Origin of the sequence: Aeromicrobium alkaliterrae (assembly GCF_039529015.1) — a bacterium.
Classification (GTDB): domain Bacteria; phylum Actinomycetota; class Actinomycetes; order Propionibacteriales; family Nocardioidaceae; genus Aeromicrobium; species Aeromicrobium alkaliterrae.
On sequence record NZ_BAAAME010000002.1, the window covers coordinates 603,922 to 657,172 of the forward strand.

The 53,251-nt window shown below is 71.2% G+C and carries 61 protein-coding genes (1 of these 61 cut by a window edge); 21 read left to right on the forward strand and 40 right to left on the reverse strand.

Annotated features, from left to right (window positions below; all coding sequences use genetic code 11):
* Positions 1-46: 46 nt before the first annotated feature.
* Genes cobA through ABD127_RS04130 form a run of 4 tightly spaced genes read right to left on the reverse strand, consistent with a single transcriptional unit; the run spans position 47 to position 4,266 of the window.
* Positions 47-1,240, reverse strand: coding sequence for a uroporphyrinogen-III C-methyltransferase (cobA, locus tag ABD127_RS04115; RefSeq protein ID WP_344198005.1), 1,194 nt, complete (start codon positions 1,238-1,240; stop codon positions 47-49).
* Between the two features lies 1 nt (position 1,241).
* Positions 1,242-2,519 carry a sulfate adenylyltransferase subunit 1 gene (locus ABD127_RS04120; RefSeq protein WP_344198007.1) on the reverse strand — a complete coding sequence of 426 codons (1,278 nt, stop codon included), beginning with the start codon at positions 2,517-2,519 and terminating at the stop codon, positions 1,242-1,244.
* The gene (gene cysD / locus ABD127_RS04125) at positions 2,519-3,430 is read right to left on the reverse strand and encodes a sulfate adenylyltransferase subunit CysD (RefSeq protein WP_425545784.1); all 912 of its coding nucleotides are present in this window, start codon (positions 3,428-3,430) and stop codon (positions 2,519-2,521) included. Before cysD ends, ABD127_RS04120 begins: the two co-directional genes overlap by 1 nt.
* A 32-nt stretch (positions 3,431-3,462) precedes the next feature.
* Positions 3,463-4,266, reverse strand: a complete 804-nt coding sequence (locus tag ABD127_RS04130) for a phosphoadenylyl-sulfate reductase (RefSeq protein ID WP_344198009.1) — start codon at positions 4,264-4,266, stop codon at positions 3,463-3,465.
* 130 nt (positions 4,267-4,396) lie between these two features.
* Here ABD127_RS04130 and ABD127_RS04135 point away from each other — a divergent pair, with 130 nt between their 5' ends.
* The gene (locus tag ABD127_RS04135; protein ID WP_344198011.1) at positions 4,397-4,771 is read left to right on the forward strand and encodes a VOC family protein; all 375 of its coding nucleotides are present in this window, start codon (positions 4,397-4,399) and stop codon (positions 4,769-4,771) included.
* A 16-nt stretch (positions 4,772-4,787) separates the two neighbouring features.
* Positions 4,788-5,408 carry an L-threonylcarbamoyladenylate synthase gene (locus ABD127_RS04140; RefSeq protein WP_344198013.1) on the forward strand — a complete coding sequence of 207 codons (621 nt, stop codon included), beginning with the start codon at positions 4,788-4,790 and terminating at the stop codon, positions 5,406-5,408.
* A gap of 3 nt (positions 5,409-5,411) precedes the next feature.
* On the opposite strand, the gene ABD127_RS04145 is transcribed toward ABD127_RS04140, so the two are convergent.
* The 3 genes from ABD127_RS04145 to ABD127_RS04155 are packed head-to-tail and all read right to left on the reverse strand — an operon-like array spanning position 5,412 to position 7,791.
* Complete coding sequence (locus ABD127_RS04145; protein ID WP_344198017.1) at positions 5,412-5,915, reverse strand: DnaJ family domain-containing protein; 504 nt, start codon at positions 5,913-5,915, stop codon at positions 5,412-5,414.
* Between the two features lie 59 nt (positions 5,916-5,974).
* Positions 5,975-6,802 (reverse strand): HpcH/HpaI aldolase/citrate lyase family protein, encoded by an 828-nt coding sequence (locus ABD127_RS04150; protein WP_344198019.1) that lies wholly within the window; start codon positions 6,800-6,802, stop codon positions 5,975-5,977.
* A gap of 47 nt (positions 6,803-6,849) precedes the next feature.
* Positions 6,850-7,791: a DUF808 domain-containing protein gene (locus tag ABD127_RS04155; protein WP_344198021.1), complete on the reverse strand. Its 942-nt coding sequence runs from the start codon at positions 7,789-7,791 to the stop codon at positions 6,850-6,852.
* 143 nt (positions 7,792-7,934) lie between these two features.
* Here ABD127_RS04155 and ABD127_RS04160 point away from each other — a divergent pair, with 143 nt between their 5' ends.
* On the forward strand, positions 7,935-8,321 hold the full coding sequence (locus ABD127_RS04160; protein ID WP_344198023.1) for a hypothetical protein: 387 nt from the start codon (positions 7,935-7,937) through the stop codon (positions 8,319-8,321).
* Positions 8,322-8,331: 10 nt separating this feature from the next.
* Here the strand turns inward: ABD127_RS04160 and ABD127_RS04165 are convergent, their stop codons facing one another.
* Entirely contained in the window at positions 8,332-9,597 is a 1,266-nt protein-coding gene (locus tag ABD127_RS04165; RefSeq protein WP_344198025.1) for a PucR family transcriptional regulator, read from the reverse strand.
* 218 nt (positions 9,598-9,815) lie between these two features.
* Here ABD127_RS04165 and ABD127_RS04170 point away from each other — a divergent pair, with 218 nt between their 5' ends.
* Positions 9,816-11,237, forward strand: coding sequence for a phytoene desaturase family protein (locus ABD127_RS04170; protein ID WP_344198027.1), 1,422 nt, complete (start codon positions 9,816-9,818; stop codon positions 11,235-11,237).
* Positions 11,238-11,247: 10 nt separating this feature from the next.
* Here ABD127_RS04170 and ABD127_RS04175 read toward each other — a convergent pair whose 3' ends face one another.
* On the reverse strand, positions 11,248-12,132 hold the full coding sequence (locus ABD127_RS04175) for a LysR family transcriptional regulator ArgP (protein ID WP_344198029.1): 885 nt from the start codon (positions 12,130-12,132) through the stop codon (positions 11,248-11,250).
* A gap of 72 nt (positions 12,133-12,204) precedes the next feature.
* Between ABD127_RS04175 and ABD127_RS04180 the strand changes: the two genes are divergently transcribed.
* The 5 genes from ABD127_RS04180 to ABD127_RS04200 all read left to right on the forward strand — a co-directional run bounded on the left by ABD127_RS04180 (position 12,205) and on the right by ABD127_RS04200 (position 14,386).
* Positions 12,205-12,840, forward strand: a complete 636-nt coding sequence (locus tag ABD127_RS04180; protein ID WP_344198031.1) for a LysE/ArgO family amino acid transporter — start codon at positions 12,205-12,207, stop codon at positions 12,838-12,840.
* Positions 12,841-12,892: 52 nt separating this feature from the next.
* Positions 12,893-13,138: a type II toxin-antitoxin system Phd/YefM family antitoxin gene (locus ABD127_RS04185; RefSeq protein WP_344198033.1), complete on the forward strand. Its 246-nt coding sequence runs from the start codon at positions 12,893-12,895 to the stop codon at positions 13,136-13,138.
* A complete protein-coding gene (locus tag ABD127_RS04190; protein ID WP_344198034.1) occupies positions 13,135-13,536 on the forward strand; it encodes a type II toxin-antitoxin system VapC family toxin in 402 nt (133 codons plus the stop codon). Before ABD127_RS04185 ends, ABD127_RS04190 begins: the two co-directional genes overlap by 4 nt.
* A 29-nt stretch (positions 13,537-13,565) precedes the next feature.
* On the forward strand, positions 13,566-14,120 hold the full coding sequence (locus ABD127_RS04195) for a pyridoxamine 5'-phosphate oxidase family protein (RefSeq protein WP_344198035.1): 555 nt from the start codon (positions 13,566-13,568) through the stop codon (positions 14,118-14,120).
* Positions 14,121-14,200: 80 nt separating this feature from the next.
* Positions 14,201-14,386: a hypothetical protein gene (locus ABD127_RS04200; RefSeq protein ID WP_344198036.1), complete on the forward strand. Its 186-nt coding sequence runs from the start codon at positions 14,201-14,203 to the stop codon at positions 14,384-14,386.
* A gap of 16 nt (positions 14,387-14,402) precedes the next feature.
* On the opposite strand, the gene ABD127_RS04205 is transcribed toward ABD127_RS04200, so the two are convergent.
* The gene (locus tag ABD127_RS04205; protein ID WP_344198038.1) at positions 14,403-14,876 is read right to left on the reverse strand and encodes a GNAT family N-acetyltransferase; all 474 of its coding nucleotides are present in this window, start codon (positions 14,874-14,876) and stop codon (positions 14,403-14,405) included.
* Between the two features lie 85 nt (positions 14,877-14,961).
* Between ABD127_RS04205 and ABD127_RS04210 the strand changes: the two genes are divergently transcribed.
* The 3 genes from ABD127_RS04210 to ABD127_RS04220 are packed head-to-tail and all read left to right on the forward strand — an operon-like array spanning position 14,962 to position 16,788.
* Entirely contained in the window at positions 14,962-15,699 is a 738-nt protein-coding gene (locus ABD127_RS04210) for a class I SAM-dependent methyltransferase (protein ID WP_344198040.1), read from the forward strand.
* Positions 15,700-15,727: 28 nt separating this feature from the next.
* Positions 15,728-16,381, forward strand: coding sequence for a maleylpyruvate isomerase family mycothiol-dependent enzyme (locus ABD127_RS04215; protein ID WP_344198042.1), 654 nt, complete (start codon positions 15,728-15,730; stop codon positions 16,379-16,381).
* Positions 16,378-16,788, forward strand: coding sequence for a DoxX family protein (locus ABD127_RS04220; protein WP_344198044.1), 411 nt, complete (start codon positions 16,378-16,380; stop codon positions 16,786-16,788). The genes ABD127_RS04215 and ABD127_RS04220 overlap by 4 nt, the downstream gene beginning before the upstream one ends.
* On the opposite strand, the gene ABD127_RS04225 is transcribed toward ABD127_RS04220, so the two are convergent.
* From ABD127_RS04225 to ABD127_RS04235, 3 genes are all read right to left on the reverse strand, one after another.
* Positions 16,754-17,416 carry an HD domain-containing protein gene (locus ABD127_RS04225; RefSeq protein WP_344198046.1) on the reverse strand — a complete coding sequence of 221 codons (663 nt, stop codon included), beginning with the start codon at positions 17,414-17,416 and terminating at the stop codon, positions 16,754-16,756. The two genes, ABD127_RS04220 and ABD127_RS04225, sit on opposite strands and share 35 nt — an antisense overlap.
* A 28-nt stretch (positions 17,417-17,444) precedes the next feature.
* Positions 17,445-17,975, reverse strand: coding sequence for a MarR family winged helix-turn-helix transcriptional regulator (locus ABD127_RS04230; protein ID WP_344198048.1), 531 nt, complete (start codon positions 17,973-17,975; stop codon positions 17,445-17,447).
* Positions 17,976-18,043: 68 nt separating this feature from the next.
* A complete protein-coding gene (locus ABD127_RS04235; RefSeq protein WP_344198050.1) occupies positions 18,044-18,826 on the reverse strand; it encodes an alpha/beta fold hydrolase in 783 nt (260 codons plus the stop codon).
* 120 nt (positions 18,827-18,946) lie between these two features.
* Between ABD127_RS04235 and ABD127_RS04240 the strand changes: the two genes are divergently transcribed.
* Positions 18,947-20,146, forward strand: coding sequence for an HNH endonuclease signature motif containing protein (locus ABD127_RS04240; RefSeq protein WP_344198052.1), 1,200 nt, complete (start codon positions 18,947-18,949; stop codon positions 20,144-20,146).
* Here ABD127_RS04240 and ABD127_RS04245 read toward each other — a convergent pair.
* Genes ABD127_RS04245 through ABD127_RS04275 form a run of 7 tightly spaced genes read right to left on the reverse strand, consistent with a single transcriptional unit; the run spans position 20,130 to position 24,897 of the window.
* Complete coding sequence (locus ABD127_RS04245; RefSeq protein WP_344198054.1) at positions 20,130-20,729, reverse strand: GyrI-like domain-containing protein; 600 nt, start codon at positions 20,727-20,729, stop codon at positions 20,130-20,132. The genes ABD127_RS04240 and ABD127_RS04245 overlap by 17 nt on opposite strands.
* Before the next feature lie 2 nt (positions 20,730-20,731).
* Positions 20,732-21,748, reverse strand: a complete 1,017-nt coding sequence (locus ABD127_RS04250; protein WP_344198056.1) for an LLM class flavin-dependent oxidoreductase — start codon at positions 21,746-21,748, stop codon at positions 20,732-20,734.
* A 7-nt stretch (positions 21,749-21,755) separates the two neighbouring features.
* Positions 21,756-22,157 (reverse strand): tetratricopeptide repeat protein, encoded by a 402-nt coding sequence (locus ABD127_RS04255; protein WP_344198058.1) that lies wholly within the window; start codon positions 22,155-22,157, stop codon positions 21,756-21,758.
* A complete protein-coding gene (locus tag ABD127_RS04260; protein ID WP_344198060.1) occupies positions 22,154-22,819 on the reverse strand; it encodes a 4a-hydroxytetrahydrobiopterin dehydratase in 666 nt (221 codons plus the stop codon). Before ABD127_RS04260 ends, ABD127_RS04255 begins: the two co-directional genes overlap by 4 nt.
* Positions 22,820-22,848: 29 nt before the next feature.
* On the reverse strand, positions 22,849-23,340 hold the full coding sequence (locus tag ABD127_RS04265) for a phosphoribosyltransferase (protein WP_344198062.1): 492 nt from the start codon (positions 23,338-23,340) through the stop codon (positions 22,849-22,851).
* 12 nt (positions 23,341-23,352) lie between these two features.
* A complete protein-coding gene (locus tag ABD127_RS04270) occupies positions 23,353-24,252 on the reverse strand; it encodes an alpha/beta hydrolase (RefSeq protein WP_344198064.1) in 900 nt (299 codons plus the stop codon).
* Between the two features lie 39 nt (positions 24,253-24,291).
* On the reverse strand, positions 24,292-24,897 hold the full coding sequence (locus tag ABD127_RS04275; RefSeq protein ID WP_344198066.1) for a TetR/AcrR family transcriptional regulator: 606 nt from the start codon (positions 24,895-24,897) through the stop codon (positions 24,292-24,294).
* 43 nt (positions 24,898-24,940) lie between these two features.
* Between ABD127_RS04275 and ABD127_RS04280 the strand changes: the two genes are divergently transcribed.
* From ABD127_RS04280 to ABD127_RS04310, 7 genes are all read left to right on the forward strand, one after another.
* Complete coding sequence (locus ABD127_RS04280; RefSeq protein ID WP_344198068.1) at positions 24,941-26,149, forward strand: oxygenase MpaB family protein; 1,209 nt, start codon at positions 24,941-24,943, stop codon at positions 26,147-26,149.
* 15 nt (positions 26,150-26,164) lie between these two features.
* Positions 26,165-26,812 (forward strand): MBL fold metallo-hydrolase, encoded by a 648-nt coding sequence (locus ABD127_RS04285; protein ID WP_344198070.1) that lies wholly within the window; start codon positions 26,165-26,167, stop codon positions 26,810-26,812.
* Complete coding sequence (locus ABD127_RS04290) at positions 26,809-27,768, forward strand: DMT family transporter (RefSeq protein WP_344198072.1); 960 nt, start codon at positions 26,809-26,811, stop codon at positions 27,766-27,768. Before ABD127_RS04285 ends, ABD127_RS04290 begins: the two co-directional genes overlap by 4 nt.
* A gap of 35 nt (positions 27,769-27,803) precedes the next feature.
* Positions 27,804-29,330 (forward strand): helix-turn-helix domain-containing protein, encoded by a 1,527-nt coding sequence (locus ABD127_RS04295; RefSeq protein ID WP_344198074.1) that lies wholly within the window; start codon positions 27,804-27,806, stop codon positions 29,328-29,330.
* Positions 29,331-29,356: 26 nt separating this feature from the next.
* On the forward strand, positions 29,357-30,094 hold the full coding sequence (locus ABD127_RS04300; RefSeq protein WP_344198076.1) for a glycerophosphodiester phosphodiesterase family protein: 738 nt from the start codon (positions 29,357-29,359) through the stop codon (positions 30,092-30,094).
* A complete protein-coding gene (locus ABD127_RS04305; RefSeq protein WP_344198078.1) occupies positions 30,091-31,398 on the forward strand; it encodes an MFS transporter in 1,308 nt (435 codons plus the stop codon). Before ABD127_RS04300 ends, ABD127_RS04305 begins: the two co-directional genes overlap by 4 nt.
* A 98-nt stretch (positions 31,399-31,496) precedes the next feature.
* Positions 31,497-31,883 (forward strand): RNA polymerase-binding protein RbpA, encoded by a 387-nt coding sequence (locus ABD127_RS04310; protein WP_344198080.1) that lies wholly within the window; start codon positions 31,497-31,499, stop codon positions 31,881-31,883.
* A gap of 24 nt (positions 31,884-31,907) precedes the next feature.
* Here ABD127_RS04310 and ABD127_RS04315 read toward each other — a convergent pair whose 3' ends face one another.
* From ABD127_RS04315 to ABD127_RS04330, 4 genes are read right to left on the reverse strand one after another with little or no spacing between them, the layout of a single operon-like run.
* Entirely contained in the window at positions 31,908-32,654 is a 747-nt protein-coding gene (locus ABD127_RS04315) for a polyprenol monophosphomannose synthase (RefSeq protein ID WP_344198082.1), read from the reverse strand.
* On the reverse strand, positions 32,651-34,144 hold the full coding sequence (gene lnt / locus ABD127_RS04320; protein WP_344198084.1) for an apolipoprotein N-acyltransferase: 1,494 nt from the start codon (positions 34,142-34,144) through the stop codon (positions 32,651-32,653). The genes ABD127_RS04315 and lnt overlap by 4 nt, the downstream gene beginning before the upstream one ends.
* 13 nt (positions 34,145-34,157) lie before the next feature.
* A complete protein-coding gene (locus ABD127_RS04325) occupies positions 34,158-35,240 on the reverse strand; it encodes a M24 family metallopeptidase (RefSeq protein WP_344198086.1) in 1,083 nt (360 codons plus the stop codon).
* A gap of 23 nt (positions 35,241-35,263) precedes the next feature.
* Positions 35,264-35,827 (reverse strand): hypothetical protein, encoded by a 564-nt coding sequence (locus tag ABD127_RS04330; RefSeq protein WP_344198092.1) that lies wholly within the window; start codon positions 35,825-35,827, stop codon positions 35,264-35,266.
* Positions 35,828-35,890: 63 nt separating this feature from the next.
* On the opposite strand from ABD127_RS04330, the gene ABD127_RS04335 reads away from it, so the two are divergent.
* Positions 35,891-36,793: a 5'-3' exonuclease gene (locus ABD127_RS04335; RefSeq protein WP_344198094.1), complete on the forward strand. Its 903-nt coding sequence runs from the start codon at positions 35,891-35,893 to the stop codon at positions 36,791-36,793.
* A gap of 129 nt (positions 36,794-36,922) precedes the next feature.
* Here the strand turns inward: ABD127_RS04335 and ABD127_RS04340 are convergent, their stop codons facing one another.
* The 16 genes from ABD127_RS04340 to ABD127_RS04415 all read right to left on the reverse strand — a co-directional run.
* Positions 36,923-39,646: a DEAD/DEAH box helicase gene (locus ABD127_RS04340; protein ID WP_344198096.1), complete on the reverse strand. Its 2,724-nt coding sequence runs from the start codon at positions 39,644-39,646 to the stop codon at positions 36,923-36,925.
* 22 nt (positions 39,647-39,668) lie between these two features.
* Positions 39,669-40,580 carry a diacylglycerol kinase family protein gene (locus tag ABD127_RS04345; RefSeq protein ID WP_344198098.1) on the reverse strand — a complete coding sequence of 304 codons (912 nt, stop codon included), beginning with the start codon at positions 40,578-40,580 and terminating at the stop codon, positions 39,669-39,671.
* Positions 40,577-41,386 carry a twin-arginine translocase subunit TatC gene (gene tatC / locus ABD127_RS04350; protein ID WP_344198100.1) on the reverse strand — a complete coding sequence of 270 codons (810 nt, stop codon included), beginning with the start codon at positions 41,384-41,386 and terminating at the stop codon, positions 40,577-40,579. Before tatC ends, ABD127_RS04345 begins: the two co-directional genes overlap by 4 nt.
* 6 nt (positions 41,387-41,392) lie before the next feature.
* Positions 41,393-41,668 carry a twin-arginine translocase TatA/TatE family subunit gene (tatA, locus tag ABD127_RS04355; RefSeq protein ID WP_344198102.1) on the reverse strand — a complete coding sequence of 92 codons (276 nt, stop codon included), beginning with the start codon at positions 41,666-41,668 and terminating at the stop codon, positions 41,393-41,395.
* Positions 41,668-42,642 carry a helix-turn-helix transcriptional regulator gene (locus ABD127_RS04360; RefSeq protein WP_344198104.1) on the reverse strand — a complete coding sequence of 325 codons (975 nt, stop codon included), beginning with the start codon at positions 42,640-42,642 and terminating at the stop codon, positions 41,668-41,670. The genes tatA and ABD127_RS04360 overlap by 1 nt, the downstream gene beginning before the upstream one ends.
* Positions 42,639-43,598, reverse strand: a complete 960-nt coding sequence (locus ABD127_RS04365) for a helix-turn-helix transcriptional regulator (RefSeq protein ID WP_344198106.1) — start codon at positions 43,596-43,598, stop codon at positions 42,639-42,641. The genes ABD127_RS04360 and ABD127_RS04365 overlap by 4 nt, the downstream gene beginning before the upstream one ends.
* A gap of 11 nt (positions 43,599-43,609) precedes the next feature.
* Positions 43,610-45,142: an FKBP-type peptidyl-prolyl cis-trans isomerase gene (locus ABD127_RS04370; RefSeq protein ID WP_344198108.1), complete on the reverse strand. Its 1,533-nt coding sequence runs from the start codon at positions 45,140-45,142 to the stop codon at positions 43,610-43,612.
* Between the two features lie 105 nt (positions 45,143-45,247).
* Positions 45,248-46,609 (reverse strand): Pup--protein ligase, encoded by a 1,362-nt coding sequence (pafA, locus tag ABD127_RS04375; RefSeq protein ID WP_344198110.1) that lies wholly within the window; start codon positions 46,607-46,609, stop codon positions 45,248-45,250.
* 5 nt (positions 46,610-46,614) lie between these two features.
* The gene (gene prcA / locus ABD127_RS04380; RefSeq protein WP_344198112.1) at positions 46,615-47,310 is read right to left on the reverse strand and encodes a proteasome subunit alpha; all 696 of its coding nucleotides are present in this window, start codon (positions 47,308-47,310) and stop codon (positions 46,615-46,617) included.
* Positions 47,311-47,326: 16 nt separating this feature from the next.
* Positions 47,327-48,142: a proteasome subunit beta gene (gene prcB, locus ABD127_RS04385; RefSeq protein WP_344199414.1), complete on the reverse strand. Its 816-nt coding sequence runs from the start codon at positions 48,140-48,142 to the stop codon at positions 47,327-47,329.
* Entirely contained in the window at positions 48,142-48,336 is a 195-nt protein-coding gene (locus ABD127_RS04390; protein ID WP_344198114.1) for a ubiquitin-like protein Pup, read from the reverse strand. The genes prcB and ABD127_RS04390 overlap by 1 nt, the downstream gene beginning before the upstream one ends.
* A gap of 52 nt (positions 48,337-48,388) precedes the next feature.
* Positions 48,389-49,897: a depupylase/deamidase Dop gene (dop, locus tag ABD127_RS04395; RefSeq protein ID WP_344198116.1), complete on the reverse strand. Its 1,509-nt coding sequence runs from the start codon at positions 49,895-49,897 to the stop codon at positions 48,389-48,391.
* A gap of 80 nt (positions 49,898-49,977) precedes the next feature.
* Positions 49,978-50,451: a GNAT family N-acetyltransferase gene (locus ABD127_RS04400; protein WP_344198118.1), complete on the reverse strand. Its 474-nt coding sequence runs from the start codon at positions 50,449-50,451 to the stop codon at positions 49,978-49,980.
* Positions 50,452-52,164 (reverse strand): proteasome ATPase, encoded by a 1,713-nt coding sequence (gene arc / locus ABD127_RS04405; RefSeq protein ID WP_425545794.1) that lies wholly within the window; start codon positions 52,162-52,164, stop codon positions 50,452-50,454.
* 89 nt (positions 52,165-52,253) lie between these two features.
* The gene (locus tag ABD127_RS04410; protein WP_344198122.1) at positions 52,254-53,165 is read right to left on the reverse strand and encodes a tRNA (adenine-N1)-methyltransferase; all 912 of its coding nucleotides are present in this window, start codon (positions 53,163-53,165) and stop codon (positions 52,254-52,256) included.
* Positions 53,162-53,251 carry the final stretch of a site-2 protease family protein gene (locus ABD127_RS04415; protein ID WP_344198124.1) on the reverse strand. 840 nt of this gene lie beyond the right edge of the window, so 90 of the gene's 930 nt are visible here — the last part of the coding sequence; the start codon falls outside the window, past its right edge; it ends in the stop codon at positions 53,162-53,164. Before ABD127_RS04415 ends, ABD127_RS04410 begins: the two co-directional genes overlap by 4 nt.

A 53,251-nucleotide genomic window follows, 5' to 3' on the forward strand; every position in this document is an offset into this window, starting at 1 on the left:
GGCCCAAAGTGGTCAAATCTGGGCGGGGCTGGGTGAGGGGGCGGTGTCAGGTGGGCCAGGCGGGGGAGAGGGTCACGACGTCGCCGATGACGGTCACGGCGGGGGCTCGTGCTCCTGACGCGGCAGCCTTCTCGGCGATGGTCGTGAGGGTGCCGACCGTGACGCGCTGGTCGGGCATCCAGCCGCGCTCGATGACGGCGACCGGGGTCGTCGGGTCGTGACCTGCGGCCACGAGCTCGGCGGCCGTGGTCGCCAGGCGCCGCACACCCATCAGCAGCACGATCGTGTGGTCGCCGCCGACCGGCAGCTGACCCAGCTCCTCGTGGCCGGTGAGGACCGTGAAGCCCGTCGCGATGCCGCGGTGGGTGACCGGGATGCCCGCCGCCGCAGGCACCGAGATGGCGCTCGTGACCCCCGGGACGACCTCGACCGGGACGCCAGCGGCCTCGCACGCGAGCCGCTCCTCGCCGCCGCGGCCGAGCACGTACGGGTCGCCGCCCTTGAGGCGCACGACGACCTTGCCGGCCAGGGCCTCGCGCACGAGGATCGCGTTGATCTCGTCCTGCGGCACGGGGTGGTGGTCGGGGCGCTTGCCCACGTCGATGACCTCGACCTCGGGGGAGAGCTCGTCGAGCAGCGAGACCGGGCCGAGGCGGTCCACCACGACGACGTCGGCCTCGGCCAGCAGGCGACGTCCGCGGGAGGTCAGCAGGCCGGAGTCACCCGGGCCGCCACCCACGAGGGCGACGGAACCGCCGGGGTGGTGGGTGCGGTGGCGCAGCGGGAGCTCGCCACCCTGCAGCGACGCGGCCACCGCGTCACGGAGCTGGGCAGCGCGGCGCGCGTCGCCCCCTCCGCTGACCGCGATCGTGACGTCGTCGACCTCGGCGATCGCCGGGAACCACGCGGTCGCCGCGTCGGGGTCGCCGCCCTTGAGGCACCAGATCTGGCGCTCCTCGGCGTCCCGCGCGACGACGTCGTCGATCGGGGAGTCGGTCGCGGTCTGCACGAGCCAGGCACCCGTGAGGTCGCCGGTCTCGTACCCACGTCGGTGCCACGTGACCACCCCGAGGTCGGCGAGCTCGCCGATGGCCGCGCTGGCCTGGGGGGACACGACCACGACGTACGCGCCGGCGTCGACGAGCGCGTGCGTGCGCCGCGTCGCGACGTGCCCGCCACCGACGACCAGCACCCGCCGGCCCGTGAGCCGCAGCGTGACCGGAAGGCTGCCGGACGGCACGTCAGACCGCGGCGGTCGCGAGCAGTGCGTCGCCGACCATGCCGGCCGCCAGCGTCGCGCCGTCGTGCGCGTCGATCAGCAGGAACGCGCCGGTGGCCCGTGAGTGCAGGTACTCCTCGGCGGCGATCGGCGCCGCGAGCCGCAGGGTCACGTGGCCGATGTCGTTCAGGCCCAGGGTGTCGGCCGGCGTGAGGCGAGCCGAGGTCAGGTCCAGACGACCGCTGACGACCTTGACGAGCGCCTGCACGGTCGAGGTGCCGTGCTTGAGCAGGACCTTGGTGCCGGCGCGCAGCTCGCGGTCCGACAGCCAGGCCACCGTGCCGTCGACGTCCTGGGTCGTGGCGGGGACGCTGCGGGACGTGACGATCTGGTCGCCGCGCGAGATGTCGACGTCGTCGGCGAGGCGCAGGGTGACCGACTGCGGGGAGTACGCCTCCTCGAGCTCGCCGTCGGCGGTGTCGATGCCCGTGACGGTGCTGGTGCGACCGCTCGGCAGGACCGTCACCGGGTCGCCCACGCGCACGAGGCCCGAGGCGATCTGTCCGGCGTAGCCGCGGTAGTCGCGGAAGCGGTCGCCCGCGGCCTGCTGCGGGCGGATGACGAGCTGCACCGGGAAGCGCAGCGGCTCCGACTGCGGGTCGCCGGCGGGGGAGAGGGTCTCGAGCACCTCCAGGAAGCTCGGACCGTCGTACCAGGGCGTGCGCTCCGAGCGCGTCACGACGTTGTCGCCGGCCAGGGCCGAGACCGGCACCGTGATGACGTCGCTCAGCCCGAGCGTCGTGGCGGAGGCGTTGACCTCGGCCGAGACGCGGTCGTAGGTGGCACCGTCGAAGTCGACCAGGTCGATCTTGTTGACCACGACCACGACGTGCGGCACGCGCAGCAGCGAGGCGACCGCGAGGTGGCGGCGCGTCTGCTCCTGCAGGCCCTTGCGGACGTCGACGAGCAGCACGACGACGTCGGCCGTGCTGGCCCCCGTGACGGTGTTGCGCGTGTACTGCACGTGGCCCGGGCAGTCGGCCAGGATGAACGACCGCTCGGCCGTCGCGAAGTAGCGGTAGGCGACGTCGATCGTGATGCCCTGCTCGCGCTCCGAGCGCAGGCCGTCGGTCAGCAGCGCCAGGTCGGCCTGCTCGAGCCCGCGGTCGCGGCTGACCCGCTCGACGGCGTCGAACTGGTCGGCGAGCACCGACTTGGAGTCGTACAGGAGGCGGCCGACCAGCGTGGACTTGCCGTCGTCGACCGAACCGGCGGTCGCGAGGCGCAGGAGAGTCGCCATCAGAAGTAGCCTTCCTTCTTGCGGTCTTCCATGGCCGCCTCGGAGATGCGGTCGTCGGCGCGCGTCGCGCCGCGCTCGGTGACGCGGGTGGCCGCGACCTCGGCGATGACGTCCTGCACCGTGACGGCGGGGCTCTCGACCGCGCCGGTGCACGACATGTCGCCGACCGTGCGGTACCGGACCGTGCGGGTCTGGACGACCTCGCCGTCCTTCGGCTGGGCGAACTCGCCGACCGACAGCAGCATGCCGTCGCGCTCGAAGACCTCGCGGTCGTGCGCGTAGTACAGCGGCGGGAGCTCGATCTTCTCGCGGCCGATGTACTGCCAGACGTCGAGCTCGGTCCAGTTGCTCAGGGGGAACACGCGGACGTGCTGGCCCGGCGTGTGGCGACCGTTGTAGAGGTTCCACAGCTCGGGGCGCTGGTTGCGCGGGTCCCACTGGCCGAACTCGTCGCGCAGGCTGAAGATGCGCTCCTTGGCGCGCGCCTTCTCCTCGTCACGACGGCCACCGCCGAAGACGGCGTCGAACTTGTGACCCTCGATCGCGTCGAGCAGCGGCTGGGTCTGCAGCGGGTTGCGGGTCCCGTCGGCGCGCTCGCGCAGGCGCCCGTCGTCGATGTAGTCCTGCACGCTCGCGACCTCGAGCCGCAGCCCGAGACGCTCGACCGTGGCGTCGCGGTAGGCGAGCACCTCGGGGAAGTTGTGGCCCGTGTCGACGTGGAGCACGGGGAACGGCACCGGGGTCGGCCAGAAGGCCTTGACCGCCAGGTGCAGCATCACGACCGAGTCCTTGCCGCCGGAGAACAGCAGCACGGGTCGCTCGAACTCGGCGACGACCTCACGGATGATGTGGATCGACTCGGACTCCAGCCACTCCAGGTGGGTGAGTCGTCGGGTATCGACGGTCGTCATGGTTCCTTGTGTGTTCTCGGTGGGAGCGGTGCTCAGGTGTGCAGGCCGCACTCGGTCTTGTCGAACCCCGCCCAGCGACCGGCGCGGGGGTCCTCGCCCGGGGCGACGCGCCGCGTGCACGGCGCGCACCCGATCGACGGGTAGCCGTCGTTGACGAGCGGGTTGATGATCACGTCGTGGTCGCGCGCGTAGTCGAGCACGTCGTCGAACGTCCAGGTGGCGAGCGGGTTGATCTTGACCAGCCCGTTCTTGTCGTCCCACGTGACCCACGGCGTGGTCGCGCGGGTGGGGCCCTCGTCGCGGCGCACGCCCGTGATCCAGGCCTCGTAGCCGGCCAGGGTGCGCGTGAGCGGCTCGACCTTGCGCATCGCGCAGCACTGGGCCGGATCGCGACGGTGCAGCTCGGCGCCGTGCTCGGCGTCCTGCTCGGCGACGGTCTGCAGCGGCAGCACGTCGACGATCGTGAGGCGCATCGAGGACTCGACGGCGTCGCGCGTGCCGAGGGTCTCGGCGAAGTGGTAGCCCGTGTCGAGGAAGAGCGTGTCGACCCAGTCGATGTGCTCGGCGACGACGGCCGGCAGGACGGCGTCGGCCATCGAGCAGGCGACGGCGGTGCGCAGGCCGAAGGTCTCGGCGACCCAGGCGAGGACCTCGGAGGTCGTGGTGTCGGGGGAGTCGAAGCGCGCCTCGGCCTCGTGGGCGAGGGCCTCGAGCTCGGCGTTGCTGCGGCGCGGCGCGAGCAGGTGCTCGCGATCCGCGAGATGGCTGGCCCGCTCCGCGTCGTGGCGCTGCTGGCGCTCACGGCGTTCGGCGAGGGTGAGGCTGGCTGCAGCCACGGCACACTCCTTCGACGATCGACTGGTGTCCAGAGTAGAACCGGCCTCCGCGGTGGCCCATTCCCGCCACCGCACGTCCGCATCACGGGACAGAATTGCGTGAGGTGGGTCACATGCGCACGATGGGGGCATGGTCACCTTCCACCAGCCGTTCAGCGGCTTCTCGGTCGTCGACGTTCCCGCATCGCTGGCGTTCTACCGCGACGTGCTGGGTCTGGACGCCCGTGAGGGGGAGATGGGGATCGGACGGATCCACCTCGGCCACGACCACGTGGTGATCGCGTACCCGAAGGGCGACGACCACGTCCCCGCCACCTTCACGGTCCTGAACCTGCCGGTCGACGACGTGGGGGAGGCGGTGGCCGAGCTCACCGCGGCGGGCCTGGAGTTCCTCCGGTACGAGGGCTCTCCGCAGGACGAGCACGGCGTGATGCGCGGCTACGGTCCGGACATCGCGTGGTTCACCGACCCGTCGGGCAACGTCTTCTCGGTCATCGCGCGCTGACGGGCATACTCGGGGGATGGCCCGGTTCATCGACATCCACCCGCAGAACCCCCAGCAGCGCGCCGTCGACCAGGCGGTCGACCTCCTGAGGAGCGGCGGGCTGATCGCGTTCCCGACCGACTCGGGCTACGCCCTGGGCGCGCAGATCGGCAACGCCGACGCGCTCGACCGCATCCGGGCGATCCGCCGGCTGGACGACAAGCACCACTTCACGCTGATCTGCCACGACTTCTCCCAGCTCGGCCAGTTCGTCCACGTCGACAACACGGTCTTCCGGGCGATCAAGTCCGCGACGCCCGGCCCGTACACGTTCATCCTGCCGGCGACCCGCGAGGTCCCGAAGCGGCTCCTGCACGCCAAGAAGAAGACCGTGGGTGCCCGCATCCCCGATCACGCCGTGACGCAGGCCATCGTCGCGACGCTCGGCGAGCCGATCCTCACGAGCACGCTGATCCTGCCCGGCGAGACCGAGTCGATGGTCGACGCGTGGACCATCAAGGAGACGCTCGACCACGACCTGGAGGCCGTCGTCGACTCCGGGGAGGTCAGCCCGTCGCCCACGACCGTCGTCGACTTCCTGGACGGCGTCCCCGAGGTCGTCCGGGTCGGCGCCGGGGATCCCGCACCGTTCGCCTGACGCTCAGGCGCGGCGACGACGGAACCACCGTCGCCGCGGTGGCGAGCCCGGGTCCTCGAGCGCGGGCTGCAGCGCCCGCGTGCGGCGTCGCTCCCGCCAGGCGAGCACGTCCTGCTCGACGTCGCGCAGCGGCGTCACGACGGGCGGGCCACCGGCGAGCTGGCGCCGTGCCTCGAGAATGCGGCGGTTGAAGCCCTCGACCGCCTCGCGCACGTCGGCCTCGCGGGCCAGTCGGTCGAGCTCCTGGGGCAGGCGCACCGCGTCGGTGCGCAGCTGCAGCGCCTCCGGGAGCACCCCGGTGACCTGCTCGCGCTCGATCAGCCCCTTGAGCCACCAGTCCGGGTCGTTCTGGGACGTCAGGCGCTCCGGGAGCGGCTTCCCGGCGTACGGCAGGTCGTCGAACTCGCCGCGCTCGATCGCCGCCCGGATCTGCTGGTCGATCCACATCGCCGTGTCCTCGGGCCTGCGGTCGCGCAGCGGGCGCTCGTCCTGGGAGTCGTCCTGCATCGCCACCACCTTCCGGTGTCGACGCTAGGCGGGCGATGCGCCCGGGACAAGGAGAAGCCTCAGGGAGCGTCGACGCCGAAGACCCCGGCGCGGTGGACGACCTGACGGGCGTGGGCCAGACGCGGCGCGATCGCGCCGGCGTAGCCCTCGGGCGGCGAGGCCAGGAGCGAGCGGGCCGCGTGGAGGTCGGTCGCGCTGGGCGCGAAGACCTCGTTGACGACCTCGGTCTGCGTGTGGGTCAGGCACACCCGCCCGGTCATGCCGAGCGTGCGGGCGTGCACCGAGTCGGTGCGCGTGACGTCCGCGTCGTCGACCACCGTGGGGCCGTCGATCGGCGGCGCGAGGTCGTGGCCACGGCTCATCAGCACGAGCTGCGAACGGGCGTGCAGGAGCGCGGTCGGGTCGTTGCCGATCCCCAGGTCGCGGCGGAAGTCGCCGGTGCCGAAGGCGATGCGAACCGTGCCCGAGGTGGCGATGTCGCTGAACGCGACGAACGCGCGGGCCGTCTCGACCATCGCGACGACCGGCTTGCCACCGGCGTGCAGCGACGCGCGGACCTCGTCGCCCGCCTCGGCCATCGCGAGCACGACGCCCTCGATGCGGGGGTGGCTCGCGGCGAGCTCCATGTCGGCGGCCCATTCGCCCGTCGTGGCGCCGTTGGCGCGGATCCAGACCCGGTGTCCCTCGTCGGCGTAGCGCGTCACCGCGTCGCGGCCGGCCGCCTTGAGCTCGTCGGGGCACCCGGCCTCGAGGTCCAGCACCGTCACGTCGGCCGCGGTGAGCTCGGCTGGACTGCACGCGTCGATCGACGCGGCGGACACGAGACGCCACGAACGGGCCATCGAGACGGGGACGGCGGGGGACTGGTCAACCTGGACTGCGGTCACGCGACAAGCCTAGGAACGGCCCGGCGTTACTCCCAAGTCAGAACCGGTCAGTGTGACGAGGTCGACCGTCGCGGGACCAGGTGCAGCACCGCGACGACGACAGCACCCACGGCGAGACCGACGACGGCCGAGGCGGCCGTGTTGGTGAGCCATCCGAGGACGGCTCCCGCCGCACCCGCGGCGTCGTGCACCGCGACCTCGAGATCGTGCACGAGTCCGTACGGTCCGTGCCAGCCCAGGTCGTCGACGCCGACCAGCAGGATGTGGCCACCCACCCACAGCATCGCGACGATGCCGACGGTCGCCAGCGTCGCGAGGACGATGGGCATCGCCTTGACCAGCCCGCGGCCGAGCGCCTGCGCCGCGCTCGACGTGCGGCGGGTCAGGGCCAGGCCGATGTCGTCCATCTTCACGATGAGGCCCACCGCGCCGTACACCAGCGCGGTGATGCCGATCGCCACGACGACCAGGATGATCGCGCGCGACCAGAACGACTCGTCGGCGATCTCGTTGAGCGAGATCACCATGATCTCCGCGGACAGGATGAAGTCGGTGCGCACCGCGCCGGAGACGACGGTCTTCTCCTGCTCGGGCCCGGAGACGCTGGCGGGCTCGTCGGTGCCGTGGCCGTGCCCGGAGAGCTTCTCCCAGATCTTCTCGGCGCCCTCGAAGCACAGGTACGTGCCGCCGACCATGAGGATCGGGGTCAGCAGCCACGGCGCGAACTGGCTCAGCAGCAGGGCCGCGGGGAGGATGAAGACCAGCTTGTTGATGATCGAGCCCTTGGCGATGCGTCCGATGATCGCGAGCTCGCGCTCGGGCGCGAGGCCCTGGACGTAACGAGGTGTCACGGCGGCGTCGTCGACCACGACGCCGGCGGCCTTGGCACTGGCGCGGCCGGCTGCGGCGCCGACGTCGTCGATCGATGCCGCCGCGAGCCGGGCGAGGGCCGCGACGTCGTCGAGGAGGGCGACGAGTCCGCCGGCCATCAGAGGGCTCCGGCACGCAGGGCAGCAAGGGTCACGCGCACAGCGTAGGGCAGGCGCGGGAACATCCGGGGTCGTTCGGCCGTCCCACGGAACGTGCCGACCGCACCCCGACGGGTGGCACCCGACCTGCCCAAGGAGGACCGATGCGACCGCACGGACACGACACCGTCTCGACCAAGGTCCAGGCCGACCGCATGGTGCACGCGCTCGACCGGTTCGACGGATCGGTCATCCGGGTCTCCGGCGACACGCTGTCGATCTCGGGCATCGAGGCCGAGGGCAGGACCTTGGCGGACATCGCTCGCCAGGTCGCCTCGGACGAGGTGCTCGGCGAGGTCGCCAGCCTGGACCTCGGCGTGCGCCACACGGTCGAGGGCCTCGGTCCGGTGACCGTCAGCACGGTCCGCGGCGTCACCGACCGGATGATCGAGCTGCTGGAGCAGCTGGTGGGCGACGACCTCCAGTCGGCGCTGCACGCGCTGTCCACCGACCGCGACCGCGAGGTCGAGGTGCGGATCGTCGTGCGCTGAGGAAGGTGCGTCAGGGCGCGAGGACCGCCGGCCCGATCTGAGCGGCGGCCACGAGGGCCAGCTCGAGCTCCAGGCGCTCGTCGTCGAGCGGGCGACCGAGCTCCTCGACGGCCTTGTCGATGCGGTACTTCACGGTGTTCTTGTGCAGGTGCAGGTGCTCGCCGGTCGCGAGGAAGCTGCCGCGGTGGGCCAGGAACGCCCGGAGCGTCTCGCGCAGACGAGCGGCTCCGTCGGTGTCGGCGGCGAGCCCGCCGAGCGACCGGACCACGAGCTGCCGGGTCGACTCCAGGTCGTTCGCCAGCAGCGTGGCGGCCCGCACGTCGGGGTCGTCGTAGGAGGTGATCGCCGTGGCATGGCTGCCCGCCGCGGTGGCCAGCCGCTCGGCGCGCTGGGCCTCGGCATGGCTGGTGCGGAACCCCTCGGCACCGTGCGCGGGGCGCCCCACCGCGAGCCTCACGCCGTGGGGCAGGGGCAGGTCGCGGCCCGGCTCGGCGGCCGAGTCGGCGCGGTTCATCGGGATCCACGCCCATCCCAGCGTGCGCTCGCGCGGCAGGAACAACGGCGTCTGCGTCAGACCCAGGGCCTTCGCGAGCACGTCGACGGCGTGCTCCAGGTTCGCGACCGGGTTCGCGTCGGTGGAGTCGGCCTCGGCCCACACCACGACCGCGAGGTGGTGCTGGCGCAGACGGTGACCGAGGGCCTGCTCGGCCACGGCGACGTCGACCGGTCTCCCCGCGAGGAGCTCGTCGACCATCGCCACGCGCATCGTGTTGCGCTGGGCCTGGCGGCGCGCGCGCTCGGTCTCGTACTCCTCGACGACCTGCTCGGAGATCGAGTCGATGAAGCGGAAGGTGAGCTCGGAGAACAGTCTCCCGGCGAGCAGCGCGACTGCCGTGTCCCGCTCCATCTCGTCGAGCTGGGTGAAGGCCCACGCCGTGACCAGCTCCTGGCCCAGTCGGTACGCGCGGATCAGCGCGGCGACGCCGATCCCGCGCTGGGCCAGGCGGCGCGCGTACTCGCGGGCGGCGGCCGGCGCGTGCGACTCCGCGACCGGGATGTCGTAGCGCAGCAGGTGCACCAGGCTCTCGATGTTGGACTCCACGCTCGCCTCCAGGAGGCGCAGGAGCTGCTCGTCACCCTGCAGCGGCGTGATGCGGGTGGCCATGTGCTGGTGGAGCGTGGAGGTGAGCCCGCTGATCTGTCCGGCCATGCGGGCGCCGAGGTCGACGATGAGACCTTCCGCGCGCTCCTGCAGGTCGACGTGGGACGTGCTCACGATGGCTCCGGTTCGTGCTCGTGGGACAAGGGGTTGAGTCACGCAGGCCACCATGCCGAGAAGGCGTAGGACCTCGACGTGACCTGGGACACAAACCTAGGCCATGCCTTCGTGCTGCGGGCACGAGTGGCGGGCGGTCCGGGGGACCTAGGCTCTCGGAGCATGGAGCTCGTGACGCCGACCGCGCGGCCGGTCGACCTGTCGGGTACGAAGGTCACATGACAGACGCCATCGTCGTGGGCAGTGGCCCCAACGGACTCGCCGCCGCGATCCGACTCGCGCAGGCGGGTGTGCGGGTCACGGTGCTCGAGGCGTCGGACCATCCCGGCGGCGGCACCCGCACCAGCGAGCTGACGCTGCCGGGCGTCCTGCACGACGACTGCGCGGCGTTCCACCCCACCGGTGTCGTCTCGCCGTTCCTCGCAGGGCTGGGCCTCGATCGCCGCGGGCTCGCGTGGGACTGGCCCGAGGTCGACCTGGCCCACCCGCTCGACGACGGTCGCGCCGGACTGCTGTCGCGCGACATGGCGGTGACGGCGGAGTCGCTGGGCGTGGACGGGCGCCGCTGGGCCCGGTCGATCGGTGCGCAGGCCCGCAACTTCGACAAGCTCGTGGCGGAGGTCTTCCGCCCCATCGTGCACGTGCCCCGCCACCCGGTCGCGCTCGGGCGCTTCGGCGTCCAGGCCCTGCTGCCGGCAACCGTGATGGTGCGTCGATGGCGCGACGAGCCGGCGAAGGCCCTGTTCACGGGTGTCGCCGCGCACGCCTTCGGGCGCCTGGACCGGCCGCTGACGTCCTCGATCGGGCTCATGCTGACGGCGGCCGGCCACGCCGCGGGCTGGCCAGTCGCTCGTGGGGGATCCGGCTCCATCTCGGCCTCGATGGTGAGCCTGCTGACCGAGCTCGGGGGAGAGGTCCGCACGGGCGTCCAGGTCACGTCGTACGACCAGGTCGTCGAGCTCCTCGGTCGTCGTCCTGACGCCGTCCTGCTCGACACCTCATCGACGGCCGCGCAGCAGATCCTCGGCGACCGCATCCCGGCCCGGGTGCGACGCCAGCTCTCGCGCTACCGCTACGGACCGGCGGTGCACAAGGTCGACCTGGCGATCGAGGGCGACGTGCCCTGGACCAACCCCGGCACGCGCCGCGCCGGGACCGTGCACGTCGGGGGCAGCTCCGCCGAGATCGTCGCCGGTGAGGCCGCCACGGGCCGCGGCGAGATGCCCGAGCGGCCCTTCCTGCTCGTGGGGCAGCAGTACCTGGCCGACCGGAGCCGCTCGGTCGGCGACATCAACCCGATCTGGGCCTACGCGCACGTGCCCCACGGCTACACGGGTGACGCGACCGAGGCCGTGCTGTCGCAGATCGAGCGTTTCGCGCCGGGATTCCGGGAGCGCATCGTCGCGACCGCGGTCCGCGGGACGTCGCAGATGCAGGCGTACAACGCCAACTACATCGGCGGCGACATCAACGTGGGCGCCAACACCGCGCGGCAGATCGCGACGCGTCCGCGGATCGCGCTCGACCCCTACCGCCTCGGCGACGGGCTCTACCTGTGCTCGGCCGCGACGCCGCCCGGGCCCGGTGTGCACGGGATGTGCGGCTTCCACGCCGCGGAGTCGGCCCTGCGCCGGATGTGATCCGGGAGGCTCACGCCGGCTGGAGCCGGACCCGTGCCTCGGCGACGACCTCCTGGGTCAGGGCGTCGAGCAGCGCTGAGCCGCCCTTCCAGCACTGCCAGAAGAACGCTGCCGGGACCTCCGGGCCGCCGAGGGGGACGAGTCGTCCGCTCGTGACGAGCGGCTCGGCCTGCGTCTGCGGCACGAGGGCCCAGCCGAGACCGAGCTCCACGGCTCGGGTGATGTCGTGGGTCGACGGCACGAGATGGCGCGGCGCGTCGGGGGAGTGGACCCCCTGCGCGCGGAGCCACGCGAGCTGCAGGCCGTCGTGCCGGTCGTAGTCGATGCGCGGTGCCCGTGCCAGGGCGTCGGTCGTGATCCCCTCGGGCGCCCACCGGTCGATCCACGCAGGGGATGCCATCGCGGCGAAGACCATCGAGCCCAGGGGAGTGGAACGGCAACCCGCTACCGGGGTGCTCTGCGAGGTGACGGCAGCGAGCACGGCGCCCGACTCCAGCAGGTCGACGGTGCGGTCCTGGTCGTGTCGGTGCATCTCGACCTCGACGTCGTGCGTCTGCGCGAAGCGCGCCACGGGCTCGAGGAACCAGGCCGCGAGGGAGTCGGCGTTGACCGCGACGGCGATGCGGGTGCGCGGCGTGCTCCCGCCGAGGCCGAGCTCGTGCTGCGCCTCGTGCGCGAGCGTCTCGTACCGACGGGCGAACCGGACGACCGTCTCGCCGGCGGCGGTCGCCCGCACGGGACGCGAGCGCACCAGCAGGCGCTGGCCCAGCTGCTCCTCCAGGGTCTTGACCCGCTGGCTGAGGGCGGACGGGGTCAGGTGGAGGCGGCGGGCCGCTCCGTCGAGCGTTCCCTCGTCGACGACAGCGGCCACGGTCACGGCCAGGTCCGGGTCCATCTGAAGCCTCGCTTCATGTACGTCATCAATCATTGCTGGTGCTGATGATGCTAGCCGCCTAGCGTCGAGCCCGTGCTCACCATCGTTCCCGGGTTCCTCATGGGTCTGTCGCTCATCGTCGCCATCGGCGCGCAGAACGTCCTCGTGCTCCGGCAGGGGATCCGTCGCGAGCTGGTCGGCCTCGTCGTCCTGGTGTGTGCCGCCTCGGACGCGCTGCTGATCCTGGCCGGGGTCGCTGGACTCGGGCGACTCGTCGAGGCGGCGCCGTGGCTCGTGGACGGCGCCCGCTGGGGCGGCGCGGCCTTCCTCCTCGTGTACGCGGCGCTGGCTGCGCGGCGGGCGCTCGACCCGGCGGCGACGGGGCTGGTGGCCGAGCCGGGCGACGGGCCGGGAGAGAGGGAGGGCTCGGTGCTCGTCCGGCAGCGCGTCGCGCCCGTCCTCGCGACGACCCTCGCCCTCACCTGGCTCAACCCGCACGTCTACCTCGACACGGTCTTCCTGCTGGGGTCGGTCGCGTCGACGCACGGGGAGGACCGCTGGTGGTTCGCGCTCGGCGCGATGATCGGGAGCGTCGTCTGGTTCTCGGCCCTCGGCTTCGGTGCCCGCCACCTCGGCCGGTGGCTGCGCAGCGAGCGCGCGTGGCGCGTGCTCGACGGTGCCATCGCGCTCACGATGGTCGCGATCGCCGTGATGCTCCTGCGCGGCTGAGCGTCGGGGACAGAGACTGGTGGCTGGACTGGTCGGCGACTAGTCTGAACGCATGACCACGACCGTCGGTGCCTACGAGGCGAAGACCCACTTGTCCAAGCTGCTCGCCGCCGTCGAGCAGGGCGAGACCGTCGTGATCACCCGTCACGGCAAGGAGATCGCCCACCTCACGCCGCCGCCTCGCCGTGCCCTGACGCCCGCCGAGGCGGTCGAGGCGCTGCGGGAGCTCAGCAAGGGGATCACCCTGGGGCCCGACGTCACGATCAAGGAGCTCATCGAGGAAGGGCGTCGCTGGTGAGCTTCGTCCTCGACGTCTCGAGCACGCTGCCTCTCGTGTACTCCGACGAGTCCGGAGGCGACACGGAGAAGCTGCGGCGGGCGTTCGCCGAGGGTCTCGTCGCCTACGTCCCGACCCTGTGGCGCTACGAGCTGTCCAGTGCGCTCAGGCAAGGGGAGCGACGCGGTCGAGTCACGGCCGAGCAGGTGGGCGAGGCGCTCGAGCTGTTGGAGGCGTTCCCGATGAAGGAGGTCGAGACGTCGTCGGCGTACTCCCTCGTCGGAGGCTCACGGATCCACGACCTGACCGCCTACGACACGTCGTACCTGCTCCTCGCTCAGCACCTCGCGCTGCCGCTCGCGACGCGCGACGAGCGGCTGCGAGCTGCCGCGGTGGCCGGCGAGGTCGAGCTGTTCTGACGGGGGAGGGGTCGGCCTATCCTCGAGCGATGGGCAAGCTCTTCGACACGATCGATGACCACCTCCGGCAGTGGATGGAGCAGCAGCCGATGTGGTTCGTCGCGACGGCTCCGCTCGCGTCCGACGGTCACGTCAACATGTCGCCGCGCGGCCACGACGCGTTCGCGGTGCTGGGGGAGCGGCGGGTCGGCTGGGTGGACTACACCGGCAGCGGTGTCGAGACGATCGCGCACCTGCAGGAGAACGGCCGGGTGTGCGTCATGTTCACCTCCTTCGACCAGCGTCCGCGCATCGTGCGCCTGCACGGCCTCGGTCAGGTGCACCTGCCGGGGGAGCCGGGTTTCGACGAGGTGGTCGCCCTGAAGCCCGAGCACCCCAGCACGCGCGCCGTCATCACGGTCGACGTCACGCGCATCAGCGACTCGTGCGGCTGGGGCGTGCCGGTCATGGACCTGGCAGGGGAGCGCGAGCTCATCCGCCAACACGCCGAGAAGAAGGGCACGGAGGGGCTGGTGCAGTACCGCGCCGAGAAGAACGCGCAGAGCATCGACGGACTCCCCGGGCTTCCCGTCCGGGGCCACTGACATCGGTCGCCGGAATCGCGTCAGGTCGGCCGCGGTGGATCCGTCTACCTGAGGACATCATCGGGACACTCGGGGGACTCATGGAGACACGCTCGCAGGACCTGGCCTTCGGCATCGGTCTGCTCGTCATCGCGATCGGCGCTGCCGCAGGGCTGTCCGTGCTGGTCAGCACGGGGCAGTTCGTGGTCGCGTCCGCGATCTACCTGGTCGTCGTCGGCGTCGGGTGCTGGCTCGTGATGCGGTCGCTCCGGGAGGCGTGCGAGTAGGGCAACGCGCCCGCGGTCAGAGGCGCTTGCGCATCTGGAGGATCGTGACCTCGAAGCCCATCTGCGCGTAGAGCGCTTGTGCGCCGGAGTTGAAACCGAACACTGACAGTCCGACCTCGACGACCCCGCGTTCGCGACACACGGCCTCGGCCGCCGTCATGATCGCTCGCCCGTAGCCCTGCCGGCGCCGCTCCGACGTGACGAGGAAGTCGTGCCCGAAGGCATGGAGCCCGTCGGACTTCTCCGTGAAGCCCAGCCACAGCATGCCGACCTCGTCGCCAGCGTCCATCGCCGTCCAGAGCTCCTGGCCGGCGGAGTCGACGCCGTCCGGCAGCTGGCCGTCGAAGTCGTCAGTCGCCTTCTGGCGAGCCTCGGGCTCAGGCATCATGCCCGCCGCGACGATGTTGTCCGCATACGCGCGTTCCGCGACTCTTCGGTAGGTGCGGTACTGGTCGGCCGTCATCGGTTCCAGGCGCACGGTCGGGGACATGTCTGGATCCTAGAAGGGGTCCCGATCACCATACTAGTTGACATAATGTGCATTATCGGGGGAATGGCTCTGAAAGGATGGACGGATGGAACCGGGTCGATTCGTGCGCTCCGTCGAGGACGTCATGACGCTGATGGACTCGCTGTTCGAGGCGACGGCGGATCGCTGGTCAGCCACGGACGGCGGCGCCTGGTGGGACACGTTCTACGCCGACCGAGGACGGCCGGTCCCGTTCTTCGTGGACAAGCCTGACGAGAACCTCGTCGAGTACCTGAACAACGGCACACTGCGTCCCGGGCGCGCGCTCGACCTGGGGTGCGGCGCCGGACGCAACGCGATCCACCTGGCGTCCCACGGTTTCCAGGTCGACGCGATCGACCTCTCCGAGACGGCCGTGGCCTGGGCGCGGGAACGAGCCGCCGATCTGGACACGCCGCCGAGATTCGTCGTGGGCGACGCGTTCGGCGACGCCGCGGCGAACCTCGACGGCTCGTACGAGCTGATCTACGACTCGGGCTGCCTGCACCACCTGCCGCCGCACCGTCGCGTCGCCTACCTGCAGCTGGTCGAGCGCCTGCTCAGACCTGGCGGGCACCTCGCCGTCGTGTGCTTCGCCGAGGGCGCGATGGGCTCCAGCGCTCCCGACGACCAGCTGTACCTGCGTGGTGGGCTCGAGGGCGGGCTCGCGTTCTCCCCCGAGTCGCTGTCGTGGATCTTCCAGGACCTCGAGCAGGTCGAGGTGCGGATGATGAGGGCGCAGCCGGAGTCGTCGCCGGTGTTCGGCGAGCCGTTCCTCCTCACCGCGCTGTTCCAGCGGCGCTGACCGACCGTCGGCGATAGGCTCCGGGTCCATGAGCCCGAGCGACTCGGACGAGGCCGTCTTCGCGCAGATCGCCGGCGAACGGCGCCTGCTCGCCGAGACCCTGTCGCAGCTGACGCACGACCAGTGGCAGACGCCGTCCCTGTGCGGCGCGTGGAGCGTGCGTGACGTGGCGGCGCACCTGGTCGTGCCGCTCGTGGTCCCGCTGTGGCGGTTCGGGGCTACGCTGGTCCGGGCACGCGGCAGCTTCGACCGCGCCAACGAGCTCGCGACGCAACGGGTGGTCGAGAACCACGGTGACCGGCTCGCGGAGCTGCTCGTCGAGCACGCGGACCATCGGTTCACGCCGCCTGGGCACGGTCCGCTGGCTCCCCTGAGCGACATCGTCGTGCACGGGCACGACATCCGCCGTCCTCTCGGACTTGCCTACGACTTGCCCGACGCACGTCAGGTCCTGGTGCTTGACTTCATCGCTGACTCCGCGGGAAAGGCACCCTTCCCCGCGCTCCTCTCGCCGTACCGCTGGGAGGCGACCGACCTGGACTGGACCCACGGCGACGGTCCGCTGGTCGCGGGCCCGGCGGCGTCGATCATGCTCCTGATGACCGGCCGGTCCGACGCACTGGCGGACGTCGCGGGTGACGGCGTCGAGCAGCTCACGACGTCGATGGCGACGACGGCATGAGGCTCGTGGCACGCGTCCTTCTCGCTGGATTCCTCGGCTTCGCCGGACTGTCGCACCTGTTCTGGGCGCGCGACACGTTCCAGGCGCAGGTGCCCGACTGGCTCCCCCTGGGCGCGGACTTCGTGGTGCTCGCGTCGGGCGTCGTGGAGGTCGCGCTGGCCGTCGCGCTGCTCGTGCCGACGCGCCACCGGCCGCTGATCGGATGGGTCGTGGCGGCGTTCTTCCTCGCCGTGTTCCCTGGCAACATCGCTCAGTACGTCGAGGGCAACGACGCCTTCGGTCTCGACACCGACGGTGCGCGCCTGACCCGGCTGTTCTTCCAGCCGCTGCTGATCGCGTGGGCTCTGTGGTGCACCGGTGCGTGGGGCTGGTTCAGGGAGCGTCGGGCGTCGCGGCGTCCGGCCTGATCCATCCCCGTGCCAGGCCCTCGTCGACGAGGCGTCCGACGGCGTCGCCCAGCGTGGTCGACCCGGAGACGACACCTGCCTCGCGCGCCCGCACGGTCGTCTCGGTCGCGCCGGGCATCTGCCACGTGCCGCCGTGGTCCAGCCAGTTCAGGAGCATGGGCTCGAGGCGATCCATGGCCTTGCAGAACCGGGCCTCCGGCGACTCCCCTGCCTCGAACTCGTCCCAGAGTCCCCGCACCTGCGTCGCCTGGTCGTCCGGCAGCAGGGTGAACAGGCGGTCGGCGGCAGCTTCCTCGCGCTCGGCCTGGTCGGCCACCGCTGCGGCGTCGAACACGGGGCTGTCCCCCGCGTAGATCTCGACGAGGTCGTGCACCACCACGAGGCTCATCGCGTGCCCGACGTCGATCGGCTCGTCGGCGTGCTCGGCGAGCAGCAGCACCATCAGCGCGAGGTGCCAGGAGTGCTCCGCATCGTTCTCGCGACGGTCCGCAGCGGCCAGTGGCGACGCCCGCAGCACGGTCTTCAACCGGTCCGCCTCGGCGACGAACGTGAGCTGACGCCGCAGGCGCTCGTCGAGCCCGTCGGGCAGCGGGCTGCGATCGATCACCAGGTCGGGCTCGGGGTCCATGCCGCCAGCCTAGGACGCGGCGTCGGCCTCAGCGTGAGACGTGGTCGGGGCCCTCGAGCGCGTCGAGCCACCGCGTCAGCAGACGCTCGAGGTCGGCCCGCTCGGTCGTGCTCAGGGGGCCGATGAGTCGGTGCTCGTTCGCGACGTGGGCGGTGAAGGCCTCGTCGATGACAGAACGGCCGTTGGGGGTCAGGGCGACACGATCGTCGTCGGTCCGCGTGACCAGGCCGGTCTGGTCGAGGCGGTCGATCCGCCGGTCGATCTCGACGGTCGTCACACCGGCGTGCCGCGCCAGGTCGGCCGTGGTGAGCTCGAACGGCTCGCCGGAGCGACGCAGGGCCGTCAGGACGCCGTACTCGTCGTCGTCGAGGCCGTGGTGCGCGTACTCGGCCGCGATCTCGTCGCTGAGCCGGTCCGACAGCCGCAGGACGCGGCTGATGACGCCCTGGGGGCTGACGTCGAGGTCGGGGCGCTCGGACTGCCACTGGTCGAGGCTGCGCGCGACGAGGTCGTGGACGGGCGGGACGTCGCCGTCCGCCAGAACCTGATCCGTCGTCATGTGTGCTCCCGAGGTAACCGGTCCACGGTATCTGCCCGGAACCGGTTGCGCCATGCGACGGAGACCACTCAGGCGGTGAGGAAGACCCGGAGCGCCGACACGAACGAGGCCGGCTGCTCGGAGTGCACCCAGTGGCCAGCACCCTTGACGGTGACGAGCCGCGTGCGCGGGAAGAGCTCGCGCATGCGGGCCTCGTGCTCCTCACGGACGTAGTCCGACGTCTCTCCCGAGATCCAGAGCACGGGGTGGTCGAACGTCGCCTCCAGCTCGGGGAACCCGCCGATCGTGGGCAGGTCGCGTCGCAGCACGTCGAGGTTGGCCTGCCAGCGGTACCGCTCGTCGTCGCCGGCGCGCAGGTTCTGCAGCAGGAATCCGCGCACCGTGCGGTTCGGGATCGGCTCCTGGAGCTGCTCGTCGGCCTGGCTGCGTCGGGTGATCGTGGACAGGTCGATGGCGGCGAGGCTGCCGAGCAGGTGCTCGAACTCCCCCGCGCCGTCGCTGTCGCTCGGAGCGATGTCCACGACGACGAGGCGGTCGATCAGGTCGGGGTGGCGCAGGGCGAGGACCATCGCGACCTTCCCGCCCATGGAGTGCCCCACGAGGTTGACCGGTCCGTCGGCGGCGAAGTCGGTCCGCAGGAAGTCGGCGACCGTGTCGGCCATCTCGACGTAGTCGACGTGGTCGGTCCAGGCCGAACGGCCGTGGTTCGGCAGGTCGACGAGCAGCGACGTGAGCTCCGGCTGCAGCGCCTTGGCCGCCTGGGTGAAGTTCTTGCCCTGGCCGAAGAGCCCGTGGAGGAAGACGACGCGTTCGCTGCTCTCCCCTATCCGAGTCGCGTGGATCGCCGTCACGCTTCGAGCCTAGTCAGTGGGTCCCGTCGCGGCGCGCGTCGGATGCTGGATGTACGAAATTCGTTGCATTCCCAGCGATGTAGCCTTGTTCTCGAACGTCTGTTCGACGATGATGAAGGCATGTCCACTCCCCCTCCGCCCGGCACGCTCAAGGAGCTGCGCCGAGCCGCGCGGGAGCGGGCGAAGGCCGAGGCGCACGAGTGGGCGGTCATGGTCGCCTTCCGCGACAACGCCCTCGCGCGACTGCGCCGTGACGCCACGCCGATGCGTCAGCTGGTCGAGCGGCAGGCGATCTCGCTGCAGATCGCCCGCGAGACGCTGATGTCGGAGGCGCAGGTCCTCAGCCGGCTCGCATGCGCTGACCGGACCATCGAGCACGCTCCTCGCACGTGGGAGGCGTTCGGCCGTGGCTGGGTCGACGCGGCCCGGGTGCAGGTCATCGCGCGCGCCCTCGAGAAGCTCGAGCGCGACGACTCGCGCCAGCGCTTCGACGTCGAGGCTCTCGCCTACGCGCGCACGCACACCGTCGCCGAGCTGCGGCGGTGGGCCGAGCGGTTCGTCGCCCGGGTCGAGGCCGACCTCTGGGCAGCGCGCGCCGAGGCCGAGCGGGCCAAGCGTTTCGTCCGTGTCGAGCACCTCGACGACGGCATGGCCCTGCTGCAGGCCTACCTGCCCTCGCACCACGCGGCGGCGATCGAGGACCGCCTCAACAGCCTGGCGAAGGCGCACCGCTGCGACGTCGTCGACGAGGACGGCTCCCCCATCACGGTCAAGCGGACGCTGGCGGAGCTGCGGGCCGACGTGCTGACCCACCTGCTCACCAGCGCTCCCGTCGACCACGTCCCCGGGACACCCGGCCTGCGGTGCGACATCGCCGTCACGATCGACGCCGGGGTCCTCACGGGCGCGGTGAGCGGGCCGACGCAGTCGGCCGACGGCTCGTGGCAGGTGCCGACCGACTGGGTCCTCGGCTCGGCCTGGGCCGGTGAAGCCTTCTGGCACCGGCTCCTCACCGATCCCATCACCCGCAACACCCTCGCGCACGACTACCGCGGCTACAGCCCGCCGGAGCTGCTCCGGCAGGCCATCCAGTTCCGCGACCAGGTCTGCGCCACACCGGGATGCCTGGTTCCGGCCGACCGGTGCGAGCTCGACCACCGCATCCCGTGGCCCCGAGGCAGGACACGAGGCGACAACCTCGACCCCCGCTGCAAGCGCGACCACGCGCGCAAGGGGCACGGCGTCGCGCTCGAGCTCCTCACCGCGTCGCCGCCACTGCGTGAGCACGTGCTGAACATCGAGTTCATGCACGCGGCGTGAGCACGGACGTCACCGGCTGGCGCAGGATCGTGCGCAGCCGTGACGGCTCGACCCTGCGGGCGTCGCTGAGGTAGATCTCGTGATGCTTTCCCGTGACCTGAAGACCGTGCTCCGGGACGACCTCCTCGTGCATGCGCTCCAGGACCGGGCCCTCGTCGTCGAAGCTGCCGACGTGGAGGGTCTGGACGCAACGCCCCTCCGACAGCGACTCGAGGCGCACCTCGTCGACGCGCACGGACTCGAACAGCTGCTGGTCGATCCAGTCCGGCGTCAGGATCATGAGTGTCCAGTGCCAGGCGTCCTTGTCGCGCGCCGTCGTGAACGCGCTCATCTCGTCGGCCCACCACAGGCCCTCCAGCGGCGGCACCACGTAGTCGCGTCCCAAGGCCTTGCTCGCGAACTTGAGCCGGTAGGCCACGGGGTAGAGCGCCTCGAGAGCCTCCCTGTACAGCGGACTCGTGTTGGGATCGCCGTGACCGTCGACCATCAGGTACTGCAGGTCAGGGACGTCGACGACGTCGAAGCGCCCCTGCTTCGCCCGGTAGCTCGGCAGGCTCTTCTTGACGTCGACCTTCTCGCTCATGCTCAGCGCCAGCCGAGCTCCGGGGCGACGTGCGTCAGCAGCGACTCGATGACGTGGGCGTTGTAGTCGACGCCGAGCTGGTTCGGGACCGTGATCAGGAGCGTGTCGGCCGCGGCGATCGCCGAGTCCTCACGCAGCTCCTCGATCAACCGGTCCGGCTCGGCGGCATAGGTCTTGCCGAAGCGTGCCACTCCCCCGTCGATGTAGCCGACCTGGTCAGAGCTGCTCGACTGGCCGAAGTAGGCGCGGTCGCGGTCGTCCACGATCGGGAAGATGCTCCGGCTGACCGACGTGCGGGGCGTGCGCTCGTGACCGGCGTCCTTCCAGGCGTCGTGGAAACGCTGGATCTGCTCGGCCTGCAGCTCGTGGAACGGCACGCCGGTGTCCTCGGTCAGCAGGGTCGAGCTCATGAGGTTGTAGCCCTGCTCCGCGGTCCACTCCGCCGTGGCGCGGCTTCCGGCGCCCCACCAGATGCGGTCGCGCAGGCCGGGCGACTGGGGCTCGATGGGCAGCAGGCCGGGCGGGTTGGGGAACATCGGCCGCGGGCTCGGCTGGGCGAAGCCCTCGCCACCGATGACCTGCATGAACACGTCGGCGTGCGTGCGGGCGAGGTCGGCGTCGGTCTGGCCCTCCGGCGGCACGTGGCCGAAGTAGCGGTAGCCGTCGACGACCTGCTCGGGTGATCCGCGGCTGATGCCGAGCTGGAGCCTGCCGCCCGAGATGAGGTCGGCCGATCCGGCGTCCTCGGCCATGTAGAGCGGGTTCTCGTACCGCATGTCGATCACGCCGGTGCCGATCTCGATGCGCGAGGTGCGCGCGCCGACCGCCGCGAGCAGCGGGAACGGCGAGGCGAGCTGCCGGGCGAAGTGGTGCACGCGGTAGTACGCGCCGTCGGCGCCGAGCTCCTCCGCGGCGACCGCCAGGTCGATCGACTGCAGCAGCACGTCCGAGGCGGTGCGTGTCTGCGAGTGCGGGGTGTCGGACCAGTGGCCGAAGGACAGGAAGCCGATCTTCTTCACGTGGGTCTCAACGCTCGGGAGCGGCATTGATTCCCGCCACGTAGGCGGTGAGCGAGCGCTGGTAGCGAGGCAGCGTGGGGATCAGCGCCTCGAGCGCGACGCGTAGTGCCTCGTCGGGGCGGCCCGCGTCGTGCAGCGCCAGCGCCAGGAACGCCGCGCGGGCGGATCCCACGCTGGTGTCGGGCGCCAAGGTCTCGAGCAGCTCGACGGCCTCCTCGACCCGACCCAGGTTGCGCAAGGTGGAGGCGAGCTGCACGACGGCCTGCGCGTGCCGGTCGTCGTCGAGTCCCGCCTGCAGTGCCTGCACGTAGAGCGGCGCCGCCTGCTCCTCGCGTCCGGCGCTGTCGTGCTCGCCGGCCTCCTCGAACAGACGGACCGCGTCGTCGCCGGCAGGATCCGGCGTGCTCACGCCTCGCGCTCCTGGCACGTGCAGATGCAGACCTTGTTGCCCTCGGGGTCGGCCAGCACCGTGAACGAGGGCGCCTCGGTGTCGCTGACCAGCACTCCCCCGGCCGCCAGGATCGCTGCGATGCGCGCGTCGGCGGCGTCGGGCGCGAGCCACAGGTCGACGTGGAAGCGCTGACGGGGCTCCTCGTGGGCGTCGGTCTGCTGCATCCAGAGGATCAGCTCCTGCGTGTCCGGATCGACGACGTCGTCATCGTCGACGTGGTCGGGAGACCCTGTGAACGCCGCCGACCAGAAACGCCCGACGGCGGGCAGGTCGACGACGTCCAGCGCCAGCTCGGCCAGCCGCACCTGGTCGCGCTGAGAGGTGGCACCGTGCGACGCCGCCAGGTCGGAGATCGTGCGGGCGAGGTCGAGGTCCCGCTGCGTCACGTTGCCCGCGTCGTGGCTGCGGGTCGCGACGTCGACGCGGCCGTAGCGCAGCGTGACGTCGGGGTGGTGGTTCGCCTCCTCGGCGGCGGCACCGATCGCCGCGACGAGCTCGAGACCGGTGGCGAAGTCGCCGGTGTCGTACTGGGCGTAGAGCCGCCGGTCCATCAGGACCCAGTCCGGCAGGTCGAGGGCGAGGAACGCGGTGGGCGTCACGGGCGTCGTGTCGGGAGCCATGGCCCCAGTCTCACCCCGCCCGCCCCACCTCACACGTCGACGATGCCGGTGCGGTCCACGAGGGGCGGCTCGGACCAGGGGAAGTTGATCCAGCGCTCGGTCGTGCGCCACGTGTAGGTCGGGGTCACGACCGAACCGGGCTTGTCGTACAGGACCGCGGTGCGGACGTCGTCACCGTGGCCTCGGCAGAACTTCACGACGAGCTCGAGCGTGCGGCCGCTGTCGGCCACGTCGTCGACGACGAGCACGCGCTTGCCGTCCAGGTCCGCCGCGTTCAGGAACGGGGGCAGGATGATCGGCTCGTCCCGCGTCGTGCCGACGCCGGTGTAGAACTCCACGTTGAGCGCGAACAGGTTCTTGCAGTCCAGCGCGTAGGCGATCGCCCCGGCCGGGACGAGACCGCCGCGGGCGATGCCCAGCACGACGTCGGGCTCGAACCCGTCGTGGTGCACGGTGGCGGCGAGCTCACGGCTCGCGGTGCCGAACAGCTCCCAGGTCAGGACCTCGCGCTCGGACGTCATGCGACCACTGTGTCAGGTCGCCGGTCCTCCGGCCGAGGGGACGAGCGCCTCCACGACGGCAGCCGCCATCAGATCCATCACGCGCCGCGCGTGCTCGGTGGACCCGTCCAGGAAGTAGTGGTCCTGTCCGGGGAGGTCGTGGTGCACGACCGGCACCCCGGCCGCGCGCAGCTGGTCGACGTACTGCACGGCCTCGGCCCGCAGCCGGTCCCGCGAGCCCGTCACGACGAAGGCGGGGGGCTGCGTGGCGAGGTCCTCGGCCAGCACGGGTGACGCGAACGGCTCGAGGCGGCGGTCCGCGTCGCGGAAGTACGTGCGCCGCACGAGGTCGATCAGGGCCGGGGTGATCATCGCGCCCGCCGGTCCCGGCTTGTCCGACGTGGAGACGTCGAGCGACGGCACGCCGAGCAGCTGCAGCGCGGGCATCGGGGTGCCGAGCGCCGCGGCCTGGAGGCACGCCGAGGCCGCGAGGTTGCCGCCCGCGCTGAACCCGCCGACCGTGACGTGGGCCGGGTCGAGGTCCTCCTCCGCACCGTGCGCCTGGATCCAGGCCAGCACGTCGTGGGCCTGGTGCTGGGCGACGGGGTAGCGATGGCGCGGCGCGACGTCGTAGTCGACGTTGACCACCGTCACGCCGGTCTTCGCGACGAGGTAGCGGCACCAGAAGTCGTCCATCGCCGGGTAGCGCATCAGGAAGGCGCCGCCGTGGAAGTGCACGTGGACCGGCGCCGGGCCGTGCCCGAGCGGGTGGCGGTAGACCTCGCAGCGCACCCGGCCGTGGCGGGTCTCGACCCGCATGCGCTCCGGATCGGGCAGGTCCTGGCCCGCGAGCTGCAGCGGGGTGCCGTAGCGCACCGTGAGACGCGCTGAGGCCCCGATCATGAGGGCCTGGGCGTCAGCGAGCAGGGACATGTGACTGGTTCGTCACCGAGGGGTCCGCGGCTGGGTCGCTCAGGCCAGGTGGCCGGCGCTGAGTCGCACGAGCTCGTCGACGAGCGTCTGGCGGCTGAACGGCGGGTCGTCGAGCACGTACTGCACGCACAGGTGCTCGACCATCCGCACGAGGATCCAGGCCGACGTCGACGGACTCACGCGGTCGGTCGGTCGCGCTGCCGAGAGGTACGTGCCCACGAGGTCGCTGACCCGTCGCTCGAGCTGGTCGACATGCGGGGCGACGCGAGCATGGGGCAGCTCGCGGGTCATCAGGCGCACGTACTCGCGGTTCGCGAGCAGGATGTCGAGCAGGTCGTCGTACGAGGCCCGCATGAGCTCCAGCGGCGGCAGGTCGAGCCGGTCCGTGACGACGGCGGCGAGCTGGTCGGCGATCTCGGCGGAGTAGGCGTCGACCACGGCGGCCAGCACCGCCTCCTTGTTCGGGAAGTACTGGTAGAGCGATCCGGGGCTGATCCCGGCCGCGTCGGCGACCCGGTTGGTCGTCGTGCGCTCGTACCCGTGCTCGACCAGGACCTGGCGTCCCGCGGTCACGATGCGCTCGACCATGAGCCGTGAGCGCTCCTGGCGGGGGGCCTTGCGCAGGCCGGGGGGCGATGAGGACATACGCGAATTGTATGCGAGTAATTGCTCGTGTCACGATCTCGGCATGACGACGCTCACACCGCCCACCCGGTTCCGTGCTGCGGAGGACCGCGGCGCGAAGATCGGTCAGGTCCTGCGCCTGGTCGGCCGCGTCGGTGAGGTCGACGAAGAGCTGATGACTCGGATCGGTCAACGGTTCTGGACCGTCGACGAGGCCGGCGAGCGCCTCGCGGCGGCGATCCGCAGCAAGGGCGACGACCGGGTGCGGCTCGACCAGTTCCACCGCGCCCTGGCCCGCGGGATCGAGGCGGTCCCGGACGCCCCGGCCGCGCTGGTGGCGTTCTTCGCCGAGGTGGACGAGGTTCCGTCGTGGGTCGACCGCGACCTGATGAACCGCGGCGCAGAGGTCTACCGCCGCCTCGGTCGCAACGCGGGTGACGTGCTGCTGCAGCTCTCCCTCATCGGTGGCTACCGCTTCGGCGGGCCGACCGACCTCCTGGTCGCGACCGGCGGGCTCACGGGCGACATGACGCGGCGCCGACTCGCCGAGACCCAGCAGTGGACCATCGCGGTCACCGAGCACGACGCGATGTTGCGCGAGAACGCGGGCTGGAAGCTCACGGTGCACGTGCGCCTGATGCACGCCCTCGTCAACCACCGGTTCGACGACCACCCGGAGTGGGACGCGGCGCACTGGGGCCGCCCCATCAACCAGAGCGACCAGGCCGCGACGCTGGGTCTGTTCACGGGAGCCCTGCTGATCGGGGTGCGCGCACTGGGGGTGCGGATCACGCGCGAGGACTCCCGTGCCGTGATGCACCTCTGGAAGTACATCGGCTGGCTCATGGGCGTCGACCAGGACTGGCTCTTCGACACCGAGCGCGACCAGCACCGCCTGAACTACCACGTGCTGCGGGCGCAGGACGACGTCACCGAGGCCGGCGCGCAGCTGTCGGCCTCGATCGTCGAGGCCCAGCGCGAGCTCCACTTCCGCCGGTTCGCCGGCGTGCGGGGCCGGTTCGCCCAGTGGCGGCTGCTCAGCATGCTCCGGCCGTTCCTGGGGCGGCGTGGACTGCAGGACGTCGGCCTGCCCGTGCGACTCCCCTGGGCCACGGCCCTCGTGCTGCCCGCGAACCTGTGGCGCTACCGCGTCCTGGCCCGCACGTCCTGGGGGCGAGCGCGCATCGACCGCTGGGCCCGGTACTATCGCGACGAGCAGATGTACCGGTACTTCGGCGACGACGCCCCGGACGTCGGTCGGCTCGACGCCTGAGCGCATGATGGACGCGTGCAGATCACGCGTTTCGGCCATGCAGCGGTGCTCGTGGAGGCCTCGGGCCGTCGGGTCCTGATCGACCCCGGCACCTTCAGCAGCGACGCGGTCTTCGGGCTCACCGACCTCGACGCCGTGGTCGTGACCCACCAGCACCCTGACCACCTCGACCGCGAGCGCGTCCCCGGGCTCGTCGCCGCGAACCCCGGGGCGGCCCTGCTCGCCGATCCGTCGACCGCCGAGGAGCTCGGCGCCCCCTGGCGAGGGCACGTCGACGGCGACGAGACCGACCTGGGTGGCCTCGTCGTGCGGGCCGCCGGTGCGGTGCACGCCGAGATCCTGCCGTCGATCCCGCTGATCGCGAACGTCGGCGTGCTGCTGCAGGCCGAGGGCCTCACGCTGTTCCACCCCGGCGACAGCTACGGCACGGCCCCCGACGGCGTCGACGTGCTCGCGCTCCCCCTGGGTGCGCCGTGGGCCAAGGTCTCCGAGACGGTCGACTTCCTGAGCCGCGTCGCTCCCACGACGGCCTTCCCGATCCACGACTGCACGATCTCCGAGCTCGCCTACGGCACGTACTGGACGCACGTCGCGAACCACGGCGGCGTCGACGACCTGCGTCGCCTGGGGCAGACCGAGCACACCGAGGTCGCTCCCGCGTGAACGTGACCGTCCCGCGGGCCGCCATGGTCCCGCTCATGGTGCTGGCCGGCGCCCTCGTGGCGTTCCAGTCCCGCGTCAACGGAGCCCTGGCCGACCAGATCGGCACCGGCCTGCGCGCCGGGACGCTGGCCGCCGTGATCAGCTTCGGCAGCGGCCTGCTGGTCATCACCCTGATCGTCGCCACGACGGGGTCGGGACGGCAGTCGATGCGCCGTCTCGCGCACGCCCGATCGAGCAAGCGACTGCGCTGGTACGAGCTGATCGGCGGCCTCGGCGGGGCGTTCTTCGTGGCGAGCCAGGGCATCGCGGTCGGCACGATCGGCGTCGCCCTGTTCATCGTCGCCTTCACGGCTGGTCAGTCGTTGAGCTCGCTCGCGGTGGACCACGTGGGCTTCGGTCCGGGTGGCGTCCAGGCGGTCTCGGTCGGCCGCACGATCGCCGCCGCGTGCGCGATCGTCGCGGTGCTCCTGAAGGCCGTCGAGCAGCTCGACGCCGGAGCGACCTGGTTGACCGTCGGTCTGGCCCTGCTCGCCTTCCTCGCCGGTGTCGCGCAAGCGGTGCAGCAGGCCGTCAACGGCCGCGTCTCCGCCGTCGTCGCCTCCCCCGCGACGACCTGGAACAACTTCCTGGTCGGCACCACGGCCCTGCTCGTGCTGCTCGCGGTGTCGTTCCTCGTCGACGGCCACATCGGCTCGCTGCCGACCGCCGGCTGGTACTACCTCGGGGGCGTCCTGGGCATCGGCTTCATCATGGTCGCCGCGATCGCGGTGCAGGCGTACGGCGTCCTCGTGCTGGGGCTGTGCATGATCGCGGGCCAGGTCGTGACGGCCGAGATCCTCGACGTCGTCGACCCCGCGGTGGAGGTCGGGGGGCTCGGACTGCTCGGCGGTGCCGTGGCGCTGGTGGGCGTCGTGGTGGCCCTGCTCCTGACCCCGCCTCGCCCGACGCAGGGGTGATTTGTCGTATCTCACATACGAGATACGCTGGTCAGATGACCGACGACTACCTCGAGCGCATCGGCTCCATGATCCGCGACGCCCGCGTCCGCGCGAACAAGACCCAGGCCCAGCTCGCCGAGTCCCTGGGCACCAGCCAGAGCGCGGTGAACCGCATCGAGAAGGGGCAGCAGAACCTGACCCTGGAGATGGTGGCCCGCATCGGCAACGCCCTCGACTCCGGCCTCGTCAACGTCGGGTCCTCGGGCCCGAGCCACCTGCGGGTGCACGGTGGCACCGAGCTGCACGGCGCGATCGACGTCAAGTCCAGCAAGAACGCCGGCGTCGCCCTGCTGTGCGCCTGCCTCCTCAACGAGGGCACCACGGTGCTGCGCAAGGTCGCGCGCATCGAGGAGGTCAACCGCCTGCTCGAGGTGCTGTCCTCGATCGGCGTCCGCACCCGCTGGCTCAACACCGACAACGACCTCGAGCTCGTCGTCCCGGCCGAGCTCAAGCTCGACGCGATGGACGAGGACGCGGCACGCCGCACGCGCAGCATCATCATGTTCCTCGGCCCGCTGATCCACCGCGAGACCACGTTCGAGCTGCCCTACGCCGGCGGGTGTGACCTCGGCACGCGCACGGTCGAGCCGCACATGACGGCGCTCAAGCACTTCGGGCTGAAGGTCGTCGCGACCGAGGGCAGCTACCACGCCGACGCCACGCCGCACGTGCCCGAGAAGGCCATCGTGCTGACCGAGCGTGGCGACACCGTCACCGAGAACGCGCTGCTCGCCGCCGCGCGCGTTGACGGCGTCACGATCATCCGCAACGCCAGCCCGAACTACATGGTCCAGGACCTGTGCTTCTTCCTGACCGAGCTCGGCGTGGAGATCGAGGGCATCGGCACCACGACGCTGCGCGTCACGGGCAAGACCCGCATCAGCCGGGACGTCGAGTACGCCCCCAGCGAGGACCCGATCGAGGCCATGAGCCTCATCGCGGCCGCGATCGTCACGCAGTCCAGCATCACCGTGCGCCGGGTCCCGATCGAGTTCATGGAGATCGAGCTCGCCGTGCTGGAGGACATGGGCTTCCGCTACGACCAGAGCGGCGAGTACCTCGCCGAGAACGGCCGCACGCGCCTGGTCGACATCACGACGCACCCCTCCCCCATGCGGGCGCCGATCGACAAGATCCACCCGATGCCGTTCCCCGGGCTCAACATCGACAACCTGCCGTTCTTCGCCGTCATCGCCGCGACCGCCACGGGCCAGACGATGCTCCACGACTGGGTGTACGAGAACCGGGCGATCTACCTGACCGACCTCAACAAGCTCGGCGCCCGGGTCACGCTGATGGACCCGCACCGCGTCCTGGTCGAGGGACCCACGCACTGGAGCGGCGCCGAGATGGTCTGCCCGCCGGCCCTGCGTCCCGCGGTCGTGATCCTGCTCGCGATGCTGGCGGGCAAGGGCACGTCGGTGCTGCGCAACGTCTACGTCATCAACCGTGGCTACGAGGATCTGGCCGAGCGCCTCAACGCCCTCGGCGCGCGGATCGAGACCTTCCGGGACATCTGACCCGGCGACCGCCTAGCGTGGTGGCCGTGACCCTGGCGATCGCCCACCGCGGCGGCAGTCTGACGGCGGACAACGTGGGCGTCGAGAACTCCCTCGAGGCCTTCGCGCACGCGGCGTCCCTGGGCTACCGCCACCTGGAGACCGACGTGGTGTGCTCGCGTGACGGCGTGGTGTTCGTGTGCCACGACGTCCACCTGCAGCGGCTGACCGGGCAGGACGTCACCGTCTCCGACCTCGACGCGTCCGAGGTCGAGGCGTTGCGGCTCGACGGGCGTGCGCGCATCCCCCGCCTCGAGGATCTGCTGAAGGCACATCCTGACGCCTGGTTCAGCATCGACGTGAAGGCCGACGACGCGGTCGAGCCGACGTGTCGCGTCATCGAGGACCTCGGCGTCGCCGAGCGGGTGTGCCTCGGCAGCTTCGACCACGGCCGCACCCGACGCATCCGCGCTCGCCTTCCGCAGGTCCAGACCGCGGCCTCGCGCCGCGAGGTGGTCGAGGCGCTGCTCGTCCCGGCCCGGTGGCGTCGGCCCGCGTACCGGTGGTTGAGCGTCCCGGCGACGCGCGGGCCGGTCCGGGTCGTCACCCGACGCTTCGTCGACGCGGCGCACGCGAGCGGCGTCGGCGTGCTCGTCTGGACGATCGACGACGCCCCCGAGATCGAACGGCTCGTCGGCCTCGGCGTCGACGGGATCTTCACCGACCGTACCGACACGCTGCGCGACACCCTCGTCGCGCTGGGAACCTGGGAGAACGATCGATGACTGACGCCGTCGCCACCGCGACCACCCGCCGCCAGGTCCTCGCCTGGAGCCTCTGGGACTGGGGATCGGCGGCGTTCAACGCCGTCATCATCACCTTCGTGTTCTCGGTGTACCTGGTGGAGGGCGTCGGTGAGGACCTGGAGGGTCCGATCTCGGCCAGCACCTGGTTCGCGTGGTCGGTCGCCGCGGGCTCGATCGTGATCGCCGTCCTCGCCCCGGTCACGGGACGCCGTTCGGACGCCGGCGGTGGCCGGCGCCGGTCGCTGGGGCTGCTGACGGCGGGAGTCGTGGCGCTGACCGCGCTGATGTTCTTCGTGCGCGACGACCCGTCGTACCTGTGGCTCGGCCTGCTGCTGCTGGTGCTCGGGGAGATCCTCTTCGAGCTCTCCCAGGTGCCGTACTTCGCGATGCTGCGGCAGGTCTCCACGCCCGGCAACGTCGGCCGGGTCTCGGCGATCGGGTGGGCGTTCGGCTACCTCGGCGGCATCGTCCTGCTGCTGATCTGCTTCTTCGGGCTCATCTCCGGGGACGGCGGCCTCCTGGGCGTCTCGACCGACGACGGCCTCAACATCCGTCTGGTGGCCCTGCTGGCGGCCGGCTGGTTCGCCGTGTTCGCCCTCCCGGTCCTGTTCCTCGTGCCGGAGCTGCCGGCCGGCGCCAGCCCGGCGGAGAAGGTCGGCATCGTCCAGTCGTACCGCGACGTGGCCCGCGACCTGAAGCGGATGTGGCGCGAGGACCGTGTCGTCCTGCAGTACCTGATCGCGAGCGCGGTGTTCCGCGACGGGCTGGCGGGCGTCTTCGCCTTCGGCGCGATCCTCGCGGTCACGGTCTACGGATTCACCGACGACACCGTCATCATCTTCGGCATCGTGGCGAACGTCGTGTCGGCCGCGGGGGCGCTGGCCGCGGGACGCCTCGACGACCTGCGCGGCCCGCGCGTCGTGATCGTCGTCTCGCTGACCTCGATGCTCGTCGCCGGCCTCGTCCTGCTGTTCGTGTCGGGCACGACGATGTTCTGGATCTTCGGCCTGATGCTGTGCCTGTTCGTGGGCCCGGCGCAGTCCGCCGCCCGCAGCTACCTGATCCGTCTCACCCCGCCCGGCCTCGAGGGCCAGAACTTCGGCTTCTACGCCATGACCGGGCGGGCGGCGTCGTTCCTGTCCCCCGCCCTGTTCGGTCTGTGCGTCTTCCTCGGGGGCGACGACCGGTGGGGCATCCTCGGCATCATGATCGTGCTCGGTGCGGGGCTCCTGGCCCTGCTCGCGGTGCCGTCCGACGTGCGGGACCGCGCGACCTCGGGCTAGATGGAGTCCAGGCGTCGTCGGACGTCCCGCGGCCCTCAGGGGAATCTCACGCGGGTCCCGTACGTTGACGCGAGAGACGACACGAGAGGAGTCCGATCATGGCTGAACGAGCCTTGCGCGGTGCGCGACTGGGCGGTCAGAGCTTCGAGGACGAGCGCGGTGTCGAGATGGCGCCTCGCCAGGAGGTCGCGTACGTCCTGCCCGACGGCCGCACCTTCACCGTCACGATGGCGCAGGAGGCCGACGTCCCCCTGCAGTGGGAGGACCCCAAGAGCGGCATCGTCGGCCGGCTGGTCGACGGCGCCGAGCCGGAGGCGAAGGACGAGAAGCCCGTGCGCACGCACTGGGACATGCTGCTCGAGCGTCGCTCCGTCGACGAGCTCGAGGAGATCCTGACCGAGCGCATCGAGCTGCTGCGCGCTGGTGAGATCGGCCCGCCGCACCTGCACCGTCGCGGCAAGAAGACGGCGGCATCGCGCCGCTAGAACCGTTCGACGTCGCGGTACCGATCACGCATCGGTGCCGCGACGTCGTGCTTTCAGCCACCTCACCCGCCGGCGCACGCCCCACACCGTGACGCGCCAGAAGGCCTCCCGCACGATCGAGCCGCTCATCTTGGAGCGCCCCTGCGTGCGCTCGACGAAGGTGATGGGCACCTCGACGACGGACATCCCTGCGCTGAGCACCCGGCGCACCAGGTCGACCTGGAAGCAGTAGCCCTGCGAGGCGATGCGCTCCAGCGGCAGGCTCTCCAGCGTCGCGCGCCGGAACGCGCGAAAGCCTCCGGTGGCGTCCTGGACCGGGATCGCGAGCGCCTTCTGGGCGTACCAGGTGCCGCCCCGGGAGATCAGGCGCCGGTACCAGGGCCAGTTCACGACGCTGCCTCCGGGGATCCAGCGCGACCCGAGCACGAGGTCGGCATCGCCCTGCGCGACCCGCGCGAGGATCACGGGGAGGTCCTGCGGTCGGTGGGACCCGTCGGCGTCCATCTCGACCACGACGTCGTAGTCGCGCGCCAGCGCCCAGGCGAACCCGGCACGGTAGGCGACGCCGAGACCCTCCTTGCGGGAGCGGTGCAGCACGTGGACGCGCGGATCCAGCCGCGCCAGGCGGTCGGCGATCTGACCCGTGCCGTCGGGTGAGGCGTCATCGACGACGAGGACGTCGACGTCCGGCGCGTGCACGGCCAAGCCGTCCAGCAGCCGGGGCAGGGACTCGGCCTCGTCGTAGGTGGGAACGACGACCAACGTGGTCACGAACGCACGTCCTCCCGTCGTCTCGACACCAGTGCGAGGACCCATCCCACCACACCGAGGATCACCAGCAGCCAGGCCAGGGGGCGCGACACGTGGGCCGCGGGGGTCGAACCCTCGGCCAGCGGGACGTCGGTCTCGATCGTGGCGGGCTGGCGCAGCGGCGCCCGGGCGACGACCTCGCCGTCGGCGTCGATCACGCCGGAGATCCCGTTGGTCGAGGGCACCAGCACCCAGCGGCCGGTCTCGATGGCGCGCAGGCGGGAGATCGACCACTGCTGCCCGGGCTGGGACGTGCCGGTGAAGGCGGCGTTGCTGGTCTGGACCACGAGCACCTGGGCGTCGTCGGCGATCGCCTGGTCGACGACGCCGTCGTACGCGATGTCGTAGCAGATCGTGTCGCCGAGACGCAGACCGTTGACCGTGAGCGCTCCGGGCTCGTTGCCGGCCACCATGTCGCGCGGGATGTCGCGATCGATGCGGGGCACGAGCCCGCCCAGGGCGTCGCGGAACGGCACGTACTCGCCGTACGGGACCGGCTTGCGCTTGACGTACTTCTCGCCCGGGCCGTCCTCGGTCCAGACGAGCCCGGCGTTCTCGGCGGTCTCGCGCGTGGGCCCGTCGAGGATGCCGCCGACCAGGATCGGGACGCCGAGGTCGCGCACGAGCTGGTCGAGCCGCGCCGACTCCTCGGGGTTGTCCCGTGGGTCGCTGTCGGTGGAGTTCTCGGGCCACAGGACGACGTCGGGCGCCTCGGTGTCGCCGTCCTCGATGCGGTCGACCAGACGTTGCGTCTGCTCGGCGTGGAGCGCGAAGATCGCGCCCCGGGGCCACTGCAGGAACTCACCCGGGACGTCGCCCTGCACGAGGGCGAAGCGCGCCTCGCCCGCGGAGTCGGCCACGCCGGTCGGCAGCACCGAGCCGACCAGGATCGCGCCCACGACCGCGACCGCCGCCACCGCGCGGTGACGCGCCGACAGGTCGACCAGCACGAGCAGGCCGGCGGCCAGGCACGCCAGCAGGAACGAGGTGGCGGGCATGCCGACCAGCCGCACCCAGGACTCCAGCGGGGTGTCGATCGACGTGTGCACCAACCGGCCCCACGGGAACCCCGTGAAGGGGAACGAGCCGCGCACCTGCTCCCCCAGGACCCACACGGCGGGCATCAGGACGGGCCAGACCGCCAGCCGGGCCACGGCGTGGAGCCCGATCGCCACGACACCGAGGAGGACCGCCTCGGCGATGACGAGGCCGACGTACGCGCCGTCGCTCACGGCCCGCATCCACCAGATCAGCGGCCCGAAGAAGGCCAGGCCCCACAGCACGCCCAGGGCCAGGACCCCCCACCAGCGCAGCTCCGGGACGCGCCGGAGCACGCCGAACAGGAGGGCGAGCCCGATCACCATCAGGTACGGCAGCGCCAGGGGCTCGAACGCGAACGACGAGAGGACGCCGGACAGCACGACGAGCAGCGCTGCGGTGCGGAACCTCACGTCGGACGCCCGCTCAGCCCAGGACGACGAGCTGGCGCTCGGTGTCGTTGAGGACGGCGAGGCCGTCCTCGGTGCACACCGCGATGTCCTCGATGCGCGCGCCGAAGAGGCCGGGCTGGTAGATCCCCGGCTCGATCGAGAACGCCATCCCGGGCTCGAGGACGAGGTCGTTGCCCTCGACGATGTACGGCTCCTCGTGCGTCTGGGTGCCGATGCCGTGGCCCGTGCGGTGGATGAACAGCTCGCCGAAGCCGGCGTCGGCGATGATGTCGCGCCCGACCCGGTCGATCGACTCCGCGGTCACGCCGGGTCGCGCGTACGCGCGCTGGGCCTCCTGCGCCTCGTGCAGGACGGCGAACGCCTCGGCGTAGGCGGGAGGCACCGAGCCGCCAGCGAGGTAGTTGCGGGTGCTGTCGGAGCAGTAGCCGGCGGGAGTCGTGCCGCCGATGTCGACGACCACGGGATCGCCCGTCTCGATGACGCGGTCGGACACCTCGTGGTGCGGGGACGCGCCGTTGGGGCCACTGCCGACGATCACGAAGTCGACCGTCTCGTGGCCCTCCTCCACGATGGCGCGCGCGATGTCGTGGCCGACCTCTCGCTCGGTGCGCCCGGGGCGGAGCCACTCCGCCATGCGCTCGTGGACCCGGTCGATCGCGGCGCCGGCGACGCGCAGGGCCTCGACCTCGGCGGGGTCCTTGCGCATGCGCAGCTGCGAGATGACCGGACCGGCCAGGACCTGCTCGGTCGTCGGCAGCGCCGCGCGCAGCGCCAGCACGCGCGCGGCCCACATCTCGTCGTCGAGGGCGATGCGGCCCACGTCGCCGAGGCGTGCGGCGAGGATCGCGAACGGGTCGTCGGTCTCGTTCCAGCCGACGATCTCGACGTCGACCCCGGCGGCCTCGGCCGCGGCGACCTCGAGGTTGGGGGCGACCAGGAAAGGCTCGCCGCCGACGGGCACCACGAGGCAGGTGAGGCGTTCGAGCGGCTTCGCCGCGTACCCCGAGAGGTAGCGCAGGTCGGCACCCGGGGTCACCAGGAGGGCGTCGATGCCGGAGGCTCCGGCGAGGTCACGGGCACGCTCCAGTCGCTGCATGCCAGGAGCCTACCCAGGCCTCCTCAGGGCTGGAGCAGCGACAGGTTCAGCAGGTTCGTGCCGCTGGGATCGAGCGACACCGAGACGAGGTTGCCGCCCGAGAGCACCTGGACCGTGACGACGCTGGTGGGCGCCGGGGCCGGAGGGGTGACGGGCGGTGTCACCGGCGGCGTCACGGGGGGCGTCACCGGCGGGGTGACCGGTGGCGTCACGGGAGGCGTGACCGGCGGGGTGCTCGGCGGGGTGCTCGGCGGCGTCGGGTCACCCGGCGACGCGGGCGTGGCCGTCGAGCCACCGTCGGTGCCGGCGGGCGCGTGCGACGGGAGCGTCGTCGAGAGCAGGACGACGTCGTCGTCGGCGAGCCGTGGGGTCCCCGGGCCGCCGCCGGGGCCCGCCTGGGACCCGTCCGACTGCGGTACCTCGGCGTCATCGACGTCGCTGGTGCCCGGGTCGGGCTGAGCGCCGAACGGGGAGTCCGACGGAACGGTCGGGAACCCGCGAACGGTGAAGACCACGACGGCCAGGAGGAGCAGCAGGGCGACGGCCGCGACGACCGGTCGTCGGGTCCGGGCGAGTGCGTCGATCACGGCGGGCTCCTGGGAGGTCGGGTTCGGCCATTCTCACAGAAACCGAGCGCCTAGGATCACGACATGGCCGGACGTCTGCTGCTCCTCGACACCGCGAGCCTCTACTACCGCGCGTTCTTCGGGCTGCCGGACTCGCTGAAGGGCCCGGACGGCACGGTCGTGAACGCGGTCCGCGGGATGGTGGACTTCGCGGCGACCCTGATCGCGCGCGAGGACCAGTCGCCGGCCGCCGTCGTGGCCTGCTGGGACGACGACTGGCGCCCGCAGTGGCGGGTCGACCTCGTCCCCAGCTACAAGACGCAGCGGCTGGCCGACGGCAGCGCCGACGCCGAGGAGACGCCCGACCTGCTGGCGCCCCAGGTCCCCCTGATCGCCGAGGTGCTCGGCCTTGCGGGCATTCCCGTGGTGGGGGCGCCCGAGGCGGAGGCCGACGACGTCATCGGCACGCTGGCGCACACGTGGGACGGCCCGGTCGACGTCGTGACGGGTGACCGCGACCTGTTCCAGCTCGTCGACGACGCTCGGCCCGTCCGGGTGCTCTACACGGCGCGCGGCGTGGCGAAGCTCGACACGGTCGACGCCGCCTGGATCGGCGACAAGTACGGCATCGAACCCGCCGCCTACGTCGACTTCGCCGTGATGCGGGGCGACGCGAGCGACGGCCTCCCGGGCGTCGCCGGCATCGGTGAGAAGACCGCAGCGGCGCTCGTCAACGAGTTCACCGACCTCGACGGCATCCTCGCGGCCGCGGCCGACGACGCCTCCTCGATCAAGCCGCGCGCGCGGGGCTCGCTCCTGGACTCGCGCGACTACATCGACGCCGCCCGCACCGTGGTGGCGGTCAGGGCCGACCTCGACGTCGCGGTCCCCGACCCGCTCCCCTCCCCCGACGCCGACGGCCTGCGCGCCTTCGGCGAGCGGTGGGGCGTCGGCGGTCCGGTCGACCGCCTCCTGGCTCAGCTGTAGGAGTGGCCGGGGTTCCCCCTTCGAGGCTCCTTCGTCGCACCTCAGGGGGCGGGAAGGTTCCGGACCCTGAGGTGGGAGGAGGAACGACGAGCCTCGAAGGGTCGGCCGTCACCACGCGTGCCTGCTGGCTCAGCTGTAGGAGATCACGCCGCGCCGCAGGCAGTCGAGCGAGCGGCGTGCCGTGGTGCGCAGCGGCGAGTCGGGCCCGGCGGCCACGGCGATCTGGGCCAGGACGTCGATGAGCTGCTTGACCGAGCGGACGAAGTCGCCGGCGGCCAGGTCGGTCGTGTCCAGGACCTCGTGCAGCGGCGCCCCGTCGGCCCAGCGGCCGACGCCCTCGGCGAACCCGAAGTCGGGGTCGCGCAGGAACCGCAGCCGGTGCCGCCGCTCCAGCGCCGACAGCTCCTGGTGGATCAGACCCATCTCCGCCGCCACGTCGCGGGTCCGCTGCGTCGCGAACTGCGGCGGCGGGGCGTCGTCGGCGATGCGTGACGTGTAGGTCAGTCCGCTGGCGACGGCAGCGAGCTCGGGCGGCGTCAGGTCGTCCCAGACACCGCGGTTGAGGCACTCGCTGACGAGCAGGTCGAGCTCGCCGTACAGGCGCTGCAGGCGGACGCCCGACGGGGTCACGGTGTCGCCCTCGAGGTAGCCCAGCTCGCCGAGCACCTCGCAGACGCGGTCGAACTCGCGCGCCACGGTGTTGGTGCGCTGCTCGATCGTCTGGCGACGCTGCTGCGTCTCGCGCTCGAGCTTGTCGAAGCGCTCCGCCCAGCGCGCGTGGGCCTCGCGATCGGGGCACTGGTGGCACGGATGGGCGCGGATCATCCGACGGAGCTCCGTGATCCGCGGGTCCTCGTCGGTGGGGCCGCCACTGCTCGTCTCCCGCACGTGCTGCTGTCGCAGGGGCGCGCGACTGCGCAGGGTCGAGGCGAGGTCGCGGCGCGACTGGGGGCTCCGCGGGTTGAACCCCTTGGGGATCCGCATCTGCCCGAGCGGCACGACGGGGTCGGTGAAGTCGACCGCGGCGAGCCGCCGGGCGTGACGTCCCTCGGTCAGCACGAAGGGGCGGGGTCCCTCGCGGTCGGCGTGGTGACCCGGGTCGAGCACGACGGCCGATCCGGCCCACTTCCCGCGCGGCACGTCGATGATGTCGCCGCGCTTGAGCGCGAGCAGCGACGCGGCGACGCCGTCGCGGTGCATCGCCTTGCGGGCTCGGGAGCCCTCCTTCTCGATGTCGGTGATCTGTCGGCGCAGGTCGGCGTACTCCCGGAAGTCGCCGAGGTGACAGGTCATCGACTCCGCGTAACCCTCCAGCGCGTCGTCGGCCTTGTGGATCTGGCGCGCGAGTCCGACGACCGCCCGATCGGCCTGGAACTGGGCGAACGACTGCTCCAGCAGGCTGCGGGCGGTCGAGCGACCCACCTGGGCGACCAGGTTGACGGCCATGTTGTACGACGGTCGGAAGGAGGAGTTCAGCGGATACGTGCGCCGCGACGCCAGACCGGCGACCTGGCGCGGGTCGAATCCTGCCTGCCAGAGCACGACCGCGTGCCCCTCGACGTCGATGCCGCGGCGGCCCGCGCGCCCGGTCAGCTGGGTGTACTCCCCCGCCGTGACGTCGACGTGGCTCTCGCCGTTCCACTTGCTGAGCTTCTCGATCACGACCGACCGGGCGGGCATGTTGATGCCGAGCGCCAGCGTCTCGGTCGCGAACACGACCTGCACGAGGCCGAGGCTGAACAGGTGCTCGACGCACTCCTTGAACGTCGGCAGCATCCCGGCGTGGTGGGCCGCGATGCCGCGGCCGAGCGCCTCGCGGAACTCGTGGAACCCCAGCACGTGGAGGTCCTCGTCCGGCAGGTGCGAGCACGCCTCGTCGACGTAGTTCTCGATCTCGACGCGTTCCTCGGGGGTCGTCAGCATGACCCGGGCGTCCAGGAGCTGGTTGACCGCCGCGGCGCACCCGGCACGACTGAAGATGAAGCAGATGCCCGGCAGCAGGCCCTCGGAGTCGAGCTTCTCGACGATCTCGAGGCGGCTCGGGGTGCGGTGACGGGTGCGGGGGCGGTGGCCACCCTTCTTCGGACGGCCCTTCTGCACCCGACCCATCTGCCAGTCCTCGCGGGCGAAGCGCTCGAGCTGGCGGTTGACGACCGGACCGCCGTCAGGAGCGGCGAGGCCGTCCTCGAACAGGCCGAACATCTTGCGGCCGACCAGGACGTGCTGGTGCAGGGGCACGGGCCGGCGCTCCTCGACGATCGTGACGGTGTCGCCGCGCACCTCGGTGAGCCACTCGCCGAACTCCTCGGCGTTGGAGACCGTCGCCGACAGCGAGACGATGCTGACCGACTCGGGCAGGCCGATGATGACCTCCTCCCAGACCGCCCCGCGGAAGCGGTCGGCCAGGTAGTGCACCTCGTCCATCACGACGTAGCCGAGGCCCTCGAGCGTCCGTGACCCGGCGTACAGCATGTTGCGCAGGACCTCGGTCGTCATGACGACGATCGGGGCGTCGCCGTTGATGCTGCTGTCGCCGGTCAGGAGCCCGACGTTCTCGGTGCCGTAGCGGTCACCGAAGTCGTGGAACTTCTGGTTCGACAGGGCCTTGATCGGCGTCGTGTAGAAGCACTTGCGACCGGTCGCGAGCGCCATGTGCACCGCGAACTCGCCGACGACGGTCTTGCCGGATCCCGTGGGTGCCGCGACGAGCACTCCCTGCCCGGCCTCGACCTCGCGACAGGCCTCGACCTGGAAGTCGTCCAGCGGGAACGGGTGGAGCCCACGGAACTCGGTCAGGTGCGGGTGGAGACGTTCGGCCCGCGACCGCGCGTAGGCCTCCGACGGACTGGGCATGCCCCCAGCCTACGGACGCGGCTCAGGCCGGTGCGGGAGGCGCGAGCACCGACAGCGCGGCGGGCAGGACCTCGGCGGTCAGCGGGAGGTCGCCGAGCCGCTCGCCGTCGCCGTACGCCACGATGCCGGGGGCCTCGATGCGCACCGATCTGACGCGGTACCGCTCGAACTCCTCCATCGTGACGTGGGTGCCCTTCTGCAGCTTCGGGAAGGTGCGGATCAGCAGCGACCGACTGACCGGGCGGATCAGGCACACGTCGAGCAGGCCGTCGTCGAGCGAGGCTCCGTGCGCGATGCGCAGTCCGCCCCCGAACGAGGGACCGTTGCCGATCGCCACCAGCATGGCGCCGGTGTCGATCCGGGTGATGTCACCGGACGCGTCGGTCAGCTCCAGCGCGAACGGGATCGGCGCGAAGGCGCGCAGCTCGGCGAGGATCGCGATGTTGTAGCGCATGTTGCCGCGCGGCCAGGCCATCGCGTTGGCGCGCTCGTTGACCTTCGAGTCGAACCCGGAGGCGACGACGGTGGCCACGAGACGCTCCTGGTCGCCCTGGTGCACCAGCGCGAGATCGATGCGTCGGGGGGTGCTGTTGAGCAGGATGTCGAGGCAGGCCTCGGTGTCGCCGTACGGCAGCTCGAGCGCGCGGGCGAGGTCGTTGCCCGTGCCGGCGGGCAGGACCCCGATCGTCACGTCGGCCTCGACGAGGAGGTCGAGGATCCCGTGGAGCGCGCCGTCGCCGCCGGTGACCACGACGGTGTCGGCGCCCCCGGCCAGGACGGCGGCGAGCGACGAGCGCACCGACACGACGTCGTCGCCCGTGACCCGGTCGACCGTCCAGCCGGCCGAGCGCAGCCGCCGCGTCGCGACCTCGCCGATCGCCTCGCCCCGGTGCTTGCCCGACATCGGGTTGACGACGAGCGCCGCGTGCCTCACAGCGGGGACGCCTCGTCGTCGGCGATGGTCGGGACGTCCCGGGCACGGCGGCGGTCGGTGAGCCGCGCGATGACCTCCGAGACCAGGTAGAGGAACGTCATCGGGATCGCGAGGAACAGCATCGTCAACGGGTCCGTGCTGGGGGTCGCGACGGCGGCGAAGACGAAGATGCCCACGACGGTCCAGGGGCGGGCCCGCACGAGGGCCTTGCCGCTCACGACCCCGAGGCGGTTGAGCAGCACGACCGCGAGCGGGATCTCGGCGGCGATGCCGAACACCAGCATCATGCGGATGATGAAGTCGTAGTACTCCGCGCCGCTCACGAGGCTCTCGAAGCCGTCCGGCACGAAGCCGATCAGCAGCAGGATCGCCTTCGGCAGGATCACGTACGCCAGGGCGACGCCCGACAGGAACAGCGGCACGCCGATCCCGGTCAGCAGCAGGGCGCCACGGCGCTCGTTGCGGTGCAGCGCCGGCAGGACGAAGGCCCAGAGCTGCCAGATCCAGACGGGGCTCGCGATCACGATGCCGGCCACGAGCGCGATCTTGAGCTGGAACTGGAACGCGCCACCGATGCCGGTGATGACCAGGTTCGTGTCGATCCCCTGGGCTGCCAGGTCGGGCTCGATCCCTCGGTAGGGGTCGGTCAGGAAGGCCAGCAGCTGCTCGTAGAAGACGAAGCCGAGGACCGTCGCGGCGATGATCGCCAGGACGCTGCGCAGGAGCCGGTTCCGCAGCTCACGCAGGTGCTCCAGGAGCGGCATGGTGCCGCCGGGCACCTTCGCGGTGCCCTTGTTCCGCCCCAAGGCGGGTCAGAGCTTGTCGTCGGAACCGTCGACGCGCGTGATCTCGACCTGACGGGTGCGACGCTCGTCGGCCTCGCTCGTCGCGGAGGTGGCGTCGTCGGTGTCGGTCGCGTCGTCGGCGCGCTTCTTCTCGTCGCCCTCGAGCTCCTTGATCTCGGACTTGAAGATGCGCAGGGCGCGGCCTGAGCCGCGCGCGAGCTCCGGAAGCTTGGCGGCGCCGAAGAACAGCAGCACGACCGCCAGGATCAGCAGGATCTCGGGTGCACCGATTCCTTTGAACATCATGTCTCCTTGGTTGCGGACGTGGTTCCATCGTACGCCGTCAGTGCTGAGCGGGCGTGCTCCGTCACCTGTGCACGTGCTGAGTCAGGGGCGAGCACCCGGACCGCCCCCGCGGAACGCAGGGCCAGTCGCCGCACCCACGCCTCGTCGCTGGCCACGAGCGAGACGGTCCAGACGTCGTCGGAGTCGTCCAGGACGTCGGCGTCGTAGTGCTCGACGATCCACCGCGAGGACGGAGCGACCGCGAGCTCGACCCGCAGTCCGCCGTCACCCGGGCTGAAGAAGCCGTCGTCGGCGTTGCGCGCCGGGACCGCGCGCTTCTCGACCGGGACGTCGAGCACCTCGGCGCTCTCGATCCGGTCGAGCCGGAAGTAGCGCTGGCCGCCGGCCAGGTGGCACCACGCGTCGAGGTACTCGTGGCCCTCGCGCACGAACGTGGCGATCGGGTCCACCTGACGCGTCGTGATGGCGTCGCGCGACAGCGTGGCGTAGACGATCTCGAGGCGTCGACGGTCGCCGAGCGCCTGCCGGACCGTGGCCAGGATGCCCTGGTCGACGCTCTCCAGCACGACCTCGACGGCGTCGGTCGCCTGCCCACCGACGGCGTCGTGCAGCTTGGTCAGCGCCGAGTCCACGACGGCGAGGTGCTCACCGCTCGTGGCGTCGCGCAGGGCACGCAGGGCGACGATCAGGGCTGAGGCCTCGCCGGCGTTGATCCGCATGGGGCGCGTCATGAAGTCGGCGTTGGAGATGTAGATCCGGTCGTCGTCCTCGAACGCGAACAGGTCGATGTCGATGAGCTCACCGCCGAGCGAGCCGGCGCCCGTCATCATGAGCTGCTCGACGTCCTTGCGTATGACGCGCGGCTTGACCCCGAACTCGCGGGCGACCTCGTCGACCGAGACGCCCTGCTTGCTCTGCAGGTACGGCACGAGCGCAAGACGGCGCTGCACGTCGCGCGCGGACGGCCTCATGCGTTGGCCTCCACGGCCGACTGCAGCACCTCGACCGCGAGGGCCCGCGCCTCGGGCGGCGACACCACGACGACGTGCGGGGCGAAGGACGCTGCGGTGCTGGCGAGCTCCCACGTCGAGCGGTAGCCGACCACGACCTCGTCGAGGTCACCGTCGATCGGGGTCACCGAGAGGGCGTGGCGGCGCAGCGGGAGGGCGCGGTCGCGGCGGACGTGCAGCACGGCTTCCCCCACCGGGTCGTTGACCGTGAACGACGCCGCGAGGTCACGCACCGACGTGCCCTCGGGCACGGTGTAGGCGCCCGCCGCGCCGGCGGTCCGGACGTCGCCCCGGATGCGCGAGACGCGGAACAGCCGGGGCTCGCCGCGGTCGACGTCGTGGCCCCCGACGTACCAGCGGCCTCGCCACGACAGCACGCCCCAGGGCTGCAGGTGCCGCTCCACGGGCTCCTCGCCGGTGCGACCGTACGGGAAGCGGATCGGCTGGCGAGCGCGAGCGGCCTCCCAGACGGCGTCGAACGCCGGCTCGGCGGCCGTGATGCGGGGCTGGGCGAGCGGCACGGCACTCGTGTCGATCGCCACCCCGGCGGCCTTGAGCTTGATCAGCGCGTCGCTGGACTGCCCGGCCAGGCCCGCGTGCTCCCAGACCTGCGCGGCGAGCCCGATGACCGCCGACTCCTCGGCGGTCAGCTCGAGCTCGGGCAGCTCGGCGGCGTCGCGCGGGATCCGGTAGCCCTGCATGTCCTCGTGCAGAGGGTCGAAGCTGCCGATCTCGAGCGGGATCCCGAGATCGCGCAGCTCGCCCTTGTCACGCTCGAACATGCGGTTGAACGCGTCGTCGCTGCTGGCCCGGTAGTCGTCGATGGCCGCGCGCACCTGTTCCTTGGTCAGGAACTGGCGGGTCGAGAGCAGCAGGAAGATGAGGTTCATCAACCGCTCTGACTTGCGCTCGGCCATGACGCAGCGCCCTAGATGGCGTCGACGATGTCGATGACGAAGGTCAGGGAGTCGCCGGGGGCGATCAGACCGCCGCCGCCACCCTGGTCGCCGTACGCGCTGTCGGACGGGCAGGTCAGCACGACCCGCGAGCCGATCGTCTGCCCCGGCAGCTGGTTCGTCCAGCACGGGATGACGCCGGTCAGCGGGAACAGCGACGGGGCGTCACGCTCGAACGAGGAGTCGAACACCGCACCGGCCGGGTAGACCTGGCCGACGTAGTTCGCGTACACGAAGTCGTCCGCCTCGACCTCCTTGCCGTCGCCCTTGACGACCGTGAACACGCCCTCGGCGGCGGGGCCGGTGGCGGCAGCGCCGTCGACACCGGTGACCTTGTCGCCGTCGACCACGGGGGTCGGGATGCCGGCCGGCAGCTCCTCCTCGTCGCCCGTGGGCGCCTTCACGTCGGCGCTCACGTCGATCGCGTCGGAGATGTCGAAGTAGAAGACCAGGGCGTCCTCGGGCGCGTAGCCGGCCTGCTCGGCCTGCTCGCCGAAGAAGTCCTCCGCGGAGATGCCGACGAGGACCTTCGAGCCGACCGTGGTGCCCTCGAGGGCGTCGATCAGCGGCTGCGGCAGGCCCGGCGCGGTGCGCGGGGAGTCGGCCTGCGCGGCCTCGACGTTCTGGAACACGATGGCCGAGGCGGGTGCACCGTCGGCGCCTGCGCCGAAGGAGGAGTCGACCGTGCCGTCCTTCTCGGTGGCGATGATGTAGTCGGAGCGGAAGTAGTCCTTCTCGCCCAGCTCGGCGCCGTCGCCCTTCTCGACCGTCGCCAGCTTGACCGAGCCCGGCGAGACGTCAGCGGACAGCGCCTCGGCGTCGTCGACCGTGACGGTCGGCGTCTCGCCGTCGGTGAACGTGACGCCGGGCAGCGACTCGTCGCCGCCACCGCCGTCGCCGCCGAAGGGATTCCACACCAGCAGCGCGGCGATGACCGCCATGATCGCCACGGTGGACACGCTCAGGACAAGGTTGCGGCGGGACACGGATCTCCTCGGGGTGGACGTCGGGGTCGACGAGCCTGACTGGGCCGTCGCGAGCAGCTCGAGCGCCTGCTCCTGCAGGTCGGTCGCGGTGCTCGGTTCGATCGTGGTGGGGAACAGCAGGGTCCACGAGATGCGCTCGCGGATCGCGATGCCCGGACGCTCCTGCTCGTCGGACTCGAAGGTCGAGCCCTTGGCGCTCTTGAGGTCGCTGAAGGCGATCGCGTGAGTCGTGAAGACGTTCCGCTCGCCCGCGCGCGACCAGCTCACGACGAGCCGGTCGGGCAGGAAGACCGCCAGGCCGTCCTCGGTGGCGACGGTCTTGTCCGGGTACGGCGTCGGGCGGTTCTCGGAGTCGACGCTCACGACCACCGGCACCGCCGCCACGACGCGCGCCTTGGTGCCGATCGCCGGGACCAGGGACGTGCGGATCATCGCGCTGTACGAGGAGGCGCGGAGCGCGCCGTCGGTCTGCGCCTCGTGGGCGCGGACCTCCTGCTGCAGATCGTCGAGCGTCGACATGCACGTCCTCGGCTTCGCATCGGTGGAAGGGCGGCGCGACACGTCGACGACGGGTCGGCCGCGGACCACCCTAGCCAATCAGCCGAAGTTCCCGGACCAGCGCGCTCACATGCCGTCGATCAGGCGCTGGACGCGGTCGTCCTCGGACTTGAACGGGTCCTTGCAGAGCACGGTGCGCTGGGCCTGGTCGTTGAGCTTGAGGTGCACCCAGTCGACCGTGAAGTCACGTCGACGCTCCTGCGCCCGCTTGATGAACTCACCCCGGAGCCGGGCGCGGGTGGTCTGCGGCGGGATCGACTTGGCGCGGAACACGTCGAGGTCGCTCGTGACCCGGGCGACGGCACCCTTGCGCTCCAGGAGGTAGTAGAGGCCGCGGTCGCGGCGGATGTCGTGGTAGGCCAGGTCGAGCTGGGCCATGCGCGGGTCGCTCCAGCTGAGCTGGTTCTTCTCCCGGTACCGCTCCAGGAGCCGCAGCTTGATGACCCAGTCGATCTCGCGCTCCACGAGCGAGAGGTCCTCGGACTCGACCGCCTTGAGCGTGCGCTCCCACAGGTCGAGGGTGCGCTCGATGACGGGGTCGGAGATGCCGTGGCGGTCGACGAACTCGCTGGCCTTGCCGAAGTACTCGGCCTGGATCTCGAGGGCCGAGAGCTCGCGCCCGTTGGCGAGCTGCACCTTGCGGCGGCCCGTCATGTCGTGCGAGATCTCGCGGATCGCCCGGATGGGGTTGTCGAGCGTGAGGTCGCGCATCGTGACGCCGGCCTCGATCATGCGCAGGACCAGCTCGGTCGTGGCGACCTTCAGCATCGTCGTGGTCTCGCTCATGTTGGAGTCGCCGACGATGACGTGGAGGCGGCGGAACCGCTCGGCGTCGGCGTGGGGCTCGTCGCGCGTGTTGATGATTGGGCGCGAGCGGGTCGTGGCGCTGGAGACGCCCTCCCAGATGTGCTCGGCGCGCTGGCTGACCGAGTAGATCGTGCCGCGACTGGTCTGCTGCACCTTGCCCGCACCGCAGATGATCTGCCGCGAGACCAGGAACGGGATCAGGACGTCGGCCATGCGCCCGAACTCGCCACCGCGGTTCACGAGGTAGTTCTCGTGGCAGCCGTACGAGTTGCCGGCCGAGTCGGTGTTGTTCTTGAACAGGTAGATGTCGCCCTCGATGCCGTCGTCGCGCAGACGGTTCTGCGCGTCGAGCATGAGGCCCTCGAGGATGCGCTCCCCCGCCTTGTCGTGCGTGACGAGCTCGTTGACGTCGTCGCACTCCGGCGTGGCGTACTCGGGGTGGCTCCCGACGTCGAGATAGAGGCGCGACCCGTTGCGCAGGAACACGTTGCTGCTGCGCCCCCAGGACACGACCCGGCGGAACAGGTAGCGCGCGACCTCGTCGGGCGAGAGCCGGCGCTGCCCCTTGAACGAGCACGTGACGCCGTACTCGTTCTCGATGCCCATGATGCGCCGGTCCATGGTCCCTACCCCTCGAGCAGCTCGGTCACGGTGGCGTCGGGAAGACGCTTGAACTTGCGCAGCTGACCGCGGCTGCGGTCGAGCACGGCGACCTCGAGCGACTCGGCCGGCACGTCGCGCGGAGCCGTGTCGTCGTGCCCCAGCGCGGCGCGCGCGAGCGTGAGCGCGCCGCCGAGGTCGAGGTCGGGCGTGTAGTGGTCGGTGAACCACTGCTCGACGGACTCGGTCGTGCCACCCATGACCCCCCAGCCGCGGACGTCCGCGACGGACCCGTCGTAGGTGAGGCGGTAGATCTGGTCGCCGTCGGGCGTGTCGCCGAGCTCGGCCACGAAGAGCTCCACCTCGTACGGCTTCTCGCCGCCCGAGGAGAAGATCGTGCCCAGCGTCTGCGCGTAGGCGTTGGCCAGGCCGCGGCCGGTCACGTCGCGACGGTCGTAGGAGTAGCCGCGCAGGTCGGCCAGCCGCACACCGGCGATGCGCAGGTTCTCGAACTCGTTGTACCGACCGACGGCGGCGAAGCCGATGCGGTCGTAGATCTCGCTGATCTTGTGCAGGGCGCGCGAGGGGTTCTCGGCGACGAACAGGATGCCGTCGGCGTACCGGACGACCGCGACCGACCGACCGCGGGCGATGCCCTTGCGGGCGAAGTCGGCCCGGTCCTTCATGAGCTGCTCGGGTGAGACGTAGAACTGCTGGGTCACGGCGGCGCTCCTCTTCTCAGATCAGGGGCGCGGACGGGCCGTCCGGCGCTCCGAGTCGGGCGGCGACGACCTCGTCGGCGATCGCCGCGGTCTCGTCCTGGCCGTAGGCGTGGAATCCGTCGGCGGTGACGACCGCGACCATCGGGAAGATGCGCCGGGCGAGGTCGGGCCCGCCCGTCGCGGAGTCGTCGTCGGCGGCGTCGTACAGCGCCTGGACGGCCGCGGTCACGGTCTCGCGCTCGGTGAGGTCGTCGCGGTAGAGCTTCTTGAGCGAGCCGCGGGCGAACAGCGAGCCCGAGCCCACCGAGTGGAAGGTGCGCTCCTCGTTGCGGTTGCCCGTCACGTCGAAGGCGAAGATGCGACCGACCCCGAGGTCGAGGTCGTAGGCGGCGAACAGCGGCACGACTGCGAGGCCCTGCATCGCCATGCCGAGGTTGCCGCGGATCAGGGTGGCGAGCCGGTTGGCCTTGCCGTCGGTCGACAGGACCGTGCCCTCGATCTTCTCGTAGTGCTCGAGCTCGACCTGGAACAGCCGCGTCATCTCGACCGCGAGACCGGCCGTGCCGGCGATGCCGACGCACGAGAACTCGTCGGTCTGGAAGACCTTCTGGATGTCGCGCTGGGCGATCACGTTGCCCATCGTGGCGCGGCGGTCGCCCGCCATGACGACACCGCCGGGGAACGTGGCCGCGACGATCGTGGTGCCGTGGGTGACCCCGTCGAGCGCCCCGGTGTGCTCGGCGCGGGCGCGCGGCAGCTGGTCAGGGGCGTGGGATGCGAGGAACTCCGTGAAGGAGGCCGAGCCTGCCGTGCGGAAGGCGTCGGGCAGCATCACTGCCCGCCCTTCTGCACGAAGCTGCGCACGAACTCCTCGGCGTTCTCCTCGAGCACGTCGTCGATCTCGTCGAGGATGGAATCCACGTCGTCGTCGAGCTTCGCCTTGGCCTCGGTGTCGACCTCGGTGGCCTCGACCTGCTCGTCGGCGTCACGCGACGGACGGTTGCTCTTGTGCTGCTGCTCGGACATGTCTTCACCCTAGACCCAGAACGGTTGCGTCCGCGTGACGAACGAGGTGTCCCTAGCTGCTGCCGGTCAGGGCCCGGAACAGCTCGGTCGCCGTCGGCCGGGAGTCGAACAGGGCGCCGACGTGCTCGCGGGTGCCGCGCAACGGCTCCATCGTCGGCACGCGCTGCAGGGACGCGTAGCCGGGCAGGTCGAAGATGACCGAGTCCCACGACGCGGCGGCTATGTCGTCGGAGAAGTACTGCAGGCACTTGCCCCGGAACCAGGCGCGCGTGTCGACGGGAGGTTCGGTGATCGCTGCCTGGATCTCCGCCGGGTCGACGAGCCGCTTCATCCGGCCGGTGCGGACGAGCTGGTGGAACAGACCGCGTTCGGTGCGCACGTCGTGGTACTGCAGGTCGACCAGGTGCAGCTTCGCGTGGTCCCAGTCGAGCCCGTCGCGCTCGCGGTACCGCTCGAGCAGGGCCAGCTTGGCGACCCAGTCGAGCTCGGTGGCCAGGTCCATCGGGTCGTGGGCGAGCCGCGTCAGGACGTCCTCCCAGCGCTCGAGGACGTCAAGGGTCTGCTCGTCGGCGTCGCCCGTGTCGTCGACCAGGGCGCGGGCCCGCTGCAGGTACTCCCCCTGCAGGTCCAGCGCGGTCACGGTGCGACCGTCGGCCAGCCGCACGGTCGTGCGCAGCGTCGGGTCGTAGGAGATCTCGTGGAGGGCGGCGACGGGGTTCTCGAGGGTCAGGTCGGTGACGGTGCGGCCGGCCTCGATCAGGGCCAGCACCAGCGACGCGGTGCCGTGCTTGAGGTAGATCGAGGTCTCGGAGCAGTTCGCGTCGCCGATGATGACGTGCAGCCGGCGGTACTTGCGGGCGTCGGCGTGCGGCTCGTCGCGGGTGTTGATGATCGGTCGCTTGAGCGTCGTCTCCAGGCCGACCCCCACCTCGAAGTAGTCGGCGCGCTGGCTGACCTGGAACGCGTGGACGCTGCCGTCCTGCTGCTGACCGACCCGACCTGCACCGCACACGACCTGGCGGGAGGCGAAGAACGGCGTCAGATGGGTGACGATCTGGTCGAACGGCACCGCGCGGTCCATCAGGTAGTTCTCGTGCGACCCGTAGGAGGCGCCCTTGTTGTCGATGTTGTTCTTGTAGAGCACCACGGTGCCGTGCCCCGGGATCTGGCTGGCGAGCTCCGCTGCGGAGCGCATGACCTCCTCGCCCGCCTTCTCCCAGATCACCACGTCGCGCGGGCTCGTGACCTCGGGGCTGGAGTACTCCGGGTGCGCGTGGTCCACGTAGAGCCGTGCCCCGTTGGTGAGGATGATGTTCGCCAGGCCGAGGTCCTCGTCGGTGAGCTGCGACGGGTCGGCGTCGCCGCGCCCCAGGTCGAACCCGCGCGCGTCGCGCAGCGGGTTCTCCTCCTCGAAGTCCCAGCGAGCACGCCGGGTCAGGTGGTGCGCCGAGGCGTAGGAGTTGACGACGTGCGTCGAGGTGACCATCGGGTTGGCATGGGGCTGGCCCTGCACCGCGATGCCGTACTCGACCTCGCTGCCCTGGACCCGGCGGACCGTCATGTCGCCGAGCCTACGGGCAGGCGCCTCGCGCTCTACCGTCGGATTCGCTTCGCGCTCTACCGTCGGATTCGCTTCGCGCTCTACCGTCGGATTCGCTTCGCGAAGTGCACCGAGTCGTCGTAGCCCGCGTAGAAGCCGAACGGGGCGATGCGCTCGTAGCCGCTGGAGCCGTAGAGCGCGATCGCCTCGGGTTGCGCCGTGCCGGTCTCGAGCACCAGGCGCGTGATGCCCGCCGCGGCGGCCGTGCACTCCAGGTCGGCCAGCACGGTGCGGGCGTGGCCCTGCCGGGCGAACTGGGGGCGGACGTACATCCGCTTGATCTCGGCGTCGGTGTCGCCCTCGGGCCCACCGCGCCGCCAGCCGCCCGACACGGCGGGAACCCCGTCGACGTACCCGATCACGAAGTACCCGTCGGGCGCGTCGAACTGGGCAGGGTCGATCGGCGAGATGTCGCCGTCACCCCCGTAGCGCCGGCCGTACTCGGCCTGGACCTCGGCCGTCAGCAGCTGCGCGTCGTCACTCCCGTAGGAGACGACGCGGATCTCCAGTGCCACCTACAGGTACTGGCCCGTGTTCGCGACGGTGTCGATCGAGCGCCCCGGCTCGCCGCCGGACTTGCCCGAGACGAGGGTGCGGATGAACACGATGCGCTCACCCTTCTTGCCAGAGATCCGCGCCCAGTCGTCGGGGTTGGTCGTGTTGGGCAGGTCCTCGTTCTCCTTGAACTCGTCGACGCACGCCTGCAGCAGGTGCTGCACACGGATGCCGTGCTGCCGGGCCGAGAGGAGGTCCTTGATGGCCATCTTCTTGGCCCGGTCGACGATGTTCTGGATCATCGCGCCGGAGTTGAAGTCCTTGAAGTACAGGACCTCCTTGTCGCCGTTGGCGTACGTGACCTCGAGGAACTGGTTCTCCTCGGTCTCGGTGTACATCCGCTCGACGGTGCGCTGGATCATGCCGAACACGGTCGCCTCGCGGTCGCCCCCGAACTCGGCCACGTCGTCGGCGTGCAGGGGCAGGCGCGACGTCAGGTACTTGCTGAAGATGTCGCGCGCGGCCTCGGCGTCGGGCCGCTCGATCTTGATCTTCACGTCCAGGCGTCCCGGGCGCAGGATCGCCGGGTCGATCATGTCCTCACGGTTCGAGGCACCGATCACGAGCACGTTCTCCAGGCCCTCGACGCCGTCGATCTCGCTCAGGAGCTGCGGGACGATCGTGTTCTCGACGTCGCTCGAGACGCCCGAGCCACGCGTGCGGAACAGCGAGTCCATCTCGTCGAAGAACACGATGACCGGGGTGCCCTCGCTGGCCTTCTCACGCGCGCGCTGGAACACCAGGCGGATGTGCCGCTCGGTCTCGCCGACGTACTTGTTGAGGAGCTCGGGGCCCTTGATGTTGAGGAAGTAGCTGCGGCCCTCCTCGCCGGTGCGCTCGGAGACCTTGCGCGCCAGGGAGGCCGCGACGGCCTTGGCGATCATGGTCTTGCCGCAGCCGGGAGGCCCGTACAGCAGGATGCCCTTCGGCGGGCGCAGCTCGTGCTCGACGAACACCTCGGGGTGCAGGTACGGCAGCTCGACCGCGTCCTGGATGATCTCGACCTGGTTGCCGAGACCGCCGATCGACGTGTAGTCGACGTCGGGGACCTCCTCCAGCACGAGCTCCTCGACCTCGCTCTTCGGGATGCGCTCGTAGACGTAGCCCGAGCGCGAGTCGAGCAGCAGCGAGTCACCGGCGCGGATCTTGACGTCCGCGAGGCTGTGCGCGATGCGCACGATGCGCTCCTCGTCGGCGTTGCCCAGCACCAGGGCTCGCTCGCCGTCGGCGAGGATCTCCTTGAGCATCACGATGTCGCCGATGTTCTCGAACTCGAGCGCGGCGACGACGTTCATGGCCTCGTTGAGGATGACCTCCTGGCCGCGCTGCAGGTTCTCGCGGTCGACCGCAGGGCTCACGTTGACGCGCATCTTGCGACCGCCCGTGAACACGTCGACCGACTCGTCGTCGTTGAGCTGGAGGAACGTGCCGAAGCCGGTCGGCGGCTGGGCGAGCCGGTCGACCTCCTCCTTGAGCGTCACGATCTGGTCGCGCGCCTCGCGCAGCGTCGCCATGAGGCGCTCGTTCTGGCCGGACGTCGCCGCCAGCTTCGCCTCGACCTCGCGCAGACGCGAGTCGGTGGAGACGTCGCCGTTGATGCGGCGGCGCAGGTGCTCGACCTCCGCACGCAGGTAGGCCAGCTCGGCCTCGGCCGCGGCCGATCCGGAGTTCATGGGGCGGGCATCGTCGTCGGACATGTGACACCTCCTGCTGCTCGTGTCGCCGAGACTACCCCGCGGGACGTTGCATCACCGTCTCGATCTCACGGGGCGTGTGACGATTCGATGACGGATGCCGGACGAGGCCCGGTGTAGTCCGGTCCGTAGGCCCCCGGAGCGGGGCGTCGCGTCTTCGCGAGCGCGCGCTGACCGTGCGCCATCCGTCGCGCGGTGACGAGGTAGGCGGTGTGCGAACCCGCCCCGTGGGCGGGCCGCACCGCGAGGCCCTCGGCGTGCCACTCGCGCTCGAGCGTCTCCCACGCGCGAGGCTCGGTGAACTCGCCGTGCTCGCGCAGCGTCTCGACGAAGCGCGAGAGCTGCGTCGTGGTGGCGACGTACGCGCAGACCACGCCGCCGGGGACGATCCGCTCGGCCGCCAGGGGCACGCACGACCACGGATCGACCATGTCGAGGATCAGGCGGTCGATCTCGGTCTCGGTGATGACCTCGCGCACGTCACCCACCGTGAGCGTCCACGCGGGGTGGTCGCCGATGATCTGGCCGACGTTCTTGCGCGCCACCTCGGCGAAGTCCTCACGGATCTCGTACGAGCCGACGTGGCCCTCCGTGCCCACGGCGCGCAGCAGCCAGGCCGTGAGGCTTCCGGAGCCCGCGCCCGCCTCGACGACCCGGGCGCCCGGGTAGATGTCGGCCCACGTCACGATCTGGGCGGCGTCCTTGGGGTAGATGATCGCGGCACCTCGCGGCATCGAGACGACGTACTCCGACAGCAGCGGGCGGAAGACCTGGTACTCACCGCCGAGCGACGCCGTGATGACGATCCCCTCGGGCTGGCCGATCACGTCGTCGTGACGCAGCTGGCCCTTCTTGGTCGAGAACTCCTTGCCGGCGACGAGCTGGAGGTTGTGCTTGCGCCCCTTGGCGTCGTTCAGCCGGACCCACTCCCCCTCGGCGAACGGGCCTCGGCGCATCCAGGGCTCTGCGGGGGTGGTCATCGTCGGGCTCCCACTCGGTAGACACGGTTGACGGTGCGGGTACGCAGGGTGCCGAGGACCTCGCCGTCGTGGTCGACCACGGCGTA

What these genes read in the sequence shown, in the direction of transcription:
- ABD127_RS04120 (WP_344198007.1), bottom strand. Translation starts at nt 2,519, where the DNA reads ATGGCGACTCTCCTGCGCCTCGCGACCGCCGGTTCGGTCGACGACGGC.
- cysD (WP_425545784.1), bottom strand. Translation starts at nt 3,430, where the DNA reads ATGACGACCGTCGATACCCGACGACTCACCCACCTGGAGTGGCTGGAG.
- ABD127_RS04135 (WP_344198011.1), top strand. Translation starts at nt 4,397, where the DNA reads ATGGTCACCTTCCACCAGCCGTTCAGCGGCTTCTCGGTCGTCGACGTT.
- ABD127_RS04140 (WP_344198013.1), top strand. Translation starts at nt 4,788, where the DNA reads ATGGCCCGGTTCATCGACATCCACCCGCAGAACCCCCAGCAGCGCGCC.
- ABD127_RS04145 (WP_344198017.1), bottom strand. Translation starts at nt 5,915, where the DNA reads ATGCAGGACGACTCCCAGGACGAGCGCCCGCTGCGCGACCGCAGGCCC.
- ABD127_RS04155 (WP_344198021.1), bottom strand. Translation starts at nt 7,791, where the DNA reads ATGGCCGGCGGACTCGTCGCCCTCCTCGACGACGTCGCGGCCCTCGCC.
- ABD127_RS04160 (WP_344198023.1), top strand. Translation starts at nt 7,935, where the DNA reads ATGCGACCGCACGGACACGACACCGTCTCGACCAAGGTCCAGGCCGAC.
- ABD127_RS04170 (WP_344198027.1), top strand. Translation starts at nt 9,816, where the DNA reads ATGACAGACGCCATCGTCGTGGGCAGTGGCCCCAACGGACTCGCCGCC.
- ABD127_RS04175 (WP_344198029.1), bottom strand. Translation starts at nt 12,132, where the DNA reads ATGGACCCGGACCTGGCCGTGACCGTGGCCGCTGTCGTCGACGAGGGA.
- ABD127_RS04185 (WP_344198033.1), top strand. Translation starts at nt 12,893, where the DNA reads ATGACCACGACCGTCGGTGCCTACGAGGCGAAGACCCACTTGTCCAAG.
- ABD127_RS04195 (WP_344198035.1), top strand. Translation starts at nt 13,566, where the DNA reads ATGGGCAAGCTCTTCGACACGATCGATGACCACCTCCGGCAGTGGATG.
- ABD127_RS04200 (WP_344198036.1), top strand. Translation starts at nt 14,201, where the DNA reads ATGGAGACACGCTCGCAGGACCTGGCCTTCGGCATCGGTCTGCTCGTC.
- ABD127_RS04205 (WP_344198038.1), bottom strand. Translation starts at nt 14,876, where the DNA reads ATGTCCCCGACCGTGCGCCTGGAACCGATGACGGCCGACCAGTACCGC.
- ABD127_RS04210 (WP_344198040.1), top strand. Translation starts at nt 14,962, where the DNA reads ATGGAACCGGGTCGATTCGTGCGCTCCGTCGAGGACGTCATGACGCTG.
- ABD127_RS04215 (WP_344198042.1), top strand. Translation starts at nt 15,728, where the DNA reads ATGAGCCCGAGCGACTCGGACGAGGCCGTCTTCGCGCAGATCGCCGGC.
- ABD127_RS04220 (WP_344198044.1), top strand. Translation starts at nt 16,378, where the DNA reads ATGAGGCTCGTGGCACGCGTCCTTCTCGCTGGATTCCTCGGCTTCGCC.
- ABD127_RS04225 (WP_344198046.1), bottom strand. Translation starts at nt 17,416, where the DNA reads ATGGACCCCGAGCCCGACCTGGTGATCGATCGCAGCCCGCTGCCCGAC.
- ABD127_RS04230 (WP_344198048.1), bottom strand. Translation starts at nt 17,975, where the DNA reads ATGACGACGGATCAGGTTCTGGCGGACGGCGACGTCCCGCCCGTCCAC.
- ABD127_RS04240 (WP_344198052.1), top strand. Translation starts at nt 18,947, where the DNA reads ATGTCCACTCCCCCTCCGCCCGGCACGCTCAAGGAGCTGCGCCGAGCC.
- ABD127_RS04245 (WP_344198054.1), bottom strand. Translation starts at nt 20,729, where the DNA reads ATGAGCGAGAAGGTCGACGTCAAGAAGAGCCTGCCGAGCTACCGGGCG.
- ABD127_RS04260 (WP_344198060.1), bottom strand. Translation starts at nt 22,819, where the DNA reads ATGGCTCCCGACACGACGCCCGTGACGCCCACCGCGTTCCTCGCCCTC.
- ABD127_RS04265 (WP_344198062.1), bottom strand. Translation starts at nt 23,340, where the DNA reads ATGACGTCCGAGCGCGAGGTCCTGACCTGGGAGCTGTTCGGCACCGCG.
- ABD127_RS04270 (WP_344198064.1), bottom strand. Translation starts at nt 24,252, where the DNA reads ATGTCCCTGCTCGCTGACGCCCAGGCCCTCATGATCGGGGCCTCAGCG.
- ABD127_RS04275 (WP_344198066.1), bottom strand. Translation starts at nt 24,897, where the DNA reads ATGTCCTCATCGCCCCCCGGCCTGCGCAAGGCCCCCCGCCAGGAGCGC.
- ABD127_RS04280 (WP_344198068.1), top strand. Translation starts at nt 24,941, where the DNA reads ATGACGACGCTCACACCGCCCACCCGGTTCCGTGCTGCGGAGGACCGC.
- ABD127_RS04295 (WP_344198074.1), top strand. Translation starts at nt 27,804, where the DNA reads ATGACCGACGACTACCTCGAGCGCATCGGCTCCATGATCCGCGACGCC.
- ABD127_RS04305 (WP_344198078.1), top strand. Translation starts at nt 30,091, where the DNA reads ATGACTGACGCCGTCGCCACCGCGACCACCCGCCGCCAGGTCCTCGCC.
- ABD127_RS04310 (WP_344198080.1), top strand. Translation starts at nt 31,497, where the DNA reads ATGGCTGAACGAGCCTTGCGCGGTGCGCGACTGGGCGGTCAGAGCTTC.
- ABD127_RS04325 (WP_344198086.1), bottom strand. Translation starts at nt 35,240, where the DNA reads ATGCAGCGACTGGAGCGTGCCCGTGACCTCGCCGGAGCCTCCGGCATC.
- ABD127_RS04335 (WP_344198094.1), top strand. Translation starts at nt 35,891, where the DNA reads ATGGCCGGACGTCTGCTGCTCCTCGACACCGCGAGCCTCTACTACCGC.
- ABD127_RS04340 (WP_344198096.1), bottom strand. Translation starts at nt 39,646, where the DNA reads ATGCCCAGTCCGTCGGAGGCCTACGCGCGGTCGCGGGCCGAACGTCTC.
- tatA (WP_344198102.1), bottom strand. Translation starts at nt 41,668, where the DNA reads ATGTTCAAAGGAATCGGTGCACCCGAGATCCTGCTGATCCTGGCGGTC.
- ABD127_RS04360 (WP_344198104.1), bottom strand. Translation starts at nt 42,642, where the DNA reads ATGAGGCCGTCCGCGCGCGACGTGCAGCGCCGTCTTGCGCTCGTGCCG.
- ABD127_RS04365 (WP_344198106.1), bottom strand. Translation starts at nt 43,598, where the DNA reads ATGGCCGAGCGCAAGTCAGAGCGGTTGATGAACCTCATCTTCCTGCTG.
- ABD127_RS04370 (WP_344198108.1), bottom strand. Translation starts at nt 45,142, where the DNA reads ATGTCGACGCTCGACGATCTGCAGCAGGAGGTCCGCGCCCACGAGGCG.
- pafA (WP_344198110.1), bottom strand. Translation starts at nt 46,609, where the DNA reads ATGGACCGGCGCATCATGGGCATCGAGAACGAGTACGGCGTCACGTGC.
- prcB (WP_344199414.1), bottom strand. Translation starts at nt 48,142, where the DNA reads ATGCTGCCCGACGCCTTCCGCACGGCAGGCTCGGCCTCCTTCACGGAG.
- ABD127_RS04390 (WP_344198114.1), bottom strand. Translation starts at nt 48,336, where the DNA reads ATGTCCGAGCAGCAGCACAAGAGCAACCGTCCGTCGCGTGACGCCGAC.
- dop (WP_344198116.1), bottom strand. Translation starts at nt 49,897, where the DNA reads ATGACGGTCCGCCGGGTCCAGGGCAGCGAGGTCGAGTACGGCATCGCG.
- arc (WP_425545794.1), bottom strand. Translation starts at nt 52,164, where the DNA reads ATGAACTCCGGATCGGCCGCGGCCGAGGCCGAGCTGGCCTACCTGCGT.
- ABD127_RS04410 (WP_344198122.1), bottom strand. Translation starts at nt 53,165, where the DNA reads ATGACCACCCCCGCAGAGCCCTGGATGCGCCGAGGCCCGTTCGCCGAG.